Origin of the sequence: Methylocystis sp. H62 (assembly GCF_015709515.1) — a bacterium.
Lineage (GTDB): Bacteria > Pseudomonadota > Alphaproteobacteria > Rhizobiales > Beijerinckiaceae > Methylocystis.
Genome location: NZ_JADNQZ010000058.1, coordinates 508081 through 562739, shown reverse-complemented (window position 1 = coordinate 562739; position 54659 = coordinate 508081). Strand labels below are relative to the sequence as shown.

The window sequence follows — 54659 nt, the reverse complement described above, 5'->3', positions numbered from 1 at the left end:
GGCAAGCCTACACCGCCTCGGTCTTTTCCACTTCGCTGCTTGTTGGCGAGGGCCGGAACCTCGTGGCCGGATCGTTGCGATTGATGCGCCAATTCGGATGGTGGAAATGCAGGACGCGATCGCCGTTGTAGGAGACGACGGCGTTGTCGAACGTCAGCGCGCCGATCCGCCGCCAATTGCGGAACGTTCCTTTCTTGAATCCGGTGCGGCCGGTCACTTCGCCATCCTCGGTGACCTCGATGGTGAAAACGATCTCGCGCCTGGGCGTCGGATCGCCCTTGTCGAACATCATCGCCAGCAATTCGTCGCGTGAATCGAGTTCCTCTCCCTCAATGCGCGGATGGCCCGGCGCAAGCTTTAAGCGCATGAAGCGCGGGGCGCGGGTGGGAAGGTCGCGAGGCTTGCCGAGCTCGGCGACTTCATGAAGCTGGCGCTCGGTCGGATCCTTATCGGTGATCGCGAACACGACGCCCGCCGTCATGACGATGGGCGAGGTTCGCCAATCATTCGAAAGCGTGACGTTCGGCGCATTGACGAAATCGACATCGTTGATGTAGCGCGTCGACGCGCCGACGATATCGTCGATCGTGAAGAAGTTCGCCGTCTGCAACGGCTCTTTATGGTCTGGGTCGGTCGTCGGGAAGAGCTTGCCGGCGATGCCCTGCCCGCGCGGTTTGCCGCGCTTCACCGCCCCGCCGTTGGAATAGCGCGCGACGACAAGCGCCTTGCTGCCCTTCTGGAAATAGCCGGTGTAGCCGCTGTCCTCGGTAATTTCCCAGAACCCCTTCAGAACGACGCCCCAGGGATGCACGATGCGTCTGAAGCCTTTTTTGTCAGGTCCCCATCTGAGGTCGCTGCGCGCGTCGACCGATCGCTGGGCGGCCTCAGTCAAAAAGTGCCTGCCCCTCCAGAGCGCGCGCAACATGTCGAAAAAGGTCGGCATCACGAAGGGAAGCGGCGGCTCGCCGGGCGCGCCCCAGACCTTTTGATAGGGATTGGCGAACACCGCGTCGCGCACTTCGCTGAATCGCGAACCGGGATAGACACTGTCTTCATCGACCAGTTCGATGGCGCCGAAATCATTCTGGCTCATGACGCGCCCCTCTTTCAATCAATGGATGAAAACAAATCCTCTGAACGGATGACTTTATTCGAGCCCATCCGATTGTCCAGCTTCGCCTGATCAGCGATAGGCGCTCGCGACGCCGATAAAATCTTTGGCCGTCAAACTCGCGCCGCCAACCAGCGCGCCGTCGACATTGGCGACATGCATCAATTCGCGGGCGTTCGACGACTTGACCGAGCCGCCGTAAAGAATGCGAATGTCGGCGCTCTTGCCGCCGCCGAGCCTGGCTTCGATCCGCTCGCGCGCGAAGGCGTGCATAGCGGCGACGTCCTCGGTTGTCGGCGTCAGCCCTGTGCCGATGGCCCACACCGGCTCATAGGCGACGACGATATGCGCAGGAGCGTCGGCGGGGAGCGAGCCCTCGATCTGCGCGCCGACGACGCTCAATGCATCGCCTGCCTCTCGCTCAGCGCGCGTTTCACCGACGCAAATGATTGGGGTGAGTCCCGCGCGCAGCGCGGCCGCCGCCTTCGCCTGCACGTCGGCGTCGGTCTCGCCATGGTCCGAACGGCGTTCACTGTGGCCGACGATCACGTAGGACGCGCCGGCGTCCTTGAGCATCTCGGCGGAAATGTCGCCCGTGTGAGCGCCGCTGGCGGCGGCATGGCAATCCTGCGCGCCAAGGCCCAAGCGTCCTCGTTCGGCGCTATCGCGCGCAACCGCTATCAGCGTGGCCGGCAGGCAGACGATCAGTTCGGCGCGCGCGCGCAGCGCATCGTCATAGGCGGCGCCTATCGCCTCGATCTCCTCAAGCGAGGCGCGCAGCCCGTTCATTTTCCAATTTCCGGCGACGAGCGGGCGACGGGTCATGCGAAATGCTCCTGATAATACGCCTGGGTAACAGAGCTACGGGCGCGCAACAATGTGGGCGCGCCTTGCAGAAATGTCATTGCGCCGTCATTTATTTCGATATATCTGGATTTATGGAAATAGAAGCGGCTCTCGCCTGTCTGTCCGCGCTTTCGCAGCCGACGCGGCTCGAGGCCTTCCGATTGCTCGTCCGGCACGAGCCCGAGGGTCTGCCGGCCGGCGACGTCGCGCGGGCGCTCTGCGTTCCGCAAAACACGCTCTCCGCCCATCTCAACGTCCTTTCGCAGGCGAAGCTGGTCATCAGCGCCCGCACCGGCCGCAGCATCGTCTATCGGGCGGATCTTTCTCGGCTGAATGAGCTGGCGCGCTTCCTCGCCGAAGACTGTTGCGGCGGCGTGCCATGCGCGCCCGCCGACTCTCTTGCACGCATCAAATGTGAGTCTCGCCAATGACAGACAGGACCTATAACGTGCTGTTCCTCTGCACCGGCAACAGTGCGCGTTCGATCATGGCCGAAGCGCTGCTGCGCGAGCGCGGCGCCGGCCGGTTCCACGCCTATTCCGCCGGCAGCCATCCGAAGGGCGAGGTCAACGCCTACGCGCTCTATACGCTGGAGACGATGGGCCTTCCTTCCGAAGGCTATCGGTCCAAAAGCTGGGACGAGTTCGCCCGCCCTGACGCGCCCCGCATGGATTTCGTCTTCACCGTCTGCGACAGCGCAGCGGGTGAAGCTTGTCCGGCGTGGCCCGGTCAGCCAATGACGGCGCATTGGGGCATCGAAGACCCTGCGGCGGTGGAAGGAAGCGACATAGAAAAGCAGCGCGCCTTCGCCACGGCCTTCCGCTATCTGCGCAACCGCGTCGATCAGTTCTGCGCGATTCCACTGCGTCGCCTCGACAAACTCGCGCTCAGCCAGCGCCTGCGCGAGATCGGCGAGATGGAAGGCGCAACATCGCCGAACGCGACCGCGGAGTAAGTCATGACCATTTTCGAACGCTATCTCTCGCTCTGGGTGGCGCTCTGCATCGTCTTGGGCGTCGCGCTGGGCCATTTCTTGCCGGGCGTGTTTCACGCAATTGGCGCGATGGAGGTCGCAAAGGTCAACTTGCCTGTCGCGGCGCTCATCTGGCTGATGATCACGCCGATGCTGATGAAGATCGACTTCGCGGCGCTCGCGGAAGTCGGCCGTCACTGGCGCGGAATTAGCGTCACGCTCGCGGTCAACTGGGCGGTGAAGCCTTTTTCAATGGCGCTGCTCGGATGGATTTTCATCGGCTATCTGTTTCGACCCTATTTGCCGGCGGACCAGATCGACTCCTACATCGCCGGCCTTATCCTACTCGCAGCCGCGCCTTGCACCGCCATGGTGTTCGTCTGGTCGAATCTCATTAAGGGCGAGCCGCATTTCACGCTGAGCCAAGTCGCGCTCAACGACGCAATCATGATCGTCGCTTTCGCGCCCATCGTCGGGTTGCTGCTTGGACTGTCCTCGATCGTCGTGCCGTGGGACACGCTGTTTCTCTCGGTGGTCCTCTACATTGTCGTTCCGGTGATCGTCGCGCAGCTCGCCCGCAAACGGTTGCTCGCGGCAGGCGGTGAAAAAGGCCTCGCGAAGGCGCTCGCGCAGATCGGCCCGGCGTCGCTGATCGCGCTGCTCGCGACGCTCGTTCTGCTCTTTGGCTTTCAGGGGGAACAGATCATCCGGCAACCCGCGATCATCGCCATGCTTGCGGCGCCGATACTGATCCAGGTCTATTTCAACGCCGGGCTCGCCTATCTGCTCAATCGCGCGGCGGGAGAAGCCCATTGCGTCGCCGGCCCTTCGGCGCTGATCGGGGCGAGCAATTTCTTTGAACTGGCGGTCGCGGCGGCGATCAGCCTCTTCGGCTTTGACTCTGGCGCTGCGCTCGCCACCGTTGTGGGCGTCCTGATCGAAGTTCCTGTGATGCTGAGCGTCGTCTGGATCGTCAATCGGAGCAAGGGTTGGTATGAGCGCGGAGCGCTTCGATCGGCTGATCGAATCCCCGCGCCCGTCGATTTACCCTGACGATTAGCAGAGGCGATAGCCATATGCCGCGAGCTGGCGGCCGGTGATGCGCAGCATGGGCGCCGGAGCTTGATTGCCGTGGCGCCGCACGTGAGCCATGAAGGCCTGGCGCAGCCGGGGCTTATAGTGGGCGGCGAAGACCGCGGTCATGCGCGGATCGACGACGCCCCCCTCGGGCCCGCCAAACCAAGGCGCATGGAAGCCGAAAACCGCGCCCTCGGAAACGCAGGACTGGGGGTTCGCCAGATAAAGCGTGCAGGAGGAATCGCATTCAGTCGGGCCAATCCGGATTGGCTCGCCACGAGCCCGCGCCCTCGCAAGCCTGGCTTCATATTGCTCTACGCGTCCGCCATAATCGGGGGCCATGACATCGAAAGCATTCGCGGGCGCAGTCAAAAGTACAAGCGTCATCGTTCCTGCAAGACCAAGAGATCGCAGCATAGGATTTCCTTTTGGGGCGCTCGTAAGGGGCGGCCGCGCCACCCACAGCTGTCAGGGCTCAGTCGACCGAGCGCGTGTCTCGGGCCCCTCGGGAAGGGGAAGGGCTACAACTCGCGCCTCTTCCAGCTTCAGCGTTCCTTTTCTAAACAACCGATATCTGCAGTGCAAGCAGGGCCTTAACTTTATGGTGAATTATTTTTGAAGATGACGCTTGTCGGGACGGCCATACGCCCTACCGCCTTCAGCCCAACGATACGTTGAGATCCAGGGCGCGGGGGACATTCGGCGCCTAACAGACGCAGCGAAATCCATCAGCAATGTCGTTATTTATTTTTCCGAGTTTCTGAAACAGAGGCGCAAGATCAATGACGCGCCGAACGATCTTTCCTGGCCATCGAGCGATGCGCTATCAAAAAAGTCGGAAGCATTACGGCATAGAAGGCCCAGCCGTTCCGGTCTTCGTGCGCGGCTCGCGCTGTATTGTCGGCGTTGACTCAACGAAACCGCTGGCCGCTAAATTCTCGCGCAGCATTCCTTCGCGCGGCATTCCGGGCGCGATGTCCACGCCCATAACGTAAAGCCCTAGCGGGTGCGCTTGCGCTTCTTCTCGGTGTCCATCGCAAGCGACTTGCCCAGAATGTGCTCGTCGCGGCCGATGACGTGTGCGCTGGCGCCGACGATGAGCGGATCGGGTCCGTGGACGACGCTATGATCTCTATTCGGATAATCGAGGCTCGATAAAAAGTGCTGCATGCAATTAAGGCGCGCGCGCTTTTTGTCGTCCGATTTGATGACGATCCAGGGCGCGTCGGCCGTGTCGGAGAAGAAGAACATCGCCTCCTTCGCCTCGGTGTAATCGTCCCATTTGTCCATTGACGCGCGGTCGATCGGCGAGAGTTTCCACTGCTTCAAGGGATCATTCATGCGCGAGCGGAAGCGGCGCTGCTGCTCCTCGCGCGTCACCGAGAACCAGTATTTGTAGAGGCGAACGCCGGAATTGACGAACATGCGCTCAAGATCGGGACATTGGCGCATGAAGTCGAGATATTCGTTCGGGGTGCAGAAATTCATCACCCGCTCGACGCCGGCGCGATTGTACCAGGAGCGGTCGAAGAAAACGATCTCGCCCGCCGCCGGCAGGTGCTGGATGTAGCGCTGGAAATACCACTGGCTGCGCTCGCGCTCGGATGGCTTCTCCAGCGCGACGACCCGCGCGCCGCGCGGATTGAGATGTTCCATAAAGCGCTTGATGGTGCCGCCCTTGCCGGCGGCGTCGCGCCCCTCGAACAGCAAGACGATGCGTTGACCGGTCTCCTTCACCCAGTTTTGCGCCTTGAGGAGCTCCACCTGGAGGAGCTCCATGTGCCGCAGATAGACCTTCTCGCTCAGGCGGGTCTTGTAGGGAAATTCTCCTGACTCGAACGCCTTCCGGACCGCCTCGGCATCAGCCCGCAGGCGACGCACGTCCTGATGTGGCGCATGGGGATGCGCCGCGGGCTCGGCCGCTTGGACGTCCGCGGGCTCAGCCGCGACTTTGGTCACGAGAGCCTCTACGCCCGTCTCACCGACGGCGTTAACGGTTTCATCCATTATCGGCTCTCATGTCCGGCGCGCGCTCCGAATTGGAACTGTTCAGCGGGGTTCTTGTCGGGAGACTGCAGGCATTCGAAACACGGGGCAATAGCGCATTTCGACGCGTCGGCGGTTCTGTGCCGAGCGCATTGCCACGCGCCCGCCCCCTCCCTATAGTCCGCCGCCAAAACCGGGAAGCCGGATCCAACGCACCCAAGGAAGCAATACCCATGCTAGAAGGCCTGCGCGTCGCCTCGCAGAACTGGATCGGCCGCACCATCATGGCGCTGGTCATGGGCGTCATCGTCATCAGTTTCTCGGTCTGGGGCGTCGGGGACGTGTTTCGCGGCATGACGGCCCAGCGGCTCGCCCGCGTCGGCAGTGGCGAAGTCACGGTCGAGACCTATCGCAGCGCGTATCAAAACGAACTTCGCCGCATTCAGCAGCGGATGCGGCGCGCGATCACCAATGAAGAAGCGCATCAGGCGGGGCTGGACCTTCAGATCCTCGAGCGCCTCGTCACGGAAGTTGCGCTTGACCAAAAGGCGCGGCAGCTCGGGCTGGCCGCAAGCGATGAGACCACCCAGCGTCTGCTCGCGTCGGAAAAGGTGTTTCAGGGGCCCGACGGCACATTCGACGCCATGCGCTTCAAGCAGATCGCCAATGACTCCGGCTTCACCGAGCGGGGCTTCGTCGCGGATCAGAAGAACGCTTACCTGCGCAAGATGATTACCGACATCGCCGTCGCCGGAGTCGAGCCGCCCAAGTTGATGGTCGAGGCGATCTATCGTTTCCGCAATGAATCGCGAACGATCGACTACGTCATTCTGCCGCCGTCGCTGGCCGGCGCCGCAGCGACGCCATCCGACGAAGAGCTGAAAAAATACTTCGACGAACGCGAGCAGACCTTCCGCGCCAAGGAATACCGCAAGCTGACGGCGCTGGTCGTCAGCCCGTCCACGCTCGGGAAGCCGGAGAGCGTGCCTGCCGAGCAGGTGCGCAAACTTTATGACGAGGTCAAATCGAAGCGCTACGGCATGCCGGAAAAGCGTGACGTGCGGCAGATCGTGTTCAAGACGGACACGGAAGCCGAAGCCGCGCTCGCCAAACTCAAAGCCGGCGCCGACATCGAGGCGATGGCGGCCGAGCTCAAACTTAATCCCAAGGACGTCAACCTCGGCCTCGTCGAGCAGCGCGACTTTGGCGATCCCAAGGTTGGAGCGGCGGTTTTTGCGCTTCCCCAGCCGGGGCTGACCGAGCCGGTTCATACCGCCTTCGGCGCCGTCATCTCCCAGGTCAGGAGCATCGCCCCGGCGGTCTACAACAAGACTTTCGAGCAGGCCGAGCCGGAACTGCGCGCGGAAATCGCCGCGCAGGGCGCCATGCCTGAAGTGCGCCGGCTCCATGAGGCCATCGAGGATCAGCGCGCCTCCGGCAAAACTCTCGCTGAATCTGCAAAGGCCGTGGGGCTGGAGACGCAGGTCTATGACGGCGTCGACGATGCAGGCAATGACCGCAGCGGCAAGCCGATCGCCGGGCTTCCTTCCGGTCCAGACCTCGTGAAGGCCGCCTTCGCATCGGACATCGGCGTCGATAACGATACCGTCGCGACGCGGGACGGCGGCTATGTCTGGTACGAGGTCAACGGCATCGAGCCCGCCCGGCAGAAGACATTCGAAGAGGTGAAGGCGGCCGTCGTCGACGCCATGCGCAGCGACGCGGCGCAAAAGGCGCTCGCCGCCAAGGCCGATGAAATCGTCGCCAAGCTGAACGCGGGCCGGTCAATCGAAGACGTCGCCAAGGAAGTGGGCGTTCAGACCCAACGCGCCAATGACGTGAAGCGCGAGGCGCGGCCCGACTTCAACACCAACGTCATCGTTCGATTCTTCGATGTCGCGCCGCGCAACGCCGGCTCCGCCGTCGTCGACAATGGGCGGCTGGTGTTTTTCGTGCGTGACTCGACGACTCCCGTGTTCGACCCGAGTTCGATCGAAGCAAAGACGATCGCCCAGCAGCTGAAGCCTGCGTTTCACAACGACCTGCTGGAGCAATATGTCGGCGGCCTCGAGAAGGCGCTCGGCGTCGACATCAACCAGAAGGCCCTGGAAGCCGCGACCGGAGCGGAACGCGACAAGTGAGCGGCGCGCTGTTCGAGCCCGACGTCGACGCCTTCGGCGCCGAATACGACGCTGATCGGCCGCAGCTGGTCGTGACCCGGTTGGTCGCCGATCTCGAAACGCCGGTCTCCGCCTATCTCAAGCTCACGCACAGTCGGCGCGGCGCGGCTTTTCTGCTCGAATCCGTCGAAGGCGGCGCCGCCCGCGGCCGCTATTCGATGATCGGCCTCGACCCAGACGTGATTTTTCGCGTCCTCGGCGACCGCGCCGAAATTAATCGCGCTGCGCTCGACGACGCGAGCGTCTTCACACCCTGCGAGGGGGCGCCGCTTGTCGCCTTGCGTCAGCTCATCGCCGAATCCGCCGTGCCGCAGGCCGTGCGGCTGCCGCCGATGGCGGCGGGAGTCTTCGGCTACCTCGGCTATGACATGGTGCGCCAGATGGAGCGCCTGGGACCGGCCAAGGAAGACAGGATCGGCGCGCCTGATGCGCTTTTCATGCGTCCGACGGTCATGATCGTCTTTGACACGGTGCGCGACGAAATCTCCATTGTCACGCCCGCTCGGCCAAAAGCCGGCGTTGCGGCGAAGGCGGCCTACGAAGCGGCGCTGGCGCGCCTCGACAAGGTCGTCGCGACGCTGGAGGCGCCGCTGGACCATCGCGACGGCGGGACCGACGCGCAGCTTCTCGCTCAGGAGCCGGTTTCGAATACGCCGCCATCGCGTTTTCTCGAGATGGTCGAGCGCGCGAAGGAATATATTCGCGCCGGCGACATCTTCCAGGTCGTGCTGTCGCAGCGGTTCACCGCGCCTTTCGCTTTGCCCGCCTTCGCGCTCTATCGCGCATTGCGTCGCGTGAACCCGGCGCCCTTTTTATGCTTTCTCGATTTCGGCGAATTCCAGATCGTCTGCTCGAGTCCCGAAATCCTCGTGCGCGTAGCCGACGCCAAGGTGACGATTCGCCCGATCGCCGGCACGCGCTGGCGCAGCGAGGAGAAGGCGGAGGACGAGCGTCTGGCGGCGGATCTCCTCGCCGATGAAAAGGAGCGCGCCGAACATCTCATGCTGCTCGACCTCGGCCGCAACGACGTCGGCCGCGTCGCAAAGACGGGCACGGTGCGCGTCACTGACAGTTTCACCATCGAGCGCTACAGTCACGTGATGCACATCGTCTCCAATGTTGAAGGCGAACTCGATGCGCGCCACGATTGCATCGACGCGCTCGCTGCGGGTTTTCCCGCCGGCACCGTCTCCGGCGCGCCGAAAGTGCGCGCCATGGAGATCATTGACGAGCTTGAGACCGACAAGCGCGGCATCTATGGCGGCTGCATCGGCTATTTCGGCGCCGGCGGCCAAATGGACACCTGCATCGTGCTGCGCACGGCGATCGTGAAGGACGGCAAGATGCATGTGCAGGCAGGCGCGGGCGTCGTCTACGACAGCGAACCGGAATATGAACACCGCGAATGCGTCAACAAGGCGAAAGCGCTTTTCCGCGCCGCCGAGGAAGCGGTTCGCTTCGCAACGCGCGCGCGGCGGGGGCAGTAGCCATTCCCGCCAAAGCGCACGGACAGCGAAACAGGCGGCGGCGCATCTGATGGATGGCCCAACGATCTACGACGACGGCGACGATCCCTACCGCGCAATCCGCGTCGGCGAACCGAATGGCGGCGACGCCGCAAAGTGGGGCGTGCTGCTCTCGCGCTTCATGCGCATCGTCGCACTGTTTTGGCTCGTGCAAGGCTTGATGCAGTGGCGGATCATTCTCGCTGCGGAACGCTCGATCTTCGAAACCATGCCGCAGAGCGCAGCCTCCGCCGTTATTTTCTTCGCCGTGCTCGATCTCATCGCCGGCGTCGGCCTGTGGCTGGCGACGCCCTGGGGCGGCGTATTGTGGCTGCTCGTCGCCAGCGCGCAGATTTTTCTGACGCTCAGCATGCCGGGATTCTTCACCGGCGGCTATTGGCTGATCGGCGTCAACGCCGTGCTGATCGCCATGTATTTCGGGCTGACCTTCGAGGCCGGACGCGATATCGAGGCGCAGCAGATGCGCGAACGCCGCCGTCGCCGCAAATTCGACAGGAAACCGCCAAAAGCTTCCTAACGCGCAAGGGTTGTTAGAGGAATCGTTAGCGTAAATCGAACGTTTAAGTTCATCTCTCATTCACCGCAAACAGCCCCTTTCGGGGTAAACGCGCGATTCAGGCTGTTGTTTAAACTGCCTTTCACCTGCGCCGATCTAATTTGATCTCATCGAACGCCGATCAAGAGATGCGCGATGCATCCGCCCTGATGGAGAAGACGATGAGCGCCATGACCAAGACAGCCCCTGCCCGCGAGGATCGCGCCAGCGAGATCCGACCGATTTATCTCGAAGCGCTCACGCTCGTCGAACGCCTTCACCGCCGTCTGCTCGACGTCATCAAGGACGAATTCGACCGCCGCGATCTTGGCGACGTCAATTCCGTGCAGGCGCTGCTGCTTTACAACATCGGCGACAAGGAGTTGACCGCAAGCGAATTGCGCACGCGCGGCTACTACCTCGGCTCCAATGTTTCATACAACGTCAAGAAGCTCGTCGACATGGGCTATATGCATCATGCGCGCTCGCGCCTTGACCGCCGTTCGGTGCGCATCAGCCTGACCCCGAAGGGCAAGCAAATTCACGATATCGTTGCGCAGCTTTATGAGAAGCACGCGCAGACGGTCGAGCAGATCGGCGGCGTCACCTGCGACGAATTTCGCACCCTCAATACGTCGCTTTCGCGACTGGAGCGCTTCTGGACCGATCAGGTCCGCTATCGCCTCTGAGGCGATTTCGCTTTCTTCTCGTCTCTCGCCTGTTGTCTCGTCTCTCGCCGGCAATCGCCCCAGGGCCGCTTCGCCGGCGTTTTTCGTGCGTCCCTGCGCTTAGAGCCGGTTCCGAAAAAGTTGACGGACTTTCGATGAGAACCTGCTCCAACATTTTGATTTTGAGCGCTTCCCTATCGATCACATGATCCATGAGAGCAATCCATGTGAGCGGGAAGCGCTCTAGCGCAAACCGCCGCTCAGTCCTATCTTACCGCTGTTAACCACGACCGCAGGAGCTCAAATGCGTTGGTCCCTCACGATCGGCTCCTTCATGGGAACCGCCGTGCGCATTCACGTCACGTTCCTGCTGCTCTTGGGCTGGATCGGCTTTGCGGCCTACCAGCGCGGCGGCGCCGTCGCAGCGCGCGACAGCGTGCTGTTCATCGTCGCGATCTTTGTCTGCGTCGTGTTGCACGAGTTCGGCCACATCTTGACGGCGCGGCGCTATGGCATCGTCTCGCCGGTGATCACGCTGCTGCCGATCGGCGGCGTGGCCGACATGGAAAAGATGCCCGATAAGCCCCGGCAGGAGTTGCTGATCGCGCTGGCGGGTCCGGCGGTCAATCTCGTCATTGCGGCTTTGCTGATCCTGTTTCTTGGCGCTGTCGACGTGTCCGACGGGATCCAGATCAGCGACCCGTCCGTCAATCTTTTAAAACGTCTGGCGGCGGTGAATATCTTTCTTGCGGCGTTCAACTTGATCCCGGCCTTTCCGATGGACGGCGGCCGCGTGCTGCGGGCGGCGCTGTCGATCTGGATCGGCAAGGGCCGTGCGACTCGCATCGCCGCGCAGATCGGTCAGGGTTTCGCTTTCCTGCTGGGTTTTCTGGGGCTGTTCGGAAATCCGCTGCTGCTGTTCATTGCGATCTTCGTCTATATCGCCGCGGCGGGCGAAGCGCAGATGACCTCGATGTCCGAGGCGGCGCGTGGCCTGAAAGCCGCCGACGCCATGGAGACGCGCATCGGCGTGATCGAGCGCAGCGCAAGCGTGCGCGAAGCGGTGGATATCCTTCTGGCTACGTCTCAGGACGAATTCCCAGTCGTGGACGCCTCGCGCCGGCTCAGCGGCTTCCTGTCCCGCGCCAACATCATCGAAGCGTTGCGGGCTGCCGAACCCGGCGCGCCGATCGCGCCTTTCGTTCGCCAGGAGCCCGCGACGATCGATGGTCGCGAGAACATCGACGCCGCCCTGCCTATGCTCACGAGCGGAGAGGCGGTCGGCGTAACCGACGAGGAGGGGCGGTTCTTGGGTCTTCTGACCCGTCAGTCGCTGGCTGAGATCATGATGATCAAAGAAGTTCGGCCGGACTGGCGCTTCTCGCCGCGAGACGATCGCCGTCCGACGGTTGCTTAAGCCCGCCGCCCGGCCTATTGCACTGTCAAACCCGCGCCAGGAGGCTGGACAGAAGCCCAATGTCCAACGTCACGCTCATCGACAACTACGACAGCTTCACTTTCAACCTGGTTCATTATTTCGGCCAGCTGGGCGCGAACGTCACGGTTCACCGCAACGACGCCGTTTCGGTCGCCGAAGTGCTGGCCGGCGGACCCGACGCGATCGTGCTGTCGCCCGGCCCCTGCACGCCGCATGAAGCCGGCATCTGCATGGAGCTGATCTCAGCGGCCGCCGAGACCGTGCCGATTTTCGGCGTCTGCCTCGGCCATCAGTCGATCGGCGAGGTGTTTGGCGGCGACGTCATTCGGGCGCCACTGCCGATTCACGGCAAGATGGCCACCATCCTCCACCACGGCGACGCCGTGTTCCGCGGCATCGAGGGGCCATTCCAGGCGACGCGCTATCATTCGCTGATCGTCAGCCGCGACACCCTTCCCGACTGCCTACGGGTGACCGCCGAGACGCCGGACGGCCTCATCATGGCGCTGTCGCATAAGACGCTGCCGACGCATGGCGTGCAGTTCCATCCCGAGAGCATCACCTCGCAGCACGGCCACAAGATTTTACAAAATTTCCTCGATCTCGCTCGGGAGTGGAACGAGGGCCCCCGCCGGCGCGAGAAGGCGGCGTGACCGCTGTCGCGAAGATCGCCCGCTTGTCGTCGGCGTCGGACCGGCCCTCGGCGATCCGCGCTGAGTTCCAGTGAGCGAGGATTTCAAATCCTACATCGCCGCGCTGGTCTCCGGCGCGCCCCTTGCCCGCGACGAGGCGAGAGCGGCGTTTTCTCTGATTTTTCGTGGCGACGCCACACCAGCGCAGCTTGGGGCGTTTCTCATGGGCCTGCGACTGCGCGGCGAGACGATCGACGAAATCATCGGAGCCGCTGAGGCGATGCGCGCCGCGATGACGCCGGTTGATGCGCCGGCCGGCGCAATCGATATCGTCGGGACCGGCGGCGACGGCGCCGGCACATATAATATTTCCACTTTGGCCGCGATCATCGCCGCAGCCGCCGGCGCGATCGTCGCCAAACATGGCGGCAAGGCGGCTTCGTCGCTGTCGGGTTCCTCTGACGTGCTCGGCGAACTCGGCGTCAAGGTCGGCGTTTCGCCGGACGCCGCCGCCGCATCGCTCCAGGAGGCCGGAATCTGCTTCATGGCCGCGACGACGCACCACCCGGCCATGCGCCACGCCGCGCCGGTGAGAAGCGAGCTGGGCGTGCGCACGATCTTCAATTTGCTTGGTCCGCTGTGCAACCCCGCGCGGGTCGAACGGCAGATGATCGGAGTCTTCTCCCGCGACTGGCTCGAACCCTTGGCCCGCGTGCTTCGCGAACTCGGCGCAAAGCGCGTCTGGTTGCTGCATGGCGACGACGGACTGGATGAGGCGACGACGACGGGCATGACCCATGTGGTTGCGCTCGAAGACGGCGAGATCCGCAGCTTTGATCTCTCGCCGGAGGACGCGGGATTGCCCCGCGCGACGATTCAAGCGCTTGTCGGCGGCGACGCGGCGCATAACGCCAGAGCCCTGCGCGCCGTTCTGGAGGGCGCGAAGAACGCCTACCGCGACGTCGCAGTCCTCAACGCCGGCGTTGCGCTGGTCGTCGCCGGACGCGCCGCAAATGTGCGCGAAGGCGCGGCGCTGGCTGAGGCGGCGATCGATTCCGGCGCGGCGCGGAATAAGCTCGACGCGCTGATCCGCTGCTCCCATCGCGACGCCTGATCCGCCCTCCCCTTCGATCGGGATAGGATTGCGCCCGTTTATCGGCTATTCATAAGGAGCCGGCAGTCGGCGGAACAATTCGAGCGATGGCGGTCGCGGCCCGCCCGCCGTAGGCGAGAAGATGACCGACATCCTCAAAAAAATTGAAGCTTATAAGCGCACCGAGATTTCCGAGGCCAAGGTGCGCATGCCGTTCGCGACGCTCGAGCGCAACGTGCACGATCATGATCCGCCGCGCGGCTTTGTCCATGCGATCGAGCAGAAACTGAACGAGCGTCGCGTCGCGCTCATCGCCGAGATCAAGAAGGCGAGCCCATCCAAGGGAATCATTCGCCCAGACTTCGATCCGCCGAAATTGGCGCGCGCCTATGAAGCCGGCGGCGCGGCCTGTCTTTCGGTGCTGACCGACACGCCCTCGTTCAAAGGCAGGCTCGAAGATCTTGAAGCCGCGCGAAAGGCGACGCATTTGCCTGCGCTCCGCAAGGATTTCATGTTCGATCCCTATCAGGTCTACGAGGCGCGGGCTTACGGCGCGGATTGCATTCTCATCATCATGGCCGCCGTCGACGACGACGAAGCGAAGGCGCTGAACACGGCCGCGCATGATCTGCGCATGGACGTGCTCGTCGAAGTGCATGACGAGAGCGAGCTTGATCGCGCGCTGGCGCTGGAGACGCGTCTGATCGGCGTGAATAATCGCGATCTGCGCGACTTCAAAGTGTCGCTCGAAGTCAGCGAGAGGCTCGCCGAGAAGATTCCGCGCGACAAGATCATCGTCGCCGAAAGCGGAATCACGGCGCATGACGACTGCGTGCGCCTGGAAAAATCGCACATCTTCACCTTTCTCGTCGGCGAAAGCCTGATGCGCAAGCATGACGTCGAAGCGGCTACGCGCGAACTCCTGCAAGGCTCGGCAGGAAATCCCAAGTCTGACCCAGCAAGGTCACCGGCAGGCGCGTAAGGTGTGCGCGCCGCCAACGTAAGTGGTGAATTGAGTTACTTCCCCGACTCAATCTTTTCCCGCGCTGCGCTCGCAAGGAAGGCCGAGCGCGTGAGGCCACGATTGTTCGCCGCCGCATCGATCGATTCAAGTAGCCCCGCGTCGAAGGTCAGATTGGCGCGCACGACGCGGCCGGAATCGAGCAGCAGCGGAATGAGCACAGTCGTCTCTCCCGGCGCGACTTCGCCGGATGCAAGAATTTGCGTGAGCGTTCGCGCCTTATTGATCTTGAACCCGCCACCGCGCTTGTAGCTCATCACTTCGCGCAGCGCCTCCGTCGCGCTGACGATTGCCTCTTCCGGCGTCGCGCCGACGCCGACGCAACCGTCCACGTCCGGAAAGCGCACACCCCAATTCTTTCCGGCGCCGTCGATCACTCCAACGAAATGCGTCATTCCAATTGTTCCATCCATCCGGCGGCCTTGGCGATGGACCGCGCGGTTCCGGGCGTCAATTGCCGATGGCGTGGCACAGTGATCATGGCGCCGGGCCGCTTATCGTTGACGAAACGGTCATGGCTTCCGCCACCGATGTTTCTCCAGCCGTCCTTTTCCAGTCGCGCGACGATTTTACGGGCATTGGTTTCGACCTTTGCCATAAATCACCCTGCAATGCGCACTATTATACACACGATTGATCGATTCTCAATGTGATCTGACCTTGCCTCGAACCCGCCAAAAGCGCAAAACGCGAGCGATGACCAAACTCACCCACCTCTCCGCCGCCGGAGAAGCGCATATGGTCGACGTATCGGCGAAGGCCGAGACGTCTCGCGTCGCACGCGCCCGCGGCCATGTGGTGATGGCGCGTGAAACTCTGCGGCTCGCCATCGAAGGTCAGGCCAAGAAAGGCGACGTTTTCGGCGTCGCCCGCATTGCGGGCATCATGGCGGCCAAGAAGACGAGCGACCTTATCCCGCTTTGCCATCCTCTTCCCTTGTCGAGCATCTCTGTCGAGATCACGGCCGACGAGACGTTGCCGGGCCTGCGCGTCCTGGCCGAAGCGTCTGTCACTGGCAGGACCGGCGTCGAGATGGAGGCGCTGACGGCCGTCTCAATCGCCTGTCTGACGATTTATGACATGCTGAAGGCCGTCGATCGCGGCATGCGCATCGAAGGCGTTGAACTCGTCGAAAAGCGGGGCGGCAAGTCCGGCGTCTGGCGACGCGCCGAATAGTTCGACGGCGGCCGCAAGGCTCTATATCGTAACGATTGACATTTTGATGATTGTGGAGGCGCCGTCATGCGGCATTTTATTCTCGCCGTTGCGCTGCTGTTGATGAGCGCGCCAGCCTTCGCCGACCGGGCGACCGAATGCCGGAGCCAATGCGGCGAGGACGCGGCCTGCTACCGGCGCTGCATGGGCTATTCTTATCAACCTCACTCTGCCTGGAGTGGCCCCAATAGGCCGCGCGCCTACCGTCGCGCCCCATCTTCGTTCGATGCGCCAAGGGCTGAAGGACCTTCGGAGCCGAGAGGCGGCGCAGGCCCTGTCGCAAGGCCGAGCATTCTGGGCACGGCCTACGACTATCTTTATGCCCCCGGCGTGGAAACGGCGGGCTATGGCCTCTATTCCTATGTGATCCTGCCCCGGCCCAACGACCGCGCCGTCGCCTTCCTCCGCGAGCTCGTGGGGCGCTTCCCGGCGGCATCCGATGTCGCGGCGCCAAAGGAGCGGATCAACATCCTCTACATACCGACCAAGCGGGGTTCTGGCGGCCAAGCCGCCTTCCCCGCCGATGTCGATCCCGCGGTCCTTAAGACCTTCCTCAGCAAGAACTATGATTTCGCCATGGCGCAGCGCCTGCTGTTCCATTTGTGCGACAAGCCGGCGCCGGCGGTCGCGCAGCTTTGCGAGAATGATCTTTCGGGCGGTCCCTATATCCTCACCTACGCGAGCAAGATCAGCGATCTTTCGCCCTTGCCCCCGCCTTTTCTGTTCGTTGATCTGACCAATGTGCGCGCCCGCGCCTTTCCGCTGTTCGTCGCCGCCTACGCCGCCCAGGTGAAAAGGCCCGAGTTCGCGGACGGCGCGCGACTCGCCGATTTCAATCTGCAGGTCGCAAATATTCTTCTGACCGCCGCGGACTGGGTGCAACCTGTGAGCGCCGCGGTCGCGGACATCGCGCACTTCGCCGAGGCGAAAAAGAGCGATGAGGCGGCGCCGAAATGAAATTGTCCCTTCCTCGGATCGTCGCCGTTTTTCTGCTGGCGATCGCTCTTGGCGCAGCGTTCTCCTTCGCTTATCCCAGCGTCGACATTGACGCGGCGCTCGCGACAGTCATCGTGCTCGTCGCGCTCGCAGTCGAAAGCCTCGCAGCGCTCATCTATCGCCGCGTCGCGAACCGGGATTAAGTTTCGCGTGGATAAGCTTCTTTCCGTTCCCGACGCACTTGCGCGGGTGCTCGCTGGGGCTTCACGGCTTGGCGAAGAACTGACGCCGCTGGCGCGGGCGCGCGGCCGCACGCTGGCCGCCGACCTTGTCGCCCGCCGCAGCCAGCCGCCCGTCGCCGTCTCGGCCATGGACGGCTTTGCGCTGCGCGCCGCCGACCTTGCCGCCGGGCCGCTGCGGATCGTCGGGGAAAGCGCCGCAGGCCACGGCTATGACGCAGCCCTCAAGCCGGGAGAAGCGGTACGCATCTTCACCGGCGCGCCAGTGCCGCAGGGCGCCGACGCCATATTGCTGCAGGAAGACGCCCGGGTCGCCGACGGCGTGCTGGCGGCAGGCGCGACGCCCGGCCCGCATATTCGCGGCGCTGGCCTCGACTTTCGCGAAGGCGCGGTCGCGCTCTTCGCCGGCGTGCGCCTCGGCCCGGCTGAACTCGCGCTCGCCGCGGCGATGAATCACGCTGCAGTTCCTGTCGCGCGGCGCCCGCGCGTCGCGATCATCGCTTCGGGCGACGAACTCGTGCCGCCGGGCGCCGAGCCCGGCCCGTCGCAGATCATCTCCTGCAACAATCTGGCGGTCGCCGCCATCGCCGAAGACGCTGGCGCTGAAGTGATCGATCTTGGCGTCTTCCGCGATGATCTCGCGGAACTCGAACGCGGCATCGGCCTCGCCCGCGACGCGCGCGCCGACGTTCTGGTGACGCTGGGCGGCGCGTCGGTCGGCGACCATGATCTGCTGCGTCCGGCGCTGGCGCGCCAAGGGATGTCGCTCGACTTCTGGAAAATCGCGATGCGGCCGGGCAAGCCCCTGATCCATGGCGCGCTGGGCGACGCGCGCATCCTCGGCCTGCCCGGCAATCCGGTCGCGTCCTTCGTCTGCGCGCTGGTCTTTCTCGCGCCGCTCCTGCGCGCGCTGCAGGGCGATCCAGACGCCGGTTCCGACCGAACCGAGACGGCGATCGCCGGCGCCTATCTCCCCGCCAACAAGGGGCGGCGCGACTATATGCGCGCGCGGCTCGCCCTGGACGAAAATGGCCGCCTCGTCGCAACGCCGCAGCCGCTGCAGGACTCGTCGCTGCTCACCGAGCTGGCGCAATCGCAAGCGCTGCTGATCCGCGAGCCGGGCGCGCCGCCCCTGGCGAAGGGCGACACCTGCCGCATCCTTCGGCTGCCATGATCCGAGGCCGCGCATCCGTGACTTTGGCGCCGCAACATGGCAAAGGAAACGCGCGCGCTGATCAGCCCGCCACGAAAGCAGGCCCGCATGTCGATCATCGATTCCGTCCGTAAATCGCTCGTTCCGATCCATCCGGAAGGCTACGTCTTCATCGCTGGTTTCGCCGCCGTCTCCTTCCTGCTTGACTGGCTGTCGCCGACGCTCGGCTGGATGGGCTTCATCGCCACCGCCTGGTGCGCTTATTTCTTCCGCAATCCGCCGCGGGTGACGCCGCTGCGCGAAGGGCTCGTCATCTCGCCCGCGGACGGCGTCGTCAGCGCGGTCGGCTTTTTTCTGCCGCCGGCCGAACTCGGCCTGGGAGCCGAGCCGATGCAGCGCATCTCCGTGTTCATGAGCGTCTTTGATGTGCATGTGAACCGTGCGCCGATCACCGGCCGCATCTCGAGAATCGCTTATAAGCCGGGCCTGTTCCTCAACGCCGACCTCGACAAGGCCAGCGACGACAATGAACGCAGCGGCATGGTCATCGAAGCGCCGTCGGGGCGCTTTGGAGTGGTGCAGATCGCAGGACTCGTCGCGCGGCGCATCGTCGGATTCGTCAAGGAAGGCGAGCAGATCGGCGTCGGCGACCGTTTTGGCCTCATTCGTTTCGGCTCACGCGTCGATGTCTACATGCCGTCATCGGCCCGGCCCATGGTGGCTATTGGATCTCGCGCCATCGCCGGCGAGACGATCCTCGCCGACATGACCGCCGGCGTCGCCGCGCTGACATTCAAGGCGGGTTGAACACGCCATGGCCGATCCCTTCTTCTCCGGGCGCGATTCACAAGAAGGAACCCTGACGCCCTCCGAACAGCGTCGGCTGCGATTTCGCAACATTCCGTTGCGCATCGTTCTTCCCAATCTCGTGACGCTGCTCGCCCTGTGTATGGGGCTGACGGCGATCCGCTATGGAATCGAAGGACGATTTGAAACGGCCGTGACGGCGGTGATGGCCGCGGCGGTGCTCGACGGGCTGGACGGCCGCTTGGCGCGCGCCATCAAGGGCACGTCGCGCTTCGGGGCCGAACTCGACTCGCTTTCGGATTTCGTCGATTTCGGCGTCGCGCCCGGCCTGCTGCTGTATCTGTGGACGCTGCACGAGATCAAAGGCCTCGGCTGGTTCGCCGTGCTCGTCTTCGCCATCGCCGGCGCACTACGGCTTGCCCGCTTCAATGTGACGATGGACGATCCGACGAAGCCCGCCTGGCACGCCGAATTCTTTGTCGGCATGCCGGCGCCCGCCGGCGCCGTGACGGTGTTGCTGCCGCTCTATCTGCATTTCTCCGTTTTGGAGCTGCCGGCGTCCAAGGCGATGACGCCGTTTTACATCGTCTATGTGCTCGGCATCGCCTTCCTGATGGCGAGCCGCATTCCGCATTTCTCCGGAAAGCGCATCGGGCGCATACCACGCGATCTCGTGATTCCGGTGCTTTTCGGCGTGGGCGTGACGGCGCTGCTGCTGGCGATCTACCCGATGGAGCTGCTCGCCGTGCTCAGCGTCGCGTTTCTGGCTGCCATTCCGCTGAGCGTGAGGCGCTATAACAAGCTCGCGAAAGCGGAGGCGGAGAAGACCGCTCCGAAAGAGGCGTCACCGTAAGCAATAAGCGCTGGCGTCAAAAGCGATCTTTGCGATCACGATAATTTTCCGCCTTTGCCCCCTTCGCGATTTCTGCCAGTTGATCGCGCTCAGGCACGGGAACGAGCAGCACGCCAGATCCTTTGGGGATGAAAGCGAACTCCTGGCCGGGCTGCCATTTGTGCGCCTCGCAAACCGCTTTTGGGATCGAGATCTCAAATCTGGCGGAGAGAGTGACGGCGTCGAAGTTTTTCATACGTAACCATCGTCAATCGTCATCAAGTCAGAAATTGACATAGACCGTTCGAAATCAAGCTCACCGAGCGGCGGCAAGCGGCGCCAGCGGCTGGCTCTCGACCTTCTGATTGAGTGGCGGCGGCCCGGCGGCGGCGGTTCCGCCGCTTGCGTCGATGACGGCCTGGGTGTCGGCCTCCCCCGGCCGCGGGGCTGTCAGCTGCGCGCCGATCTTTCGCACCACGTCGGGCGCTTCGGCGAATGCGCCATGCCCGACGAAGTCGGTCGAAAACGACGAAATATCGTGCACGGCGACCCCCAGTCGGTCGAGCTCCGACTTGTCTTCAGGATTGGTGGGATTCATCGCGCCGAGGCGCGGCCGGTCGCCGGCGATGCGCGACGCGAGCGACAGCGCGCGATCATTATTGGCGACGAAAATCGACACATGCCGAGGATCGACGCGCGCGACCTGTTGGCGGAAAACATTGAGATCGATGTCGGGCGCCGCCAGCATGACCTCGCCAAGTTTGCCGTCGAGATCCGGATGGCCGGACTGCGCGACGCCGCGCAGCGTCTCCATCGTCAGCCACGCGCCCATCGAATGCGCGAGCACATGAATGCGGCCGACGCCGGGCGTGCGCGACAGTTCGACGACGAACTTCTCAAGCGCGTCGCGTGAGACTGTCGCCGCTTCCTTGTCGGACTCGTAGTTGAACAGACCGCCTCGGGAATTCCAGGTAAAGAGCGCGGGAACGCCGGAGAAGCGTCCGTCGGCGACAATCTGCGCCAGACGAAAGCGCGCCTCTTCGACTCCCGTGTTGAAGCCGTGCACGTAAAGCAGCACGTCGCGCGAATTGCCGATGCGCCCCGAGACATGCGAGGCGACTTCGCCGTAGAACTCCCGCTCATCCATATTGCGCTTCGACAGCACGGTGAAATGCCGCCGCAGATCGGCGCCGCCAAAGCTGGGACGCTCGAGGCTTCCAGCACGATGGTTGAGCGGGACGCCAATCGACGTTAGCGAAAAATGCGCGCGGCCGTCGTCTGTCGCGCCTTCGGAACGCCGCGTCGAAGCGACGAAAATGGCGACATCCGACGGCTCGCCCTGGGCTCCGGCGACAAGAGAAACGGCGTTGCCGACGTGGCCGTCGACCATACGCATGCCGTCCGACACGCAGCCGGCAAGCGACGCCGCGATCAAGAGCGCGCTTAAGCGCGTCAGCTTTTTTCCATGAGTGCGCAAATTGATTGGCTCGATCCAGCGCCTGCTCGGAACTGAATCCTGAGCGGCGCGCTTCGACTGAGGCGCTTCGCCTCTCCACCATCGTTTCTGACAAAAGAAAGCGACCAAAGCGGGGCGACACGCCCGTCGCGATAGGGAAAAAGTCTCGACATTTCATGTAGCCCGCGCAAATCGGTCGCACTTGCGCGAATGAGGGTCGCCTGCGCATAGTGCCAAGAAAATAACATTCAGGGAGATCCGACGTGGCGGCGCGCCCGCTATGTCGAAAAGCCAATGCGGATCAAAATCTTGGGGTCGGGCGCCGGCGGCGGCTTCCCGCAATGGAATTGCAACTGCGCGAATTGCCGGGCTGTCCGCGCCGGAGCGCCCGGCTTTTTGCCGCGCACACAGTCCTCATTGGCGGTGAGCGTCAATGGCGCCGACTGGCTGCTGCTCAACGCCTCGCCCGATCTGCGCGAGCAAATCGCCGCCGCGCCCGAGCTTGCTCCCGCGCCTGATGACGGTCTGCGCGCGAGCCCGATCAAGGCGGTGGCGCTGACAAATGGCGACGTGGATCACGTCGCGGGTCTTCTCAACATGCGAGAAGCGCAGCCGTTCAGCCTCTACGCTGCAGGCCGCGTTCTCGATGCGCTCGGCGCCAATCCGATCTTTACGATCCTGCAGACGCAACTCGTGCCCCGCATCGAGCTGCGCATAGAAGAAGCCGTGCCTGTCACCGGAGCGGGCATTGATCTAGGTCTCGCGATCCGCGCCTTTCCCGTTCCGGGCAAGATCGCGCTCTATCTCGAAAACGCGAATGCGCCGAATTTCGGAACAAGCGCCGGCGACACGTTGGGGCTGGAAATCATCGAAGCCGAAACTGGCGACTCGTTCTTTTACATTCCAGGATGCGCCAAGGTTGACGCGGACCTCGCCGACCGGCTTCGCGGCGCCAAGCTGGTGTTCTTCGACGGCACGCTTTTCCACGAAAGCGAGATGATCGAGCAAGGTCTGCTCGGCAAAACCGGCTCGCGCATGGGCCATATCAACGTCAGCGGCGCCGATGGCTCCATCGCCGCGTTCGAGCCGCTCGACGTGAAGCGCAAAATCTACGTGCACATCAATAATTCCAATCCTCTGCTCAACGAATTCTCGGACGAATATGCGATCGCCCAGGCCGCCGGCTGGGAAATCGGCGAGGATGGCATGGAGGTCAACCTGTGAACGAGATCGTAGCCATTGATTGGCGGGGCGCCGCGCCGCTCGCCCGCGACGAATTCGAAGCCTCGATCCGCGCCGTCGGCGCCGGGCGCTATCACGACAAGCACGAGTTTCATAAGCTGCTGCACGGCGGCAAGCTCCAGAAGGAGCAGGTCGCCGCCTGGGCGCTGAACCGCTACTGCTACCAGGAGGCGGTGCCGCGCAAGGACGCCGCCTTTATGAGCCGCGTCCATGATCGCGAGCTGCGCCGCGAGTGGATCCATCGCATTCATGATCATGACGGCCTCGGCGAAGAAGGCGGCGGCATCGAGCGCTGGCTCGTGCTGACGGACGCTCTCGGCTTCTCGCGCGATTACGTGACCTCTCGGCGCGGCGCCCTCCCCGCGACAAAATTCGCCGTCGAAGCCTATGTGCGCTTTGTCGTCGAGCAGCCGCTCGTCGTTGCGGTCGCGTCTTCGCTGACCGAACTCTTCGCGCCGTCGATCCATCGCGAACGCATCGTCGGAATGCTTGAAAGCTACGACTTCGTCGACGACCAGGTGATGGCCTATTTCAAGCGCCGACTGACCCAGGCGCCGCGCGATTCCGAGTTCGCGCTCGGCTATGTGCTCGATAACGCCAAAACCCGCGCCGAACAGGAAGCCTGCGTCGGCGCCGTACGGTTCAAATGCGACGTCTTGTGGGCGCAGCTTGACGCATTACATCACGCCTACGTCACGCCCGGGCCGATCCCGCCTGGCGCATGGCGGCCAGGAGAAGCAAATGTCTGAGGCGCATGCCGCGCGGTTCGTGATCGGCCCGGACGCGCGTCCGGCCTTCACGCGCTGCGCGCGGCTGCATGAAGACCGCGCGCGATCCCGAACGGTTATTCTGGCGCCCGAGCGCGCCTATGAACTCGATCCGATTGGGCTGATCGTTCTGCGCGCGATCGACGGCGCAACACGCCTCGCCGATCTTTGCGCGCGGCTCGCGCAGCAATATTCCGCGCCGCTCGACATCATCACGCGCGACGTTACCGCGCTGCTGCAAGGCCTCGCCGACAAGCGGCTGCTGCGCGACGGAACCGACGAATTCGCAGCGCCGTCGCCGTCCGCCTTCTCCTCTTCGATCGCGCCATTCACGGGCGGACCCGCGGGGCTGCTCGCCGAGCTTACGCATCGCTGCCCGCTGCAGTGTCCCTACTGCTCCAATCCGCTTGAGCTCGAGCGCTCGAATATGGAACTCACCGCCGATGAATGGGGCGAGACCTTCCGTCAGGCGGCGTCGATCGGCGCGCTGCAGCTGCATCTTTCCGGCGGCGAACCCACCGTTCGACGCGATCTTGAAGAGATCCTCGCACAGGCGGTCGACGCGGGGCTCTACACCAATCTCGTTACCTCCGCCGTTCTACTGACGCGCGAGCGGTTGCAGCGTCTCGCCGAGATCGGCCTCGATCATGTGCAGGTCTCCATCCAGGATGTCGTTCCTGAGAGCGCCGACAAAATCTCGGGCTATCAGGGCGGCGTCGCCAAGAAGCGCGACGTCGCGCGATGGACGCGCGAATTCGGCATGGGGTTGACGATCAATGCGCCGATGCACCGGCAGAACATTGCGCATCTGCCGCAGATCATCGATTTCGCCGTCGAGGTCGATGCGCAGCGCATCGAGATTGCGCATATTCAATATTACGCCTGGGCGCAGATGAACCGCGCCGCGCTCATCCCGACGCGCGAAGCTTTTATGGAGACGGTCGGCATCGTCGACGAGGCGAAGAAGCGTCTCGCTGGCGTTCTCAATTTCGATTTTGTCATCCACGATCATTACGCGACGCGGCCGAAAGCTTGCACCGGCGGCTGGGGCCGATCGATCATCGCTGTGACGCCATCCGGCAAGGCCCTGCCCTGCCACGCCGCGCAGACCTTGCCGGGATTGGCCTTCGACAATGTGCGCGAGCGGCCGCTCGGCGACATCTGGCGGAACGGCGCGGCCTTCAACGCCTTCCGCGGCACGGACTGGATGAAGGAGCCCTGTCGTTCTTGCGAGCGCCGTGAAATCGATTTCGGCGGCTGCCGCTGTCAGGCGTTCGCGATCGCCGGCGACGCCGCGGCGACAGACCCCGCCTGCCATCTCTCGCCCGACCATGCGCGCTTCGCCGCTTACGCCGAAGTCGAGTCGCACGTCACGGCGCCGGAATTTATCTACCGCCGCTATGGCGGCGCCGCGGCGTCGACGGCGCGCGCCAAGGAGCCGGCGTGATCTACCGCTGAGCTGCGCGAGGGTCGTCGCGCGGATCAAGATAGGTGATGTTCCAAGGGCCGACGCCGGTCACTTGTATCACCGTGTCGTCTTCGAAATTGACCCAATGGCCCGCTTCCGCGGGAGTCGCCGCAAAACCGCCGGCGACAAGCGTCTTCTCGGCGTTTGGATCGAGCTTAGCGCCCTGACCGTAACGAACGGTCCCCGACAGCACCGTCATCGTCTCCATGCCGCTGTGCTTATGCGGCCCGATTTTATATCCCTTCGGCGCGCGCATGCGCAGGATGTAAGGTCCGCCCTGCGTCGGATCGCCGAACAGCATCGCGACTTCCGCGCCCCTCGGCAGTTCCGCCAGACCCGCCTTCCATTCGAGTTTGTCCTGCGAAAAGACGGAGCCTGGAGCTTCCGCCATTACGGCGATGGGAGCTGCGAGGCTTATGGCCGCGCCCACAAGAATTGCAGCAAGATTTCGCATAGCTTGAGCCTCCAAAGCGCCCCTTGCTTGAGATAGTGCGCCGAAGACACACAGGGACGAAGAATTCAAAAATTCGATTTCGGTAACAAACGAGCAACTTCCACAGGGCATATTGAGCCTTGTCTCGCGGAGTTAAGGATTTGTTTCGCATAAGTTGCGTAATGGAGCTTGTCGCATGAAGTCGCGGGATACGCTTGTCCGTCTCAAACGGTTCCAGGCCGAGGAAAAACGCCGGCGCGTCGTTCAATTGAATGCAATGATCGGCGAATTCACGCGCATGGCCAATGAGCTCGACCGTGAAATCGGTCAGGAAGAGCGGCGCGCCAACATCGACGATCCCAATCATTTCGCCTATCCGACTTATGCGCGGGCGGCGCGCACGCGACGCGACAACATCCTTGCGTCGATCGCGGAACTGCGCGGCCAACTCGAAGAAGCCGAAGCGCAGTTCAAAGAGGCCAGCGAAGACTTCGCCAAGGCGCAAAGCCAAGAAGCGCGGGATCGCGGAGCCGAGCGCATGGTCGATGTCGTCGCCGAGCGGCGCCACGCCGAAATGCCGGAAGTTTTGCGCAGGGTCTAGGGCTGAAATAGCCGCCAGCGCAGCCTGCCTCCAGGCGCGCGCACCCAAACGCCAAATGTTTTTCGGCGAACGGCGCTGATCTCTTCGCCCCTGGCGAGAGCGTGGGCGACCGTTGCGACATCGAAATCAAACGCTCGAAAAAAAAACGTCGCGCCGGAACCCCCGACATCGATGAAGGCCAATTCGAAACGCGCGAGGTCGGCGACCCAGCGCGGCTCCAATTCGCACTTTGCGACACGGGTTTCGAGAAATGCAGTGAGCGCCGCAGCGTCCGAGCGACTTGTCGCCTCTCGCGCAGCGCCGCGGATCGCCTGCCGGAAAAGCGCATCGAATCGATCGCCCAATGCGCGCGCTGTGAGCGGCAACGCCCTGCGCGCATAAAGCGCGCGTTTGCCGATCAGGCTCTGAGCAAAGACTTCCGTTTCGCGCCTGTCGATTCCGGCGAGGCGCTCGGTGTCATGCATGCTCAAGCCGAAACGCATCGCCACGGCGATCGGCGCTTCGAAGAATTCCCGCCGCAGATCATCGTCGGTGAACAGGCGCGCGAGCAGCGCCTGCGTCTGGGCTAACCCCATCGCCCGTTCTCCACGAGCGCGCGTCGCGCGCGCGCCACTTCATCGATGAGCTCGCCAAACGGCGGCATTTTTTCGTCACGCTCGAGAATGACCGCCTTGACCGGCGCGCGGGCGATGACGCGCTCATAGAGCCGCCAAACCGCATCGCTCGTCGCGGCGTCATGGCTGTCGATCAATAGGCCGTCGCGCTCGCGTCCGCCGGCGTAGTGGATTTGCACGAGCCTGTCCCATGGCCAGCGCTCGAAGTCGCGTTCGAGATCGGCGCCGAAATTCGTCGCATTCACATGCATGTTGGCGACGTCGCACAGCCAACCGCATCCGGTCGTGTCGAGCGTGCGCGACAAAAATTCAGGCTCGTCCATTTCGCCGCCTGGAATGCGCACCACGCAAGTGATGTTTTCCAAAATCAGCGGCGTCTTGATGCGCCTGCGCACAATTTCGACATTGCGCGCGACGACGTCGATCGCTTCCTGCGTAAAGGGCAGGGACGCAAGATGGCCGATGCTGATTCCGCCCGCGCGCGTGAAGCAAAGATGTTCGCTCCACCAGGGCGGATCGATGCGTTCGATCAGCGCGGCGACTTTATCGAGATAGCATGAGTCGACGCCGTCCGCGCTTCCGATCGAGAGATCGAGACCATGCGCGACGAGCGGAAAATGCGCTCTTAAAAGCTCAAGTTCAGCGAGCTTTTCTTTCGATGCGTCGAGATAATGATCGGCGATGATCTCGATAAAATCGACATCCTCCCGTCGGGCGAAGAGATCGGCGCGAAACTGCGGACGATAGCCGAGTCCGGACCCAAGGGGCGGCGCCTCAATCGCGGACGCCACCATCGCTCGCTCCGCCGTCGCCGCAACTGCCGCCGCAGCTTGTTCCGCAATCGGAGCCATCGCTTCCGGAACCGCGACTGAAGGCTTCGGCGAACATCGCCTCCGTCGTGCCCTTGAGCGGCGCGAATCCATAAAGGCCGATGAGAAACAGCGCGGCGCCGTGGAACGCGCGCGCTTCGGGTCCGGGCGATCCGATGTGACCGACGGCCTCTTTCAGACGGCCGCCATAGGCAAGCCGCATTGCGTCAAGATAGGCGTGGCCGCGACGGCTCGCGTGGGTTCTGGTCAGCACATAGGCGAGCGCGAAAAGCGACGCGACCGACGCAGCTGCGAGAAAGACCAGATAGGCGACATTCACGGCGCCCGCCGTCCATTCGACATAGATCTTGGCAAGCGCCAGACCGACGATGATCAGCGTTCCACCGATCTGCGCGCGCCGGCGCCAAACCTTCACGGACTTGGGCTTGATCAGCTCCTCCGCGGCGAGTTTGGCGCGCAGCGGCGCGAGCTGTTCCAGCAGCCAGCGCCGCAAGCCGCGATCTTCGAACAGCGCATGCGCCTTCGGCTTGGCCTGCACGGCTTCGAGCAGCCGCGTCTCCATGGCGTTGAGTTCGCCCGGCTCCGGCTGCTTGTCTGCAGGAATCACGTGATCCTCCGCGGCGAGGACGACGAAGCCGCGCTGCGCAAGATCATAGATCAGCGTTCGGATGACCTGATTGACGCCGCCCTGCAGGAAGGCGACCTCCATCGCGTCGGGGTTCTGCGGCACGGGCGGCGGCGCGCGGCGATCGGTGCGATCCGCGAGCCGAATGCAAAGGTAAGTGGCCGCCAGCACGAGGATGACGACGAGGCCGAAGACGTTGAGAAATTCAGGCCCGGGAAGATTAAGGATCGCAATGTTCTGCACGCCAGCCGCCTCAGTTCGTGATCACGTCTTGCACAAGACGTCGCGCCTGCAGCGTCGCGACGCCCAACACCGCCATGCCGATCGCCTGATGCGCGAGCGCCAGCGCCAGATGCGGGTCGCCGGCGAAGGGGGGCTGGACCAGCACCAATGTCGCAACGCCAAGCGCGATCTGCATGAGCACATGGCCGAACAGGATCACGGCGCCGCGGCGCGCGCGTCCTTCCGCATTCATCCACGCATCCAGAAGATGCCCGAGCGCCAGAGCGAAGATCAGATAGGCGATCATGCGGTGGAAGAATTGGACGGTGACCGGGTTGTCGACGAGATTGGTCCAGACCGGCTCCAATCGCCACAAGACGTCGGCCGAAGGAATGAAGACGCCGTCCATCAGCGGCCAAGTGTTATTGACGAGTCCCGCCCGCAGTCCCGCGACAAGGCCGCCGACGAAAATCTGCAGAAACACAAAAGCCAGGATCGTCAGCGCGGTCCCTTTGAGCCGACCTGCGCCCCCATGCACGAGAGAGGCGGCGCGCGGTCCGAGGCCGCCGGCCACCCATAAACAGGCTGAGAAGATCAGCGCGGCGAGCAGCAAATGGATCGCAAGGCGCTCCTGCGCCACCTCGATGCGATTGACGAGGCCGGATGCGACCATCCACCAGCCGACGCCGCCCTGTAGGGCCCCGAGCGCGAGAATGCCGACGAGCTTCGGCTTGGCCGAACGCGGCAGGCGGCCGGTCGCCCAAAACCATATGAGCGGGACAGCGAAAACGACGCCGATCAAGCGTCCGAGAAGACGATGCGCCCATTCCCAGGCGTAAATATATTTGAACCCGGCGACATCCATGTCCGGGAACAGTTCCCTGTATTGCGGAATCTGCTTGTAGGCATCGAACGCCTCCTGCCACTCCTGCTGGGACAGCGGCGGCAGCACGCCCGTGACGGGCTTCCACTGTACGATCGATAGGCCCGATTCGGTCAACCGGGTCGCGCCGCCGACGATGACCATCAAAAAGACCAGCCCCGCGACGAGCCACAGCCAGTTGCGCACCGCCCGGGCGTTCGCCTCGGTCGCATGGTGCCTGATCGCCGGGACCGGTTGGGGAAAGTGCAGCCAATCTTCCATGAGACGCCGAGGGTTGGGAGGCGGATGACGCGGCCAGTTAAGGGATGCGGCCCTCGCTTGTCCACACCCCGCGGCCGTCTCCGGCGAGTCGGGTCAATTTGGCTGAAAACTGCGCCGCTGCGGATGTTAGAGTAGCGCGGCTTGAGTCGAGGGATCAGGTGTCGCGCAAGAGCGATGAAACGATGCGCACGATCGGCGAGGTCGCGGCGAGCCTCGACCTTCCCGCGCATGTGCTGCGCTTCTGGGAAACCCGTTTCAAGCAGATCAATCCTCTTAAGCGCGCCGGCGGGCGGCGCTTCTACCGGGAGCGCGACATTGAACTCGTGATCGCGATCCGCCGTCTGCTCTACGACGAAGGCTATACGATCAGGGGCGTGCAGCGCATCCTCAAGGAGGCTGGCGTCGAGGCGGTCCTGGCGGGCGCCGGACGCCGCCAAGGGGATGTGTCCGGGACTCCCTCCCCTTCCCGTCCGGGCGTGAGCGAGGGACGAATCGGGTCAGCGCGAGACGAAGACGAGACGGACGCCGCCCTCTCGACCGACGAACGCGCCGCTCTTCGCGCGCTAGACCCCGATCTTTCCGGAATCGACGCCCAGGACGCAGCTCCCGCCGTCGAACTTGACGAGCCACGGGCGCCGCCTTCGGCTCCTAACGAACCGCGTCCCCTTGCCGCGCCGCATACGCGAATCCTGCGCGAGGCGCTGGCCGAGATCGAAGAATGCAAACGCCTGCTCAGACTGACCAAGCGATAGCGACCCAGGCGTTGCCAGCGCCGCGCCGCCTCACTATAACGGCGCGAGTCGGAGTGTAGCGCAGCCCGGTTAGCGCACTTGTCTGGGGGACAAGGGGTCGTGGGTTCGAATCCCGCCACTCCGACCATTCGGGCGGCGATCAGTTCGGCAGCTGAGAGAAAAGCTCCGCGCGATCGGGCAAACCGGCGAGTGAAGCGTCGAAGTTGAGCGGGCCGCCCAGCGTCACGCGCACAGCGGCGGGCTCGAGCGGCTTGAGATGGCGGTCCATGACGCCGACGCCGCAAACCTGGGCGGGAGCGACGCCTGCGACGCATTGCGCGTAAAGAGGGTCGCTCGGCAGGAGCGAGCCATATGCAAATGTGATCTGGTCGGAGCGCGAATCGAAAACATTGAAGGCGTCGACCTGCAGCCGCCAGCCGTCAGCCCATCGATAGCCAAGTCGCGCGTTCAACGTGCCGGTCGCAGGAGAGTTGAAATAGCCGTCTTCGGTTAAGGCCCTGGACCCGAAGTAGCGATATTTCAGCGCCCCGAACCATCCGGTCGCCTCGCCGAGCTCCAATCCGCCCATCGCCGTCACCGCTATTGCATTCGGCAAATAATTACCCGGCGCATTGCCAAGAAATGTTCCGTAGGGCACGGCGTCCGGCGCGAGCAAATCGAGCCACGCCAAGGTCTGGGCAACGTCGACGCCGCGATAGCGCGCCTGGACGAGCGCGACATCGCCATCAAATCTGATCCAGCTGTTCGGGGCGTATTTATTGGCGAGTTCGAGGCCATATCTGCGACTGGGGCGACCGAAGATCGTCGTGCCGCTATCGCCGACAAACTGGTTCTCCGATTCGAGATTGAGCCAGAACAGGCTGATGCTGGAATCGAGTCCCTCGATGAATTTGGTGCGGGCGCCGATCTCGCCGCCGCGTGATTTCACCAGCAGCGGAATTGAAGCGGCCTGAACGAAGCCCTCATTGTCCGCAAGTTCGGATGTTGAGAATCGCAGCACCGCGCCCCGCGCGTCGGTCGAGTGGAAGCCTTCGCCGTAATTGGCGTAGAATTCCGTCTTGTAGAAGGGGCCGACGATGATCGAGAGCTTCGGGCTGAACAGCGCCGCATTCTTGACGCCCTGATTGAACGGTCCGGTGAGAAGGAACGCCGGCAGACCTGTGCTCGCCGCGAGTTTGGGCGCGTCCAATAGCGTCTGCCGGGAGCTGACGGCGGCGTTGTAATAGTCGAAGCGCGCGCCGGCGACGGTCTTCAGCCAGGGCGTCCAGCGCACCGCCGTATCGGTCCACAGGCCGATGCTGCCTTCGCCGACCGCATTGTTGCTGAGCGTGTCATAGAGCTGTCGACGCACGCTCTCCTGCAGGCCAAGCCGAATGTCGTCGTAGCGGCCCTGAAAGCCGACGCGGGTCTCGACTGGCGCGCCATTCACGTCGGCCCATCTGATCGCATGTTGCGCGTTGACCCCGACGAGCGTGCGATCGTCGAACTGACGGATCTGGTCGCCAAAATTCTGATGCGCCAGGAAATAGGTGTAAGTGCTGTAGAGATCCAAGGTCGAATGGACGACATAGGCTTCGACGCGCGTGGCCTGATCGCCCTCGACCTGACTCCAGCGCGACGAGAGCGAAAACCGCGACGTCGCGCCGCCGGCGGTTGGGTCCATCGTGCCCCATAATGACAACAGCCCGGCGCTGACCGCGCGACTCGGAATTTGGTCCGTTCCATACCATTTGTTGGCGTAGCCCATGAAGGTGACGGAGGCGCCGTCTTCCTGCGTGCCGCGCGACCAGCGCAACACGCTGTTGAGGCGTCGCATATTGTCGCCGCGCTCCCAGGGACCGTTGTAATATTGCGCTTCGACCGCGCCATAGGCGGAGCCGCCGGCGAAATCTCGGTAAGGGGCGACGGCGAGAGCTCTAGCGTAACCGAAGCTGCCGCCAATGACCTGAAAGAAGCCTTTGTCGATCGTGTCTTTGTACTGCATGTAAATCGAGCCGGCCGACGAAAAGTCGCCGTCTTGAGCGTCATAGGGGCCCTTGCGCGCCAGCACGTAAGACAAGAGTTCGGGAATCAGGAAATTGCTGTCGGCGTAACCCTGGGCATGGCCATGGGTGCGCATATTGAGCGGCATGCCGTCGAGATAGAGCGCCAGATCGGTGCCGTGGTCGAGATTGAAGCCGCGCAGAAAATACTGGTTCGCCTTGCCCTCCCCGCTGTGCTGCGTGACGACGAGTCCGGGCACGATCTCCAGCGCGTCGCCGGGACGCGCGAAAGGCAGCGCGTTGACCTCCTTGCCGGTGAAGAACTTTTCGCTTGAGGCTGTGATCGGCGGCGGCTGGGGTCCAGAAGGCTCCGCCGGTGGTCGACTGACCGCAGCGACGACCGGCGAAGCGCGCGGCGGCTGCGGAGTCGTACGAGCGCGCGCTACGGGTCCTGGCGCGGGCGCGTGAGAACGGGCGGCTGGAGCAGCCCGACGTCCGCCGACTTGGATTGTGGGGAGCGCGGTTTGCGCCAGTGCGGTGAACGAAGGCGGCGCCGCAAAGATTGCACTAAGAAAGCAGACCAAGGGTAAGCGAAATGACATCGCCGACTCCGCAGCAAACTCGGGCTATCACTGCGAAGGGTCATGCCGAGCGGGCGCGAGCGCCATCAGCCGGCTTGACCGCGCCCTGCGAGAACTTCTCCAAGAGTACGCGTCAAATTGCGTGTCGGCAAGCCGATGAAATGGCGCGCCATTCTCTCATGCATTTTTTTCTCAGCAGTGATGCAGAAACATCACGGCTCGTCTCGAGGGCGTGCGCGCCTTGCGAGATGCGCCGCTCGCTCACGTCATCTCAAGTGGAAACTGGCGCCCCGGCGGCGCGGCTCGACGCAAGCCCCGCACGGAACGCCACGACGCAGCTCTACGCTGGCCACCCTCTCGAGAACGCGCATCAGGACGGCGCGTCGTTCAAAATTCCTGCGCGAGATCGTCCGCATGCGCATTGTCGCTGCGCGCAGCCGCGTTAGGTAGCTTGCGGTTCGCAACCTGAATATGTGAGGCGCGCCATGCCTCGGCTCGCGGAGACGGCACTGATCCTGTTCCTATTGGCGACGGTCAACGCCAGCCTGTTCGGCATCATCTATAAAATGCTGCGCTAGGCGGCGTGGTCGGCGTCGGCTTATGCGCTACTTTTGCCGACACGGATTGCTAGCGGCGGTTTGAACTCGGCGCGTTTTACGCAGACGCCTTGTTCGGGAGACGCTCTATATAAAACTCTACCATAGCTTGCGGCAGTGACGACCGTTTCGTCTCGCGCGCATCGCATGATCAATGTTCTGTTAGACCAGCCAAGGCGGGCCAATGAAAGTCCTTCTGATTGGTGCGACCGGCCTCATCGGCTCAAGCATCCTCGCAAAACTTCTCTCGGCCGGCCATGCAGTGATCGCCGTGTCGCGCGGACGCGCCAATGTCCGGCGACAATTTCCTCAGGCGCAATGGGTGTCGATCGATCTGAGAAGCGTCGACTCCGCGCAGAAATGGACGCCCCATCTCGTTGGCGTCGACGCCGTCGTCAATTGCGCGGGGGTGCTTGGCGGAAGCGGCTCCGATTCCACTGACGCCGCGCATAGCCACGGCCCAGCCACCTTGTTCGCGGCTTGCGAACAGGCAGGCGTCAAACGCGTCGTTCATTTCTCCGCCGTCGGCGTCGACCGCGAGACGCCGAGCGAATTCTCAAAGAGCAAGGCGGAAGGCGACGCCGCCCTAAAGGCGACGGGACTCGACTGGGTCATCTTGCGGCCTTCCGTGGTCCTGGGGCGCAGAGCTTACGGCGGTGGCGCACTGTTTCGGGGCCTGGCGGCGTTGCCGGTCCTCCCCCGCTTCCGGGACGCGGGGGAATTGCAGATCGTCCAGCTCGACGACGTCGTGGCGACGGTGCTTTTTTTTCTCGCGCCCTCAGCGCCCGCGCGTGTGGAGCTCGAACTCGTCGGACCGCAGCGCCTGACCTTCAATGAGGTCGTCGCGATCTATCGCAAATGGCTCGGATCGCGTCCCGCCCAGCTCGTCGACGTCCCCGACCGGCTGATCGACTGGATGTATCGCCTCGGAGATTTCTTCGCCTGGCTCGGATGGCGCACGCCGATACGCAGCATCGCCAAACAGGAAATGGTGCGCGGCGCCATCGGCGATCCCACGCAATGGACAGACATGACGGGCATCAAGCCGCAGTCGCTTGAAACGGCGCTTATGGCCGAGCCCGCCGACGTGCGCGAAAAATGGTTTGCGCGGATCTATGCGCTCAAGCCGCTCATTTTCGCCGTTACGGCGCTGTTCTGGATTTCGACAGCACTGGTCTCTTACGGACCGGGATGGGACATTGGGCTCGGGCTTTTGTACGAGGGCGGACTGTCGGGCCCGATCGTGCCGCTGGCCGTGATCGCGGGCGCCACGTCCGATCTTATTATCGGCGTCGCCATCGCCTTTCGCCGCACATCGAAGATTGCGCTCCTCGCCGCGCTCGTCCTATCCTTCGTTTACCTCATCCTCGGCACCATCCTCGTGCCGCGACTCTGGAGGGAGCCGCTGGGTCCGATGTTGAAGATCTGGTCGGTGATGGTGCTCAACGTCGTTTCTCTGGCGATCGTCGACGACCGGTGATTTATCTCCTCCTCAAATACATTCACATCATCGGCGCCGCAGTTCTGCTTGGCACCGGCGCCGGAATCGCGTTCTTCATGCTGATGGCGCATTTCTCCCGCTCCGTGCCGGTCATCGCCGGGGTGGCGCGCATCGTTGTGATCGCGGACTTCGTCTTTACCACTTCGGCCGTGGTGGTTCAGCCCATCACCGGCGTCGCGCTCACCTGGCTGGCCGGCTATTCGCTCACGGAAGGCTGGGTCGCGCTGTCAATCGCGCTGTATCTTTTGACCGGCGCCTTTTGGTTGCCTGTCGTGTGGATGCAGATGCGTATCCGCGATATCGCACAAGCCGCGGTAGCGGCGAACCAGCCGCTACCGCCGATCTACCATCAATTTTTTTGGTGGTGGTTCGCTTTCGGCTTTCCGGCGTTCGGCGCCGTTATGACGATCATATGGCTGATGATCGCCAAGCCGCTGATCTTCTGACGCCGCGCGACCGTCCCCAGACGCGCGACAGTCTCCTATCGCGTGTACCAGACGTAGATGATGGAAAAGGCCAAAGCCAGCGCAAAGCCAATCATGACGCTGCGTATAAAGCCCCCGCCGAACTCATCCATGTTGCGTCTCCAATGGTCGCACGCCGCGCGGACAATCTGGCGTAAGCCTGCGAATGGCGCAACAGCAGTCTCCCCGCGGCGTCTGCATTTTGTCTCGCCACATTCTTCAGTATAGTCGCGCCCATCAGGCGCTATTTGGAGTCCCGCCGCGCCCGCCTATAGACCCGCCGGAAGGAAGGATGCCGCGATGAAGGACGATCTCGGCGCGCTGTCCGTCGTTCTCAACCGGAGCACGGAAAGCCCGGGACGCCTCTCCGGCGCGAGCTTCGTCGTCAAGGAGAACATCGACGTCGCGGGAAACGTCTCGGCCAACGGCCATCCGAAGTGGGCGGCGACCCACGCCCCTGCCGAGCGCGACGCCCCTGTCGTCGCCCGATTGCTCGATGCGGGCGCGCGGCTCGTCGGCAAGACGCAAATGGACGAGATGGCCTATAGCCTGCTCGGCGCCAATCCGCATTACGGCACGCCGATCAATCCGGCCGCGCAAAATCGGCACCCCGGCGGCTCGTCTTCAGGCTCTGCGGTCGCGGTCGCCGCCGGGCTCGTCAATTTCGCCATCGGCACCGACACCGCCGGCTCCTGCCGCGCGCCGGCGGCGTTCTGCGGGGTTTTTGGCTTCCGCACATCGCACGGCGCAGCGCCGATGGATGGAATCATTCCGCTTGCGCCGTCCTTCGACGCCATCGGCTGGTTCGCCCGCGACATCGGCGTCATGGCCTCTGTCGGCGAGGCGTTGTTGCCGGAAAACGCGGAGAACGCCGAGCTCAAAGAAGCCGTGCTGCTCACCGACGCCTTCTCGGGAGTCGGAATGGATTTCGCTTCGGCGGCGGCGGATCCCGTCGACGCTCTGAAGGCGTTCGGCTCCTGGCGCGAAGCGACGCTCGGCGACGACTTCTTTAAGACGGCGCTCGGACATTTCCGCAACATGCAGGCCTTCGAGGCTTGGGCCTCGCATGGCGCGTGGATTTCGGCGAACAGCCCGACGTTCGGCAAGGGCGTCGAGCAGCGTTTCGCCTATGCGGCGAAAGTCACGGCCGACCAAAAGAAAGCCGCTGAAAGCTTCCGCGAGGAGGCGCGCAAGAAAATCGACGCGCTCCTCGATTCGCAAGGCTTTCTCGTGTCGCCGACGGCGCCGTTTCGCGCGCCGCTGCTCACCGAAAGCGAGGAGACGCTCGACGCCAAGCGCTATCAGATGATGCGTCTGTTTCTGATCGCGAGCTTCTTTGGCCTGCCGCAAATCAGCATTCCCCTTCCGACGAGCGATGCGCCCGTTGCGCTCTCTTTCATCGGCCGACGCGGCTCGGACCGCGCGCTGATCGCCCTTGCGCAGCGCTTCTGCGCGCAGATGAAGCAGTCTCTTTGAGTTTTCTCTAAACGCAACCGGTTGTCCTTCCCGGCAGGCCGAAGGCCTGACCGGGAATCCAGAGCAAATCCTCTCTGCGTCGCAACTGTGGATTCCCGATCGCGCTTCGCGCGTCGGGAATGACGTAGCGGAAGACACCAGACACGTAATCATCCGCTCAGCGGCGGACCGTGTCCGAGCAGATCCTTGATCCGCGCTGTCAGCCGCTCGCGCACGTCGCGATAGGCGTCGAGAATGGCCTCGCGCGAGCCCTGCGCGGCGGTCGCGTCGGGCGTCGGCCAGTAGACGACGTCGACGGCCATCGTGCGCGTAAACTCCAGCGCCTTGTGATGCGCCTCGGGCGACAGCGTCACGATCAGATCGAAATTGGAATCTTCGAGATCTTCGAACGTGTGCGGCTTATGTGCTGAAATGTCGACGCCGATCTCGTCCATCGCCGCGATGGCGAAGGGGTCAGGGGCGCCGCGCTTCAAGCCAGCGGAAGCGAAATAGGTTTCGCGGCCGAAATAATACCGCGCGATCGCCTCCGCCATGGGCGATCGCACCGTGTTCAGCGTGCAGGCGAAAAGAATGGATTGGGGGCGCGCCACGTTGCTCACGCATTCTCATCGCTGGCTTTGCGCTGACTGACGGTCTCGTTCGATGAACGCCGCAAGCTCCTTCGTCTGGTCCGTGAACAATTGCAGCTCATTGATGTCGAGCGGCTCGCTCACATGCTGCATCAGCAGCAGATCTCGGCCTTCGGAGAAGGCTGGCGCCAGCCCGCAATAGAAAAATCCCTGGCGGCGCGCGCTCTCAACCAGGAGCGGCAAGCCCGGGTCGTCGACATGCGCGGAAAGCTGCACGGCGCGCGCGCCGAGGCCGCTGACGTCGCTCACCGCCTGGCTCAATTCAATGCTGGCGTTCGATCCAATCGTCTCGAAGCGAATCCTGCCATAGCCCCATGGGTTGACCATGACGCTCGTCATCGACCGAGTCTCTGTTGGCGTTCCGCTCTCGCGTAGCGAAACGCCAACGCCGAGACGGCCGTATGTCGTCGTCATGACGTCGCGATACGCCGGAGGGGCGACGATCTCGCATGCCCGCGCCGTCGCCAGGAAGCGGAACGTCAGCAGAAAACTCTGGCGCTGTCCGGCCGTCGGCACAGGCAAGTCTTTGGAATGCAGCGACTCGGACGCCGCCCCGAGCAGGATCGCGCATGTCGGCATGCCAGCCCGCTCGTCATTGCGCTGCGAGAATGTATGCGTCGTCACCGGCTCGGCGTAGATCCCGACGAGCCCGAGCTTGGCGGCCTCGTCGGTCAGCCGCTCCGTCATGCGCTCCAGGAGATGACGTCCCCTGTACGACGGAAGCACGACCGCTTCGCCGCGTTCGGCGATCGCCGCGCCGGGCTCGCGCTCGAGCGCGACATGGCCGATGACCTCGCCGCGCGCATCGCGGGTCACGACCGGAATGAGCTCTCCGCTTTCGACCTTCCGCCAATAGCGATGCGGAGAAAAGACTTCCCGGTGAACGTAATTGTGTCCGTAGACCGCCAGAAAGCAGCGGGCGATCGCCGCCGAATCGCTCTGCTGCGGCACGTCGATCCGCACCGTTTCCGTGGTCTCCGCGGCTTCGGAAATCGGCTCTTCGTTATGTTCCGCCGCTTCACGAGAGGGGTCGAAACCGCGATAGATCGTGATCTCCCATCCGTCGACGCCGCGTTCCCGGTAGGATAATCCCGCATCTCGCCGCAGCTGCGCGCTGAGCGAACCAACGACGGCGGAAAACCGGGAATGGCCGTTGAGCAGAATCCGTGCGCGCGCCTCGCCCTTGGAAGAGGACAGAAGAACCGCGGCGCGCTCGGCGCTCGTGCGCGACCCGCATAGAATCTGCCATGTTTGCGCGGCGTCGGCGGCGATCAGGCTCGCGGTCATCGGCGGAACCCCTTCGACCAGCGACGCTTCGCGAACGAAGGCGCGGAGCAGTTCGCCCCCGTCCGCTTCCATCGACAGCCGCAGCTCGGCGAAATGATCCGAATTACTTTTGCCCATGCGGATGATTCCATGATGACAATGTGACAGCGCCGAGCGCTGCGCCGCGCAGCGCTCTCATCCTTGGCGACCGAGCGCGGCGCTCAGCCCTTCCAGTGCAGCGCCGTAATCAGCGTGAAGATGCGGCGCGCCGTATCCTGATCGGTGTCGATCTTGCCTTTCAAGCGTTCAAGGAGCAGCTGCGCGCCTTCGTTATGGAGGCCGCGACGCCCCATGTCGATCGCCTCGATCCTGCTCGGGGTCGCATGGCGGATCGCCGCGTAATAGCTTTCGCAGATCATGAAATAATCTTTGAGAATGCGCCTGAAGGGCGTCAGCGAGAGAATGTGCGTGACGAGACAGACGCCGTCCGCGTCGCAAATCTTAAAAACCAGTTTGGCGTCAACGAGCGAGATCAGCAGGTCATAAGGTCCGCCGTGATGGCCAATCAGCGCGAAACTGTTTTCCTCGATGAGATCATAGATCGCGATGGCGCGCTCATGCTCCTGATCCGCCGAGCCGCGGCCGATCGAGTTTTCGTCGAGCGTGACGGAGATCAGCCGCTTCGACTCGCTTGAGTCCACCCTCACGCCTCGAGCTGATTGAGGCGGATCGACACCGAACGCGCATGGGCTTGCAAGCCTTCGGCTTCGCCGAGGGTGACGGCGGCGGCGCCGATGGCGCGCAGCGAGTCAGCGTCGCATTTCAGGATCGACGTGCGCTTGACGAAGTCGAGCACGCTCAGACCCGACGAAAAGCGCGCCGAGCGCGCCGTCGGCAGCACATGGTTCGAGCCGCCGACATAATCGCCGACGGCTTCCGGCGTATAGGCGCCGATGAAGATGGCGCCGGCGTTGGAAACGCGCGCGGCGAGGTCCTCGGCGTCTTCGCTGATGATTTCGAGATGTTCGGCGGCGATGCGGTCGGCGAGCGGAAGCGCGTCGGCGAGCGTCTTCACGACGATCGTCGCGCCATAGTCGCGCCAGGAGGCGCCGGCGATCTCCTTGCGTGAAAGCGTCGAGAGATGCCGTTCGACGGCGGCGACGACCGCGTCGGCCAGCGCCGCGTCGTCGGTGATCAGAATCGACTGCGCGGATTCGTCATGCTCGGCCTGTGCAAGCAAATCGGCCGCGATCCAGTCGGGATTGGCGGTCGCGTCGGCGAGGATCAGGACTTCAGAAGGGCCGGCGATCATGTCGATGCCGACCTGACCAAAGACGCGGCGTTTCGCCGCCGCCACCCAGGCGTTGCCCGGGCCGACGATCTTGACGACGGGCGCAATCGTCTTCGTGCCATAGGCCAGCGCCGCCACCGCTTGCGCGCCGCCGACGCGATAGATCTCGTCGATGCCGGAGCGCTTGGCGGCGGCGAGCACCAGCGGCTCCACATGGCCGCCGGGCGTCGGAACCACCATGACGATGCGCTTCACGCCGGCGACCTTCGCCGGCACGACGTTCATCAGCACGGAAGACGGATAGGCGGCGGTGCCGCCGGGCACGTAGAGGCCCACCGAGTCGAGCGGAGTCCAGCGCCAGCCGAGTTCGACGCCGGCGGCGTCCCGAAACCGCAGATCCTGCGGCTTCTGCCGCTCGTGGAAGGTGGTGATGCGATCGAGCGCGAGATCGAGGGCCGCGAGCTGCTCGGCGGAGCATTTGGCTTCCGCCGCGGCGACCTCCTCGCGGGAGACGGCGATGCCGGTCGCCTCAAGGTCGATGCGGTCGAAGCGCTTGGAATAGTCGACAAGCGCCGCGTCGCCGCGGGCGACGACGTCCTCGATGATGCCGCGCACTGTGTCGTCGACATCCTGCGACGCCTCGCGCTTCATAGCGAGCAGCGACGCGAAACGCTGTTCGAAATCGGGCGCCGCAGCGTCCAAACGCAGGGTCATGATCCTCTCCAGCCGGGAAGTCCGGCTGTCATGGCCCTCGGGGAGCGTGCTCGTCAAGTTCGCCGCTGAAATCATGGCTCGGCCGGGCGGCGACCTTCCAGCGCGGACCGACGTCGCAAAGTTGCGCCTCGACGCATTCGACGTCGAGCGCGATCGACGCGCCCCCGGCGAAAAACAGCCGGATGACGCCCGACGGCGGCTCGGGGTCGGGCTCGAAGGTGACCGCCAGAAGTTCGAGGATCGCGTCGGGCTGGTCGCGGCAGATACGCTGGCAGCGCACGCGCTGCACGCCCTCGAAATGGAGGCCGCAGCGGCAGCGCTCCAGCCGGCCGTCAAGTTCAGCGGCCCAGTCGAACCGCGACCCGACCATGGCGAACCGGCGCTTGTCGGCAAGAAAGGCGATGTCGCCGACGCGCACCAGCGCGTCCTGCAGATGCGCCGAGAGGAGCGAAAGATCTTCACTGTCGAGCGCATGCAGGCGCAAGGCGAACTCACAAGGTCGATTGGGTGGTTCCATATCCTCTCCTCCTTCGCCCGATATGGCGAAGGGCCCGGGGGGACGCAAGCCCGCGCCGCACATGGCCGTTCAGGCAACCCATGCGGCCGCGTAGCGCGTAACTCACCCTCCCCTGAAGGGGGAGGGTCGCATTGCGAAGCAATGCGGGGTGGGGACACCCCGAATGAGTCGGTCAGAAGCGCGCACCGAACCGCGCATCTAACGACAATCTTTTACGACGCGGCTCCACCCCACCCCGGCGCTTCGCGCCGACGCTCCCCCTGCCAAAGTCGGCTGTTGCCGACTTTGGCCATTCTATATGCGCAAACTGGGAACACCCGGTTTGCGAAAGGAGGGTGTGCGCTCAATCCTGAAACGGATTGTGCACGAGGATCGTGTCGTCGCGTTCGGGGCTTGTCGAGAGCAGAGCGACCGGCGCCTCGATCAACTCCTCGACGCGGCGGACATATTTGATCGCCTGCGCCGGCAGATGCGCCCAGGAGCGCGCGCCGCTCGTCGATTCCTTCCAACCGGGGAAGCTTTCATAGACCGGCTGCACCCGCGCCTGCGCCGCCTGCGAGGCCGGCAGGCGCTCGATGCGCTTGTCATCGAGGATGTAATGCGTGCAGATTTTGATCTCGTCGAAACCGTCGAGAATGTCGAGCTTCGTCAGCGCGACGCCGTTGATGCCGGACGTCTTCACGGCCTGGCGGGTCAGCACGGCGTCGAACCAGCCGCAGCGGCGCCGCCGTCCGGTGTTGGTGCCGAATTCGCGGCCGCGGTCGCCGATCAACTGGCCGATCTCGTCATGAAGCTCGGTCGGAAACGGGCCGCCGCCGACGCGCGTCGTATAGGCCTTGGCGATGCCGAGCACATAGCCGATGGCGCCGGGCCCTAGCCCCGAACCGCTCGCCGCCGAGGCGGCGACGGTGTTGGACGACGTGACGTAGGGATAGGTGCCATGGTCGACATCAAGCAGCACGCCCTGCGCGCCCTCGAAGAGGATGCGCTTTCCGGCGCGGCGATTGTCTTCGAGCAGCTCCCACACCGCGTCCATAAACGGCAGGATGCGCGGCGCGACGGAGAGGAGCTCCTCGCGCAGCGCGGCGGGGTCGACCTGCGGCAGGCCCAAGCCGCGCCGCAGCGGATCGTGATGCGCGAGCACGCGCGCGATCTTGTCGTCGAGCAGATCAGGCTCGGCGAGATCCATGAGGCGAATCGAGCGGCGCCCGACCTTGTCCTCATAGGCGGGGCCGATGCCGCGCTTGGTCGTGCCGATCTTGACGCCGTTTCCAGCGGCCTCCTCACGATGCGCGTCGAGTTCGCGATGCAGCGAGAGGATCAACGGCGCGTTTTCCGCGATCTTGAGATTCATCGGCGAAATGGCGACGCCCTGCTCCCGCAGCCGGTCGATCTCGCCGACGAGGAAATGCGGGTCGACGACGACGCCATTGCCGATGACGGAAAGCTTTCCCGGCCGCACGATGCCTGAGGGCAACAGCGCGAGCTTATAGGTCACGCCGTCGATGACGAGCGTGTGCCCGGCGTTATGGCCGCCCTGGAAGCGCACGACGACGTCAGCCTCGAGCGACAGCCAGTCGACGATTTTGCCCTTGCCCTCGTCGCCCCACTGGGCGCCGACCACCGCCACATTCGCCATGGCCGTATCTCGATCTCCAAATAGAAAAAGCCCCGCGCGGTAACGCCGGGGCTCGTTACCGCCGGGGTTTAGCGCATGCCGCCGGGGCGGTAAAGGCCCGGCCAGCCGGCCCGCGAGCAGGAACTTCGAGCCGCCTTTTCGGTTGGAAACAAATAAGGGGAGGTAGAATGCATGCCGACCACGGTCGCTCGCGTTGCACAAAACACCGATGAGGACATCAATCGCGCCATTCGTAAGGAAACGCAGGCGCGGCTGTCTCACTTCGCCAAACACCCGGAGAAGATCGACGACCGTCTGGAGGAGCTCGACCGGGAGTGGGATATCGAGCGGGCGCTCGAAGCCAACGCCGCCTCCGTGGCGCTCGCTGGACTTGCGCTCGGCTTGACGTCGGATCGCCGCTGGCTGGCGCTGCCGGTTCTGGTGAGCGGCTTCCTTCTCCAGCACGCGCTGCAGGGCTGGTGCCCGCCCTTGCCGCTCCTGCGTCGACTGGCGTTCCGAACCGCCGAGGAAATCAGTCAGGAGCGCAACGCGCTCAAGGCGCTACGCGGCGATTTCGACAAGGTGAAAAAGGCCCACGACAAGGTGCAGGAGGCGGCGCGCGCGGCCGGGCTCGGTTGCGAGATGCACGGGCGAACGGTGCATTAGAAGCGCGCGGCGCGATAAGAATTCGCGCCGACTCGATGTGAACGAAACCGCGGATGAAAGCGACGCGTGTAAAAAGCGCGCGCATGTATCCAAAGGTACATTCAATTTTGCGTGCGTCCAATTTAGCTTGGCGTTGCTGATGGCTCGGCTGTCTACGACGATCTTTTTGCCTTGTCGGATTTGCCCGTAAGTTTCATTACGCAGAGGTTTCGGAATGAAAAAGCCCGTTTCCATTTCCTTAAGCAAGTTCACCGAATCCGTTCAGGCCGCCGTGAAGGCCGCGAGCGAGAAACATTCAAAATTCAAACTGGAGGCGCCTAACGCCATTTCGGTGTCGTATTTAATTCGCGGCATTCCCGTTCCGGAGGCGATCGCTTCACAGGTCACGCTTGCCGAGACTCAGGCGCTCGCCAACGACATCGCAGGCCATCTGGGAGCATTCGCGGGCGAACATGGCGGCGAACGTGGCGGCGCGGTCTATTCCATTGGTCGCCACATTATTGTCGGCATCCCCGTCCTTCCGGAAATTATTCATCTCGAACAGAAGTAGCTGGTGGATCAAAGACCATGTCGAAACTTTGTCCGAGCGCGCAGCCGGGCATGGATCGAGCGATGGTCTTGGGCGTCGTTCAACAAAGCGGGCCGAGTCCCGTCGTCGAATATTTGAACGAACGTTTTCCTGCGACGCCCGAGGTCCTTGCCCTATCCGCCCCGTTAAAGCCGACCGAAGTGTTTCGGCTCGCGGCGACCTGCGCTGAGCATAAATGTCCGCACTTCGACGGCGCCGATTGCCAATTGGCGTCGCGAGTCGTGAAAATGCTTCCTGCGGCGGTCGCCAGTTTGCCGCCATGCGCGATCCGGAAGGAGTGCCGCTGGCATTTCCAGGAGGGCGAAGCAGCTTGCAAAAGGTGCCCCGAAATCACAACCGTGACTTATGACCTGTCGCAGCAAACGCAGGATGTGTCGGGCCTGCCCGTCATCGAGGAACCCATCGAATAATCGCGCGTCGCAACCCGCGCGCTTCCCTCACTCCCGATGATACGGGTGCCCCGAGAGGATCGTCATCGCCCGGTAAATCTGCTCCGCCGCGAGGATGCGCGCCAGCTGATGCGGCAGCGTCATCGCGCCGAAGGAGAAAACAGCGGTCGCGCGCGCGCGCACGCTCTCGTCGAGGCCCTCGGCGCCGCCAATCGCAAACCACAGCGACTTGCGGCCGCTGTCGCGTTCTGCGGCGATGAATTTCGCGAAGGCCGCGCTCGTCTCCGCCCTGCCCCGTTCATCAAACGCCGCAAGTCGTGATTCGGCGGGCAGCGCCGCCAGCAGGTCCATCGCTTCGCGCGATGACCGCTCGGCTCCGGCGGCCTTGCTCTCGTCGATCTCCTTGAGTTCGAGACCTTCGAGGCCCAGCCGCCGCAAAGCGCGGATGCGCTCGGCGTAGCGCGCGAAAAGCTCCCGCTCGGGACCCGCCTTCAGGCGGCCGACGCAGATCAGTCCCAGTTTCATCCGACGCCAGGCGAGACGAGAAGGTACAAGCGATCCCAAGGGCTCGCGCTTGCGTCCGTCCCCATCAGACCAGGCGAATCTCCAGCGGTCGGTCGCCGCCCCACATCTTTTCAAGATTGTAGAACTGGCGCACCTCGGGCCGGAAGATGTGGACGATGACGTCGCCGGCGTCGATCAGCACCCAGTCGCACTGGGACAGGCCCTCGACGCGCGGGGCGACGACGCCCGCCGCTTTGAGCGCCTTGATCGCTCTGTCGGCTATGGCGCCGACATGCACGGTCGAACGGCCTGTCGCGATGATCATGTCATCGGCGAGCGCCGTCTTTCCACGCAGATCGATGGAGACGATGTCCTCGGCCTTGGTTTCGTCCAGGCTGGCGAGAACCTTTTGCACGATTGAGCCGGTCAATTGGGCGCTTGCGCCAATTTCCGGTCGGAGCGGACCAGGAGCCGCACCCGGATGAACACCTGTCGACAGCGTTGCAACCCTCATGCTTCGCGGCCCCAACGCCCGTAGAAGAGCCGGCCGCCACACAAGGATGGGGCTCTTGCTGAAAAATTGCAATAGAAACTGCGGGGTTGCCGAGCGAGGCAAAGAAAAAAGCCCGGCTCAAACGCCGGGCTTTGGAAGGCGGTTCGGGCTAATCGAGAGGCGGGAGGAACCTCAAAGCCGGAACAAGGAAAGCATAATCGATTTGCGCCGAAAGCGTAGGACGAAATGAGCGACGCGCCGTGAAGCGGCGCAAAAAGCGGGGAAAACCTGCCGGACCGAGCCTCGAGAAGCGCTCGGACGGCGGCTGATTCGGCAAAGTTAACAGAGCGTTGCGAAGCGCATCAATGGGCCAGTGCTCAAATTGCAACACATGTCAAGTTTGTCGCCGGAGGGCCTGTTGAGCCCTGCTTTCGCCGGTCGCTTTATGGCGAAATCAGGGAATAAGGACCATCGACCCGCTGGTGGCGCGCGATTCGAGCGCTTCGTGCACCTTGGCGGCGTCGGCGAGCGGAAAACGCGCCGGCTCGGCGATCGTCACGAAGCCTCGCTTCGCCGCATGGACGAGATCGTCCATCATCTCCTCATAGTCGCGCCGGCGCGCGATATGGGTGAAAAGCGAGGGGCGGGTCGCATAAAGCGATCCTTTCAGCGCCAGAAGACCGAGGTCGAACGCTGCGATTGGACCGGAAGCTGAGCCGAAGCTGACGAACATGCCGAACGGCTTCAGGCAATCGAGCGATGCCGGAAAGGTCGCGCGCCCGACGCCATCATAAACGACATCGCAGAGCTTGCCCTTGGTGATGTCGCGCACGCGCTCGACGAAGTTCTCCTCGCGATAAAGAATCGTATGCTTGGCGCCGGCTTGCTCCGCGATCTTCGCCTTTTCAGGCGAGCCGACGGTGGCGATCACCTTGGCGCCCAGCGCGTTCGCCCATTGGCAGAGGATCTGCCCCACGCCGCCGGCGCCGGCATGGACGAGAACGCGATGGCCTTTCTCAACCTTGAACGTCCTGCGCAGCAGATATTGCGCCGTCAGCCCTTTCAGCATCATCACCGCGCCCTGCTCATAGCTGAAGGATTTCGGCAGATGGACCACTGAGCCGGCGGCGATGTTGCGCGCCTCCGAATAGCCGCCAAGCGCGCCGACGTAAGCGACCCGATCCCCGACCTTGAAGTTCTTCACATTCTCGCCGACGGCGATCACCTCGCCGGCGCCTTCATGTCCGGGGATAAACGGATATTCCGCCGGATAAGCGCCGGTACGGCGATAGACGTCGATGAAATTGACGCCAATGGCGGCGTGGCGGATTTGCACGTCGTCGGCGGTCGGAGCCGGCAGATCGACGTCTTCCATAACGAGCGCATCCGGCCCGCCGGGCTGATGCACGCGAATCGCCTTAACCATCGACCTCTCCTTTCGCGATCGCGCCGCCCTCACGAAAAAGCGGCAAAGCCAGAAAATAGCACCCCGTCACGACCAGAGCCGCCTTTACCAGCACGGAGGCCGCCGCAAGATCCTGCGCGACCGCCGCGATCGCCGCCGCGCCCCAGACGCCAGTGACGACGAGCGTCACAAGCCGCAGCCGCTTCACGCGCAGCGGATGAACAAAGACCACCGGGGCGAACATGCCAGCCGCCGTCATGAGAACGACCGCGAGGCTTGCGCCCGCCGGCGGCCGCAGCACGAGAAGATAGAAGACCACGATGTTCCAAAGCGACGGAAATCCACGAAACCAGTAGTCCGCCGTCTTCATTCGCCGATCCGCGAAATAGAGCGCCGAACCGGCGCAGACCGCGGCGCAAACGGGGCCGACGAGCGCCGGATCCAAAAGACCGGAGCGCCATAGCGCCACGAGCGGCGTGACCACATAGTTGAGAAAGTCGACGACGAGGTCGAGCGCGACGCCGTCAATGAAGGGCGCCGTTTCCGTCACTCTGAAATGCCGCGCCAGCGTTCCGTCAACGGCGTCGACGACGAGCGCCGCGCCAAGCCAGGCGAACATCGCCGCAAAGCGGCCGTCCGCCGCAAGGAACAGCGCGATCAGGCCGAGCGCAGCGCCGCTCGCCGTGAACAGGTGAACAGATAGGCCAATGAGGCGAGAAGACGTCACGAGGCGCGGCGACCGGAGAAGCGGGACGTCAGCCTACCACCGCCCTCGCGCCCAGCCAAAGCCATCCTGCTCGCACTCCGAAGACTCTCCCGCTATAACAGGCGCAGGAGACGAATGAGATGACAGCGGCGCACGAAAACACCAGATCGGACATTCTTGTCGCCGGCGCCGGGGCGACCGGGCTCGCGGCGGCTTTGGCCTTCGCGCGCGGGGGATTCAAAACGACGCTCGCCGGGCGCATTCCGCCCCCGCTGCCGGGCCGCACCGTCGCCTTGTTCGAATCGTCCGTCCGATTTCTCGATGCGCTCGGCGCATTGGAGCGCGTCAGAGCGCGCGGCTGCGCCGTCGAAGCGATCCACATGATCGACGACACCGATCAGTTTCTGCCGGTGCCGGAACTCAGCCTGCGGGCGCGCGAAATCGGTCTGCCGGCGCTCGGCGTCAATGTGTCGAACGATGACCTCGTCGCGATCCTGCTGGATCTCTGCCGCGGCCGTTCTGAAATCGCGTTCGTCGACGCCGATATCGCGGATTACGAATTCAACAGCGACGGCGCCGTCGCCGTTCTTGCGGACGGACGCCGGCTCCAGTCGGACTTTATCGTTGCGGCGGATGGGCGCAACAGCCGCGCCCGCGCGGTCGCCGGCATCGACGTGAAGGAATGGACCTATCCGCAGATCGCGCTCACCATGATGCTGCGCCACGAGTTCCCGCACGAAAATGTCTCGACGGAATATCACACGCGCTCGGGTCCTTTCACGCTGGTGCCGCTGCCCGCGCGCGAGGACGCGCCGAATCGTTCGAGTCTCGTCTGGCTGATGAGCGTCGCCGACGCACGGCGACGTCTCGCAAAGCCCCGCGAAGAGCTCGAATATGAAATCGAGGATTACGCCAAGTCGGAACTAGGCGCGATGCGCATCGAAGGCGACATCGGGCAGTTCCGCATGGGCGGCATGCAGGTGTCGAAACATGCCACGGGCCGCCTCGCGCTTGTCGGCGAGACATGTCACATTTTTCCGCCGATCGGCGCGCAAGGGCTGAACCTTAGTCTGCGCGACGTCGCCGATCTCGAGGATTGTCTCGCCAGCGTCGATCTCAAGAACCCGCGCGAATTGTCGCGGGCGCTTGCGCGCTACGATCGTCACCGGCGCGCTGACATCGGCTTCAGAACGCATGGCGTCGACCTGCTCAACCGGTCGCTCATCATTCCCTATCTGCCGGTGGATTTGCTGCGCGGCGCGAGCTTCATCGCGATGGCGGCGCTCGGGCCGCTGCGGCGCGCGGTGATTCGCGAGGGCGTGTTGCCGCATCTCGTTCTGCCGCGCCTGATGCGCCGGCCGGCGCACAAGCCCGAAGTCGCCGGCGCTCCGCACGGACGCGCCGGCCTGCGATCTTAGAGGCTGCGCTTAAACAGCGCGGCTAGTGGAACGCTACTTCGCTGCAATCTCGATCTTCTTTTCTTCCTTCTTGGACTCGGGCATTTTTGGCAGCTGGATTCTCAGCACGCCCTTTTCGAAATCCGCCGTGATCTTGTCCACATCGACTCCCTCGGGAACCCGAAAGGCGCGGCGGAAGGAGCCATATCGGCGCTCTGAACAGAAATAGCCTTCCTTTTTCTCTTCCTTTTCTTCGCTCTTTTCGCCCGAGATCGACAAGACGCCGTTCGCAAGCTTCACATCGACGCTCTTTTCATCGAGCCCCGGCAGTTCGGCGGTGATCTCGTATCCACCGTCCTTTTCAACAAAATCGACAGGGGGGCTCGCTGACCATTGCGACATCATCCGGTCGAACGGCTGAAAGTCGGCGAGGCTTCGGCGCGACGGAAATTCGTCGAACAGGCGATCGAATTGACGCCGGAATGATTCGATTGGATGCCAATCGAAAACGCCGGCCTGCGCGGACTCTCTTGACGCCGGCAGCTTGCTTTGTTCGGCCATGCTGATCTCCCTCATGAACGGACGATCGCCAAGCAACCGAAAATTCAGCAGCAATGGCGCTGACGATCGACGTGGAAACGTTAGGGACGTGGAGCGTCAGAGGCGTGACTTCAAGCAGCGATTTTGCGCCAATTTGTCGCGATCACTCGTCGGATTCTCCGAGCGACAGCAGTCCTGCGTCGCCCCCAGAGGATGCGGTGTTGATCGTCAGCGTCGTCTCGTGAAGGAATCGCAGGAGATAATCCGGCCCGCCCGCCTTTGGGCCGGTGCCGCTCAAGCCGAACCCGCCGAAGGGCTGGCTGCCGACGACCGCGCCGATCATGTTGCGATTGACGTAAATGTTGCCGGCTGACGCTTTGCGCGACAACGCGCGAATGCGCTGCTCGATGCGCGTATGCATGCCGATCGTGAGCCCGTATCCGACCGCCTCGATGTCCGTGAGAAGTTGCGGCAGGCGATCCGAACGCCACGTCGCGACGTGCAAGACGGGCCCAAAGATCTCTTCCTGCAACTCATCGACGCGATCAAGCCTGACGATGTGCGGCGCGACGAAAGTTCCCGTCGAAGGCGCAACGCCAGCGTAGAGAATTCGCCCGGCTGCGCGCTGACGCAAAAGATAGGCGTCGAGTTTGGCCTTCGCCTCGGCGTCGATCGCCGGCCCGACATGCGCGCCGATCTCGCGCGGATCGCCCACGCGCAACTCGCGCGCAGCGCCAATCAACGTCTCCAGACAGGCAGGCGCAATCTCCTCTTGCACACACAAGAGCCGCAAGGCCGAGCACCGCTGGCCCGCCGATCGGAACGCAGACGTCATGACATCGTCGACGACCTGTTCGATCAGCGCCGTCGAATCGACGATCATCGCATTGATGCCGCCGGTTTCGGCGATGAGCGGCGCAATCGCGCCATCTCGCTCGGCGAGCGCGCGATTGATCCGCTGCGCAACTTCGACCGAGCCCGTGAAAACGACGCCGGCGGTCAGCGGATCGGCGATAAGCGCGGCGCCAATCGCGCCATCGCCCGGCGTAAATTGCAGCACATCCTTCGGAACGCCGGAATCGCGCAGGAGTTCGATCGCCATGGCGGCGACGAGCGGCGTCTGCTCGGCGGGCTTGGCGACGACGCTGTTTCCCGCGACCAGCGCCGCTGCGACCTGACCGATGAAAATCGCGAGCGGGAAATTCCAGGGCGAAATGCAGATAAAAACGCCGCGCCCATGCCGGCGCAGGATGTTGGCTTCGCCGGTCGGTCCAGGCAGCGGCATGTCGGCGCAGAGAATTCGCGCCTGACCGGCGTAGTAGCGGCAAAGGTCGGCCGCCTCTCGCACCTCGGCGAGCGCATCGTCGAGAGTCTTGCCGCCTTCGCTTTGCAACAAGGCGATCAACGGCCCGCGCCGCGCCTCAATGAGATCGGCCGCGCGTTCGATCATCCGCGCCCGCGTCTCGAATGGAGTCCTGGACCATTCCGGGAAGGCGCGCGCCGCCGTCGCGATCGCAGCATGCGCGGCAGCTTCATCCGCTTCGACGACATGACCGACAACTGCGCCGTCGATCGGCGACAGGACCGGGCGCGCCGCAGCCCGCGACTCGACGCTCGGTCGCGCGTCAGGCGGCGGAGCTGGCGCGCGCGTCTCGTCGATCAGCGCCGCAAGCGCGGTCCGATCGCCAAACTCCACGCCCTTTGAATTGGCGCGTTGCGGCAAATAAATTTCGCTCGGCAGCGGAAGACGCCGATGACGCGCGCGATTTGGCGCGCCGAGCGCGTCATAAGGGTCCGCGACGAGCGCGCTCTCCGGCGTCTCGGGATCGGCGGCGCGCGCGACGAAAGAGGAGTTGGCGCCGTTCTCGATCAAGCGCCGCACGAGATAGGCGAGAAGATCGCGGTGCGGACCGACCGGCGCATAGATTCGAACGGCGGCGTCGCTCATTTCCGCCAGCGACTCGTAGAGCGACTCGCCCATGCCGTGCAGGCGCTGAAACTCGAAGTCGCGCCGCGCGCCCGCCATCGTCAGAACGGCGGCGACGCTCCGAGCGTTATGCGTGGCGATTTGCGGGAAGAGACGCGGTTGATCGAAGAGCCGCGCCGCGCAGGCGTCAAAATTGAGATCGGTCATCGCCTTGCGGGTGAACACGGGATAATCGGCGAGACCGCGCTCCTGCGCGCGTTTGATTTCGGTGTCCCAATAGGCGCCCTTGACGAGACGCACCATGAAGCGCCGATGGTTCGCTTCCGCGAGCGAGGCGACATAGTCGATCGCAGCCATCGCGCGCTTCAGATAGGCCTGCACCGCGAGCCCGAATCCGCCCCAGCCGGAAAGCGACGGGTCTTCGACGACGCGTACGAACACGTCCAGCGAAAGTTCGAGTCGATCCGCCTCCTCCGCATCGATGGTGAAAACGAGATCGCGATCCTTGGCAAGGCGCGCCAGGTCGAGCAACCGCGGCGGCAACTCCCGCAAGACGCGTTCGCGCGAAATCGCCTCATAGCGCGGATGCAGCGCCGAAAGTTTGATCGAAATTCCAGGGCGCACAGGGAGGCCGGAGCTTCCGGCCGAGTCGCCGATGGCGCGAATGGCGTGGGCGTAGGCCTCAAAATAGCGCTCGGCGTCTTCCGCCGTCCGCGCCCCTTCGCCAAGCATGTCATAAGAGAAGCGCTCGCGCCGTCCCTGCTCCCGTCTGATCGCCGCTTCGATGGTTTCGCCAAAGACGAAATGAGCGCCCATCAGCCGCATCGCCTGACGCGCGGCGGCGCGCAGCGCCGGCAGGCCGAGACGCCGGGCGAGGTCGGCAATGAGCCCGCGCGGCTCCGCGACGTCGACGATACGCGCCGAAAGTCCCAGCGCGAAGGCGCAGGCCTGAATGAGCAGCGCGTCGCTCGATGTCTCGTGATGGGAGAAATCCCCCTCGGCGAGCTTATCCGCGAGGAGTTGATCGGCCGTCGCGTCGTCCGGCACGCGCAGCAGCGCTTCGGCGAGCGCCATCACCGCCAGCCCCTCCCGCGAGGAGAGGGAGAATTCGTGAAGGAAATCTTCGACGCCGCCAAGCGGATCACGTTGAGCGCGAATGCCGCGCACGAGCTTCAGCGCAACTTCTTCTACGACCCGTTGCGTCGCAGCATCCGGACGCGACCCGAGAAAGGCTTCAGCGAAGCGCTCGTCGGGAGGCGCGTATGGCGCCGCAAAGGGCGCAGGCCGATCGTGTTTTCGATTCATTCGCCATGGAACCGACCGCGCCCGCAGGGCTCGATCAGATCTTGTCGCCTTCCGCTCCCGGCCGCGCGCAACGCCACTTGGTAACCGTCAGTTGCGGGTGTTCGCCGCACCATTGAGCGATATATGGCATCGCCTGCATCATGCAATTGCTGGTCGAGCCCGTGGTCGATTCGAAGACGAGCTTGCGCTCGTCGCAGGCGGCGGGCTGCGCCAACGTGCAGACAGTAAGGATGAGTTCGACGAAATTCATCGCAATCTCCTTGCTAAGCGCCCGCTCAAGGGCGTTTCGCTTCTTAGCAAGGGTAATGCCCGTCAGTCGGGGGTCAATATCTCGCCCTTGCCATAGACCGCCGTGTCGCCGCCATAGCGGCGCAGCTTGCGCGACAGGAGATCGGCGGCCGAGGCGCTATGATCCCTGAGAGAGCGTGCGAAAAGCCGTGCGAACGTCAGCTCATGCGCGCCGCAGTCGACATAGGTCGAACCGAAGCAGCCGCCGCGGGCGAGCACAATCGAGCCGCGCTTGTTGAGATAGCCAACGCGCCCCTTGGCCACGCCCAAAACCAGGATCGTGCCGGCGATGACGCGCGCGCCGAGATCTTCGCCGGCGTCGCCTTCGATGATGAGAATGCCGCGGCGCAGCCGGTCGCCGACGCGTTCGCCCGCCTTGCCGCGCACGATGACGCGCCCGCCAGCCATGCCAGCGAGTTCGCCCGCGAGCGGACCGGCGAGGAAATCGCCGACGTCGCCCTTGATCTCCATCTCGGCGCCAAGGTTGCCGGACGCCGCATGCGGGCCGGCGTTCCCGGCGACGGTGATCCTGCCGCCCTTGGCCAGACGGCCGCACTGCGCCCCGACGTCGCCTTCGACATGAATCGCAAAGCCAGGCAGAAGCTTCGCGCCGAGAAGATCGAAGCGGGAAGAGCCGCCCTCATAGCGAACAGTCTTCAGATCGCCTTCCGAGACTTTGAAGAGGTCGCCGACTTTCGTCGAAATCCGCGTCACGCCGAGCTCGATCGCTTCGATCTGCGCGACAGATTTTCCCGCAAGGCGGTCGGGCGTCAGCGCCGAGAGATCGACGCGCTGCGGCGGCTCCTGGCGAAGCGTGAAGATAAAGGGCTTCACGGCAGCAATTCCTTCAGGTGATAATGAAACGGTCCGAGCTTGCCGCCGTAATTGCCGGCGCCGACGCGCGTGGCGCCCTGCTCCGGCCCCATCTCGATAATGGCGTGAAGCCCGGCGCGCATCGCCTCGCGCACCGCGTTGTCGGTCAAGCCGTCGATGACGATTTCGAGCACGCAGCCGATATCCGCGTCGAGCTCGCTTTTGGTGACGCCGCGCAATGTCGGGCAATAGGCGTCATTGGTCGACGCGCTCATGCCCTTGTATTTCGAACCGACCTTTGAACCCGAGCGCACGATGCCGCCGGGGAACGGCGCAATCGCGTCGGCGACGCATTCGATCGCCGAGACGGCGGCCTCTGTCGCGCGCATGGTCTTGTCCCAGTCCGCGCCCATGATCAAAAGATTGCCGCCGCCCACGGATTTTTTGGTCAGGCCGACCTTGCCTTCGCAGAAAAACTCGCCGTCCATGACCGGCACGCGCCAGTAGCGACGATCGTCGACGACCTTGGACATCTGCCACTTGTCGCCGAACTGGCGCAGCGCGTCGCCGACCTTGATCT

General features: G+C 63.6%; 58 protein-coding genes and 1 tRNA gene (1 of these 59 running past the window's edge). 30 read left to right on the top strand and 29 right to left on the bottom strand.

The annotated features are described in order from the left end of the window. Window positions 1–7 precede the first annotated feature (7 nt). Together IYY11_RS19355 and tpiA are read right to left on the bottom strand one after the other, a co-directional pair. Window positions 8–1093 carry a hypothetical protein gene (locus IYY11_RS19355; protein ID WP_196405351.1) on the bottom strand — a complete coding sequence of 362 codons (1086 nt, stop codon included), beginning with the start codon at window positions 1091–1093 and terminating at the stop codon, window positions 8–10. A 90-nt stretch (window positions 1094–1183) separates the two neighbouring features. Further along, window positions 1184–1936, bottom strand: coding sequence for a triose-phosphate isomerase (tpiA, locus tag IYY11_RS19350; RefSeq protein ID WP_196405350.1), 753 nt, complete (start codon window positions 1934–1936; stop codon window positions 1184–1186). 113 nt (window positions 1937–2049) lie between these two features. Between tpiA and IYY11_RS19345 the strand changes: the two genes are divergently transcribed. From IYY11_RS19345 to arsB, 3 genes are read left to right on the top strand one after another with little or no spacing between them, the layout of a single operon-like run. Further along, on the top strand, window positions 2050–2388 hold the full coding sequence (locus IYY11_RS19345; protein ID WP_196405349.1) for a helix-turn-helix transcriptional regulator: 339 nt from the start codon (window positions 2050–2052) through the stop codon (window positions 2386–2388). After that, window positions 2385–2912 carry an arsenate reductase ArsC gene (locus tag IYY11_RS19340; protein ID WP_196405348.1) on the top strand — a complete coding sequence of 176 codons (528 nt, stop codon included), beginning with the start codon at window positions 2385–2387 and terminating at the stop codon, window positions 2910–2912. The genes IYY11_RS19345 and IYY11_RS19340 overlap by 4 nt, the downstream gene beginning before the upstream one ends. Window positions 2913–2915: 3 nt before the next feature. Next, entirely contained in the window at window positions 2916–3983 is a 1068-nt protein-coding gene (arsB, locus tag IYY11_RS19335; RefSeq protein WP_196405347.1) for an ACR3 family arsenite efflux transporter, read from the top strand. 3 nt (window positions 3984–3986) lie between these two features. On the opposite strand, the gene IYY11_RS19330 is transcribed toward arsB, so the two are convergent. Further along, on the bottom strand, window positions 3987–4424 hold the full coding sequence (locus tag IYY11_RS19330) for a hypothetical protein (RefSeq protein ID WP_196405346.1): 438 nt from the start codon (window positions 4422–4424) through the stop codon (window positions 3987–3989). Window positions 4425–5006: 582 nt separating this feature from the next. After that, complete coding sequence (gene ppk2, locus IYY11_RS19325) at window positions 5007–6014, bottom strand: polyphosphate kinase 2 (RefSeq protein ID WP_196405345.1); 1008 nt, start codon at window positions 6012–6014, stop codon at window positions 5007–5009. A gap of 212 nt (window positions 6015–6226) precedes the next feature. Between ppk2 and IYY11_RS19320 the strand changes: the two genes are divergently transcribed. The 8 genes from IYY11_RS19320 to trpC all read left to right on the top strand — a co-directional run bounded on the left by IYY11_RS19320 (window position 6227) and on the right by trpC (window position 15047). Then, complete coding sequence (locus IYY11_RS19320) at window positions 6227–8134, top strand: peptidylprolyl isomerase (RefSeq protein WP_196405344.1); 1908 nt, start codon at window positions 6227–6229, stop codon at window positions 8132–8134. Then, a complete protein-coding gene (trpE, locus tag IYY11_RS19315) occupies window positions 8131–9660 on the top strand; it encodes an anthranilate synthase component I (RefSeq protein WP_196405343.1) in 1530 nt (509 codons plus the stop codon). Before IYY11_RS19320 ends, trpE begins: the two co-directional genes overlap by 4 nt. A gap of 49 nt (window positions 9661–9709) precedes the next feature. Beyond that, window positions 9710–10216, top strand: coding sequence for a DUF6163 family protein (locus IYY11_RS19310; RefSeq protein ID WP_196405342.1), 507 nt, complete (start codon window positions 9710–9712; stop codon window positions 10214–10216). Window positions 10217–10416: 200 nt separating this feature from the next. Then, complete coding sequence (ldtR, locus tag IYY11_RS19305) at window positions 10417–10923, top strand: transcriptional regulator LdtR (RefSeq protein ID WP_246720113.1); 507 nt, start codon at window positions 10417–10419, stop codon at window positions 10921–10923. A 283-nt stretch (window positions 10924–11206) separates the two neighbouring features. Further along, window positions 11207–12319: a site-2 protease family protein gene (locus IYY11_RS19300; RefSeq protein WP_196405341.1), complete on the top strand. Its 1113-nt coding sequence runs from the start codon at window positions 11207–11209 to the stop codon at window positions 12317–12319. 59 nt (window positions 12320–12378) lie between these two features. Continuing rightward, window positions 12379–12993: an anthranilate synthase component II gene (locus tag IYY11_RS19295; RefSeq protein ID WP_018408698.1), complete on the top strand. Its 615-nt coding sequence runs from the start codon at window positions 12379–12381 to the stop codon at window positions 12991–12993. Between the two features lie 70 nt (window positions 12994–13063). Further along, the gene (trpD, locus tag IYY11_RS19290; RefSeq protein WP_196405340.1) at window positions 13064–14086 is read left to right on the top strand and encodes an anthranilate phosphoribosyltransferase; all 1023 of its coding nucleotides are present in this window, start codon (window positions 13064–13066) and stop codon (window positions 14084–14086) included. A 121-nt stretch (window positions 14087–14207) separates the two neighbouring features. Continuing rightward, window positions 14208–15047, top strand: a complete 840-nt coding sequence (trpC, locus tag IYY11_RS19285; RefSeq protein WP_196405339.1) for an indole-3-glycerol phosphate synthase TrpC — start codon at window positions 14208–14210, stop codon at window positions 15045–15047. Window positions 15048–15082: 35 nt separating this feature from the next. Here the strand turns inward: trpC and IYY11_RS19280 are convergent, their stop codons facing one another. After that, window positions 15083–15481, bottom strand: a complete 399-nt coding sequence (locus IYY11_RS19280; protein WP_196405338.1) for a type II toxin-antitoxin system HicB family antitoxin — start codon at window positions 15479–15481, stop codon at window positions 15083–15085. Beyond that, entirely contained in the window at window positions 15478–15684 is a 207-nt protein-coding gene (locus IYY11_RS19275) for a type II toxin-antitoxin system HicA family toxin (RefSeq protein WP_196405337.1), read from the bottom strand. Before IYY11_RS19275 ends, IYY11_RS19280 begins: the two co-directional genes overlap by 4 nt. A gap of 98 nt (window positions 15685–15782) precedes the next feature. Here IYY11_RS19275 and moaC point away from each other — a divergent pair, with 98 nt between their 5' ends. From moaC to pssA, 6 genes are all read left to right on the top strand, one after another. Beyond that, complete coding sequence (moaC, locus tag IYY11_RS19270; RefSeq protein WP_196405336.1) at window positions 15783–16262, top strand: cyclic pyranopterin monophosphate synthase MoaC; 480 nt, start codon at window positions 15783–15785, stop codon at window positions 16260–16262. Between the two features lie 66 nt (window positions 16263–16328). Then, on the top strand, window positions 16329–17258 hold the full coding sequence (locus IYY11_RS19265) for a hypothetical protein (RefSeq protein ID WP_196405335.1): 930 nt from the start codon (window positions 16329–16331) through the stop codon (window positions 17256–17258). Then, window positions 17255–17440, top strand: coding sequence for a hypothetical protein (locus IYY11_RS19260; protein WP_196405334.1), 186 nt, complete (start codon window positions 17255–17257; stop codon window positions 17438–17440). The genes IYY11_RS19265 and IYY11_RS19260 overlap by 4 nt, the downstream gene beginning before the upstream one ends. 7 nt (window positions 17441–17447) lie before the next feature. Then, window positions 17448–18650 carry a gephyrin-like molybdotransferase Glp gene (gene glp / locus IYY11_RS19255; RefSeq protein ID WP_196405333.1) on the top strand — a complete coding sequence of 401 codons (1203 nt, stop codon included), beginning with the start codon at window positions 17448–17450 and terminating at the stop codon, window positions 18648–18650. A 36-nt stretch (window positions 18651–18686) separates the two neighbouring features. Further along, window positions 18687–19436, top strand: a complete 750-nt coding sequence (locus IYY11_RS19250) for a phosphatidylserine decarboxylase (RefSeq protein ID WP_196405332.1) — start codon at window positions 18687–18689, stop codon at window positions 19434–19436. 7 nt (window positions 19437–19443) lie between these two features. Continuing rightward, a complete protein-coding gene (pssA, locus tag IYY11_RS19245; RefSeq protein WP_196405331.1) occupies window positions 19444–20289 on the top strand; it encodes a CDP-diacylglycerol--serine O-phosphatidyltransferase in 846 nt (281 codons plus the stop codon). Window positions 20290–20305: 16 nt separating this feature from the next. Here pssA and IYY11_RS19240 read toward each other — a convergent pair whose 3' ends face one another. Both IYY11_RS19240 and IYY11_RS19235 read right to left on the bottom strand, forming a co-directional pair. Then, entirely contained in the window at window positions 20306–20524 is a 219-nt protein-coding gene (locus IYY11_RS19240) for an AbrB/MazE/SpoVT family DNA-binding domain-containing protein (protein ID WP_196405330.1), read from the bottom strand. Between the two features lie 60 nt (window positions 20525–20584). Next, window positions 20585–21745, bottom strand: a complete 1161-nt coding sequence (locus IYY11_RS19235; protein WP_246720090.1) for an alpha/beta hydrolase — start codon at window positions 21743–21745, stop codon at window positions 20585–20587. 273 nt (window positions 21746–22018) lie between these two features. Here IYY11_RS19235 and pqqB point away from each other — a divergent pair, with 273 nt between their 5' ends. The 3 genes from pqqB to pqqE are packed head-to-tail and all read left to right on the top strand — an operon-like array spanning window position 22019 to window position 25180. Further along, window positions 22019–22948 carry a pyrroloquinoline quinone biosynthesis protein PqqB gene (gene pqqB, locus IYY11_RS19230; protein ID WP_196405328.1) on the top strand — a complete coding sequence of 310 codons (930 nt, stop codon included), beginning with the start codon at window positions 22019–22021 and terminating at the stop codon, window positions 22946–22948. After that, on the top strand, window positions 22945–23715 hold the full coding sequence (pqqC, locus tag IYY11_RS19225) for a pyrroloquinoline-quinone synthase PqqC (protein ID WP_196405327.1): 771 nt from the start codon (window positions 22945–22947) through the stop codon (window positions 23713–23715). Before pqqB ends, pqqC begins: the two co-directional genes overlap by 4 nt. Next, window positions 23708–25180 (top strand): pyrroloquinoline quinone biosynthesis protein PqqE, encoded by a 1473-nt coding sequence (gene pqqE, locus IYY11_RS19220; RefSeq protein ID WP_196405326.1) that lies wholly within the window; start codon window positions 23708–23710, stop codon window positions 25178–25180. The genes pqqC and pqqE overlap by 8 nt, the downstream gene beginning before the upstream one ends. A 1-nt stretch (window position 25181) precedes the next feature. Here pqqE and IYY11_RS19215 read toward each other — a convergent pair whose 3' ends face one another. After that, window positions 25182–25655: a cupin domain-containing protein gene (locus IYY11_RS19215; protein ID WP_196405325.1), complete on the bottom strand. Its 474-nt coding sequence runs from the start codon at window positions 25653–25655 to the stop codon at window positions 25182–25184. Between the two features lie 175 nt (window positions 25656–25830). Between IYY11_RS19215 and IYY11_RS19210 the strand changes: the two genes are divergently transcribed. Beyond that, entirely contained in the window at window positions 25831–26235 is a 405-nt protein-coding gene (locus IYY11_RS19210) for a flagellar export protein FliJ (RefSeq protein ID WP_018408714.1), read from the top strand. Here IYY11_RS19210 and IYY11_RS19205 read toward each other — a convergent pair. Genes IYY11_RS19205 through IYY11_RS19190 form a run of 4 tightly spaced genes read right to left on the bottom strand, consistent with a single transcriptional unit; the run spans window position 26232 to window position 29670 of the window. Continuing rightward, window positions 26232–26810: a hypothetical protein gene (locus IYY11_RS19205; RefSeq protein WP_196405324.1), complete on the bottom strand. Its 579-nt coding sequence runs from the start codon at window positions 26808–26810 to the stop codon at window positions 26232–26234. The genes IYY11_RS19210 and IYY11_RS19205 overlap by 4 nt on opposite strands. Next, window positions 26801–27643 carry a DUF692 domain-containing protein gene (locus tag IYY11_RS19200; RefSeq protein WP_196405323.1) on the bottom strand — a complete coding sequence of 281 codons (843 nt, stop codon included), beginning with the start codon at window positions 27641–27643 and terminating at the stop codon, window positions 26801–26803. Before IYY11_RS19200 ends, IYY11_RS19205 begins: the two co-directional genes overlap by 10 nt. Beyond that, window positions 27624–28547 (bottom strand): TIGR04222 domain-containing membrane protein, encoded by a 924-nt coding sequence (locus IYY11_RS19195; protein ID WP_196405322.1) that lies wholly within the window; start codon window positions 28545–28547, stop codon window positions 27624–27626. The genes IYY11_RS19200 and IYY11_RS19195 overlap by 20 nt, the downstream gene beginning before the upstream one ends. A gap of 10 nt (window positions 28548–28557) precedes the next feature. Further along, on the bottom strand, window positions 28558–29670 hold the full coding sequence (locus IYY11_RS19190) for a COX15/CtaA family protein (RefSeq protein ID WP_196405321.1): 1113 nt from the start codon (window positions 29668–29670) through the stop codon (window positions 28558–28560). Between the two features lie 158 nt (window positions 29671–29828). On the opposite strand from IYY11_RS19190, the gene IYY11_RS19185 reads away from it, so the two are divergent. Further along, a complete protein-coding gene (locus tag IYY11_RS19185; protein WP_196405320.1) occupies window positions 29829–30422 on the top strand; it encodes a MerR family transcriptional regulator in 594 nt (197 codons plus the stop codon). A 49-nt stretch (window positions 30423–30471) separates the two neighbouring features. Next, window positions 30472–30549, top strand: a tRNA-Pro gene (locus IYY11_RS19180). Window positions 30550–30561: 12 nt separating this feature from the next. On the opposite strand, the gene IYY11_RS19175 is transcribed toward IYY11_RS19180, so the two are convergent. Further along, the gene (locus IYY11_RS19175) at window positions 30562–33006 is read right to left on the bottom strand and encodes a TonB-dependent receptor (RefSeq protein ID WP_246720089.1); all 2445 of its coding nucleotides are present in this window, start codon (window positions 33004–33006) and stop codon (window positions 30562–30564) included. A 759-nt stretch (window positions 33007–33765) separates the two neighbouring features. Between IYY11_RS19175 and IYY11_RS19170 the strand changes: the two genes are divergently transcribed. The 3 genes from IYY11_RS19170 (at window position 33766) to IYY11_RS19160 (ending at window position 37022) form a co-directional block, all read left to right on the top strand. Next, a complete protein-coding gene (locus tag IYY11_RS19170; RefSeq protein ID WP_196405319.1) occupies window positions 33766–35061 on the top strand; it encodes an SDR family oxidoreductase in 1296 nt (431 codons plus the stop codon). After that, the gene (locus IYY11_RS19165) at window positions 35058–35528 is read left to right on the top strand and encodes a DUF2269 domain-containing protein (RefSeq protein WP_196405318.1); all 471 of its coding nucleotides are present in this window, start codon (window positions 35058–35060) and stop codon (window positions 35526–35528) included. The genes IYY11_RS19170 and IYY11_RS19165 overlap by 4 nt, the downstream gene beginning before the upstream one ends. A gap of 318 nt (window positions 35529–35846) precedes the next feature. Further along, window positions 35847–37022, top strand: coding sequence for an amidase (locus IYY11_RS19160; protein WP_196405317.1), 1176 nt, complete (start codon window positions 35847–35849; stop codon window positions 37020–37022). A gap of 149 nt (window positions 37023–37171) precedes the next feature. On the opposite strand, the gene IYY11_RS19155 is transcribed toward IYY11_RS19160, so the two are convergent. The 6 genes from IYY11_RS19155 to IYY11_RS19130 form a co-directional block, all read right to left on the bottom strand. Then, window positions 37172–37621: a low molecular weight phosphatase family protein gene (locus tag IYY11_RS19155; protein WP_312029755.1), complete on the bottom strand. Its 450-nt coding sequence runs from the start codon at window positions 37619–37621 to the stop codon at window positions 37172–37174. Window positions 37622–37627: 6 nt separating this feature from the next. Then, window positions 37628–39055, bottom strand: coding sequence for a hypothetical protein (locus tag IYY11_RS19150; RefSeq protein ID WP_196405316.1), 1428 nt, complete (start codon window positions 39053–39055; stop codon window positions 37628–37630). An 83-nt stretch (window positions 39056–39138) separates the two neighbouring features. After that, window positions 39139–39618: a UPF0262 family protein gene (locus tag IYY11_RS19145; RefSeq protein WP_196405315.1), complete on the bottom strand. Its 480-nt coding sequence runs from the start codon at window positions 39616–39618 to the stop codon at window positions 39139–39141. 2 nt (window positions 39619–39620) lie between these two features. Next, window positions 39621–40922, bottom strand: a complete 1302-nt coding sequence (hisD, locus tag IYY11_RS19140) for a histidinol dehydrogenase (protein ID WP_196405314.1) — start codon at window positions 40920–40922, stop codon at window positions 39621–39623. Between the two features lie 28 nt (window positions 40923–40950). Further along, a complete protein-coding gene (locus IYY11_RS19135) occupies window positions 40951–41439 on the bottom strand; it encodes a DUF2948 family protein (protein WP_196405313.1) in 489 nt (162 codons plus the stop codon). A gap of 343 nt (window positions 41440–41782) precedes the next feature. Continuing rightward, window positions 41783–43078, bottom strand: a complete 1296-nt coding sequence (locus IYY11_RS19130) for an adenylosuccinate synthase (RefSeq protein WP_196405312.1) — start codon at window positions 43076–43078, stop codon at window positions 41783–41785. A gap of 171 nt (window positions 43079–43249) precedes the next feature. Here IYY11_RS19130 and IYY11_RS19125 point away from each other — a divergent pair, with 171 nt between their 5' ends. From IYY11_RS19125 to IYY11_RS19115, 3 genes are all read left to right on the top strand, one after another. Next, a complete protein-coding gene (locus IYY11_RS19125; RefSeq protein ID WP_196405311.1) occupies window positions 43250–43723 on the top strand; it encodes a DUF2892 domain-containing protein in 474 nt (157 codons plus the stop codon). A 214-nt stretch (window positions 43724–43937) separates the two neighbouring features. Then, window positions 43938–44273: a hypothetical protein gene (locus IYY11_RS19120; protein WP_196405310.1), complete on the top strand. Its 336-nt coding sequence runs from the start codon at window positions 43938–43940 to the stop codon at window positions 44271–44273. A gap of 17 nt (window positions 44274–44290) precedes the next feature. Further along, a complete protein-coding gene (locus tag IYY11_RS19115) occupies window positions 44291–44722 on the top strand; it encodes a hypothetical protein (protein ID WP_196405309.1) in 432 nt (143 codons plus the stop codon). 27 nt (window positions 44723–44749) lie between these two features. Here the strand turns inward: IYY11_RS19115 and rlmH are convergent, their stop codons facing one another. The 4 genes from rlmH to IYY11_RS19095 form a co-directional block, all read right to left on the bottom strand. Next, a complete protein-coding gene (rlmH, locus tag IYY11_RS19110) occupies window positions 44750–45226 on the bottom strand; it encodes a 23S rRNA (pseudouridine(1915)-N(3))-methyltransferase RlmH (protein WP_196405308.1) in 477 nt (158 codons plus the stop codon). A 64-nt stretch (window positions 45227–45290) separates the two neighbouring features. Next, window positions 45291–45635 carry a ribosome silencing factor gene (gene rsfS, locus IYY11_RS19105; protein ID WP_018408739.1) on the bottom strand — a complete coding sequence of 115 codons (345 nt, stop codon included), beginning with the start codon at window positions 45633–45635 and terminating at the stop codon, window positions 45291–45293. Window positions 45636–46152: 517 nt separating this feature from the next. After that, a complete protein-coding gene (locus IYY11_RS19100) occupies window positions 46153–47124 on the bottom strand; it encodes a quinone oxidoreductase (protein ID WP_196405307.1) in 972 nt (323 codons plus the stop codon). Then, entirely contained in the window at window positions 47117–47830 is a 714-nt protein-coding gene (locus IYY11_RS19095) for a CDP-alcohol phosphatidyltransferase family protein (protein WP_196405306.1), read from the bottom strand. The genes IYY11_RS19100 and IYY11_RS19095 overlap by 8 nt, the downstream gene beginning before the upstream one ends. A 119-nt stretch (window positions 47831–47949) precedes the next feature. Here IYY11_RS19095 and IYY11_RS19090 point away from each other — a divergent pair, with 119 nt between their 5' ends. Beyond that, on the top strand, window positions 47950–49227 hold the full coding sequence (locus IYY11_RS19090) for an FAD-dependent monooxygenase (protein WP_196405305.1): 1278 nt from the start codon (window positions 47950–47952) through the stop codon (window positions 49225–49227). Between the two features lie 33 nt (window positions 49228–49260). Here the strand turns inward: IYY11_RS19090 and IYY11_RS19085 are convergent, their stop codons facing one another. The 5 genes from IYY11_RS19085 to fhcD all read right to left on the bottom strand — a co-directional run. After that, a complete protein-coding gene (locus IYY11_RS19085; protein WP_154453498.1) occupies window positions 49261–49767 on the bottom strand; it encodes an Hsp20/alpha crystallin family protein in 507 nt (168 codons plus the stop codon). Between the two features lie 142 nt (window positions 49768–49909). Then, window positions 49910–52978 carry a bifunctional proline dehydrogenase/L-glutamate gamma-semialdehyde dehydrogenase PutA gene (gene putA / locus IYY11_RS19080; RefSeq protein WP_196405304.1) on the bottom strand — a complete coding sequence of 1023 codons (3069 nt, stop codon included), beginning with the start codon at window positions 52976–52978 and terminating at the stop codon, window positions 49910–49912. 34 nt (window positions 52979–53012) lie between these two features. Beyond that, a complete protein-coding gene (locus IYY11_RS19075) occupies window positions 53013–53228 on the bottom strand; it encodes a hypothetical protein (protein WP_018408745.1) in 216 nt (71 codons plus the stop codon). A 62-nt stretch (window positions 53229–53290) separates the two neighbouring features. Then, window positions 53291–54100 carry a formylmethanofuran dehydrogenase subunit C gene (locus IYY11_RS19070; protein ID WP_196405303.1) on the bottom strand — a complete coding sequence of 270 codons (810 nt, stop codon included), beginning with the start codon at window positions 54098–54100 and terminating at the stop codon, window positions 53291–53293. Next, window positions 54097–54659, bottom strand: the 3' portion of a protein-coding gene (gene fhcD / locus IYY11_RS19065) for a formylmethanofuran--tetrahydromethanopterin N-formyltransferase (RefSeq protein WP_196405302.1). It continues 346 nt past the right edge of the window; the window shows 563 of its 909 coding nt (coding positions 347–909); the start codon falls outside the window, past its right edge; the stop codon is at window positions 54097–54099. The genes IYY11_RS19070 and fhcD overlap by 4 nt, the downstream gene beginning before the upstream one ends.

What these genes read in the sequence shown, in the direction of transcription:
- putA (WP_196405304.1), bottom strand. Translation starts at nt 52,978, where the DNA reads ATGAATCGAAAACACGATCGGCCTGCGCCCTTTGCGGCGCCATACGCG.
- pssA (WP_196405331.1), top strand. Translation starts at nt 19,444, where the DNA reads ATGGCCGATCCCTTCTTCTCCGGGCGCGATTCACAAGAAGGAACCCTG.
- IYY11_RS19075 (WP_018408745.1), bottom strand. Translation starts at nt 53,228, where the DNA reads ATGAATTTCGTCGAACTCATCCTTACTGTCTGCACGTTGGCGCAGCCC.
- rlmH (WP_196405308.1), bottom strand. Translation starts at nt 45,226, where the DNA reads ATGAAACTGGGACTGATCTGCGTCGGCCGCCTGAAGGCGGGTCCCGAG.
- IYY11_RS19300 (WP_196405341.1), top strand. Translation starts at nt 11,207, where the DNA reads ATGCGTTGGTCCCTCACGATCGGCTCCTTCATGGGAACCGCCGTGCGC.
- IYY11_RS19085 (WP_154453498.1), bottom strand. Translation starts at nt 49,767, where the DNA reads ATGGCCGAACAAAGCAAGCTGCCGGCGTCAAGAGAGTCCGCGCAGGCC.
- IYY11_RS19135 (WP_196405313.1), bottom strand. Translation starts at nt 41,439, where the DNA reads ATGGAACCACCCAATCGACCTTGTGAGTTCGCCTTGCGCCTGCATGCG.
- ppk2 (WP_196405345.1), bottom strand. Translation starts at nt 6,014, where the DNA reads ATGGATGAAACCGTTAACGCCGTCGGTGAGACGGGCGTAGAGGCTCTC.
- IYY11_RS19345 (WP_196405349.1), top strand. Translation starts at nt 2,050, where the DNA reads ATGGAAATAGAAGCGGCTCTCGCCTGTCTGTCCGCGCTTTCGCAGCCG.
- IYY11_RS19355 (WP_196405351.1), bottom strand. Translation starts at nt 1,093, where the DNA reads ATGAGCCAGAATGATTTCGGCGCCATCGAACTGGTCGATGAAGACAGT.
- IYY11_RS19150 (WP_196405316.1), bottom strand. Translation starts at nt 39,055, where the DNA reads ATGGGCAAAAGTAATTCGGATCATTTCGCCGAGCTGCGGCTGTCGATG.
- IYY11_RS19280 (WP_196405338.1), bottom strand. Translation starts at nt 15,481, where the DNA reads ATGACGCATTTCGTTGGAGTGATCGACGGCGCCGGAAAGAATTGGGGT.
- IYY11_RS19240 (WP_196405330.1), bottom strand. Translation starts at nt 20,524, where the DNA reads ATGAAAAACTTCGACGCCGTCACTCTCTCCGCCAGATTTGAGATCTCG.
- IYY11_RS19330 (WP_196405346.1), bottom strand. Translation starts at nt 4,424, where the DNA reads ATGCTGCGATCTCTTGGTCTTGCAGGAACGATGACGCTTGTACTTTTG.
- IYY11_RS19090 (WP_196405305.1), top strand. Translation starts at nt 47,950, where the DNA reads ATGACAGCGGCGCACGAAAACACCAGATCGGACATTCTTGTCGCCGGC.
- IYY11_RS19100 (WP_196405307.1), bottom strand. Translation starts at nt 47,124, where the DNA reads ATGGTTAAGGCGATTCGCGTGCATCAGCCCGGCGGGCCGGATGCGCTC.
- IYY11_RS19190 (WP_196405321.1), bottom strand. Translation starts at nt 29,670, where the DNA reads ATGGAAGATTGGCTGCACTTTCCCCAACCGGTCCCGGCGATCAGGCAC.
- IYY11_RS19120 (WP_196405310.1), top strand. Translation starts at nt 43,938, where the DNA reads ATGAAAAAGCCCGTTTCCATTTCCTTAAGCAAGTTCACCGAATCCGTT.
- tpiA (WP_196405350.1), bottom strand. Translation starts at nt 1,936, where the DNA reads ATGACCCGTCGCCCGCTCGTCGCCGGAAATTGGAAAATGAACGGGCTG.
- IYY11_RS19170 (WP_196405319.1), top strand. Translation starts at nt 33,766, where the DNA reads ATGAAAGTCCTTCTGATTGGTGCGACCGGCCTCATCGGCTCAAGCATC.
- IYY11_RS19115 (WP_196405309.1), top strand. Translation starts at nt 44,291, where the DNA reads ATGTCGAAACTTTGTCCGAGCGCGCAGCCGGGCATGGATCGAGCGATG.
- IYY11_RS19205 (WP_196405324.1), bottom strand. Translation starts at nt 26,810, where the DNA reads ATGGGGTTAGCCCAGACGCAGGCGCTGCTCGCGCGCCTGTTCACCGAC.
- IYY11_RS19175 (WP_246720089.1), bottom strand. Translation starts at nt 33,006, where the DNA reads ATGTCATTTCGCTTACCCTTGGTCTGCTTTCTTAGTGCAATCTTTGCG.
- IYY11_RS19160 (WP_196405317.1), top strand. Translation starts at nt 35,847, where the DNA reads ATGAAGGACGATCTCGGCGCGCTGTCCGTCGTTCTCAACCGGAGCACG.
- pqqE (WP_196405326.1), top strand. Translation starts at nt 23,708, where the DNA reads ATGTCTGAGGCGCATGCCGCGCGGTTCGTGATCGGCCCGGACGCGCGT.
- moaC (WP_196405336.1), top strand. Translation starts at nt 15,783, where the DNA reads ATGACCAAACTCACCCACCTCTCCGCCGCCGGAGAAGCGCATATGGTC.
- IYY11_RS19210 (WP_018408714.1), top strand. Translation starts at nt 25,831, where the DNA reads ATGAAGTCGCGGGATACGCTTGTCCGTCTCAAACGGTTCCAGGCCGAG.
- IYY11_RS19125 (WP_196405311.1), top strand. Translation starts at nt 43,250, where the DNA reads ATGCCGACCACGGTCGCTCGCGTTGCACAAAACACCGATGAGGACATC.
- IYY11_RS19320 (WP_196405344.1), top strand. Translation starts at nt 6,227, where the DNA reads ATGCTAGAAGGCCTGCGCGTCGCCTCGCAGAACTGGATCGGCCGCACC.
- IYY11_RS19130 (WP_196405312.1), bottom strand. Translation starts at nt 43,078, where the DNA reads ATGGCGAATGTGGCGGTGGTCGGCGCCCAGTGGGGCGACGAGGGCAAG.
- trpC (WP_196405339.1), top strand. Translation starts at nt 14,208, where the DNA reads ATGACCGACATCCTCAAAAAAATTGAAGCTTATAAGCGCACCGAGATT.
- IYY11_RS19340 (WP_196405348.1), top strand. Translation starts at nt 2,385, where the DNA reads ATGACAGACAGGACCTATAACGTGCTGTTCCTCTGCACCGGCAACAGT.
- IYY11_RS19260 (WP_196405334.1), top strand. Translation starts at nt 17,255, where the DNA reads ATGAAATTGTCCCTTCCTCGGATCGTCGCCGTTTTTCTGCTGGCGATC.
- pqqB (WP_196405328.1), top strand. Translation starts at nt 22,019, where the DNA reads ATGCGGATCAAAATCTTGGGGTCGGGCGCCGGCGGCGGCTTCCCGCAA.
- IYY11_RS19275 (WP_196405337.1), bottom strand. Translation starts at nt 15,684, where the DNA reads ATGGCAAAGGTCGAAACCAATGCCCGTAAAATCGTCGCGCGACTGGAA.
- IYY11_RS19200 (WP_196405323.1), bottom strand. Translation starts at nt 27,643, where the DNA reads ATGGTGGCGTCCGCGATTGAGGCGCCGCCCCTTGGGTCCGGACTCGGC.
- arsB (WP_196405347.1), top strand. Translation starts at nt 2,916, where the DNA reads ATGACCATTTTCGAACGCTATCTCTCGCTCTGGGTGGCGCTCTGCATC.
- hisD (WP_196405314.1), bottom strand. Translation starts at nt 40,922, where the DNA reads ATGACCCTGCGTTTGGACGCTGCGGCGCCCGATTTCGAACAGCGTTTC.
- IYY11_RS19215 (WP_196405325.1), bottom strand. Translation starts at nt 25,655, where the DNA reads ATGCGAAATCTTGCTGCAATTCTTGTGGGCGCGGCCATAAGCCTCGCA.
- IYY11_RS19310 (WP_196405342.1), top strand. Translation starts at nt 9,710, where the DNA reads ATGGATGGCCCAACGATCTACGACGACGGCGACGATCCCTACCGCGCA.
- IYY11_RS19295 (WP_018408698.1), top strand. Translation starts at nt 12,379, where the DNA reads ATGTCCAACGTCACGCTCATCGACAACTACGACAGCTTCACTTTCAAC.
- IYY11_RS19265 (WP_196405335.1), top strand. Translation starts at nt 16,329, where the DNA reads ATGCGGCATTTTATTCTCGCCGTTGCGCTGCTGTTGATGAGCGCGCCA.
- IYY11_RS19250 (WP_196405332.1), top strand. Translation starts at nt 18,687, where the DNA reads ATGGCAAAGGAAACGCGCGCGCTGATCAGCCCGCCACGAAAGCAGGCC.
- ldtR (WP_246720113.1), top strand. Translation starts at nt 10,417, where the DNA reads ATGAGCGCCATGACCAAGACAGCCCCTGCCCGCGAGGATCGCGCCAGC.